General features: G+C 71.5%; 39 protein-coding genes, 3 pseudogenes and 3 riboswitches (1 of these 45 running past the window's edge). Of the genes and pseudogenes, 15 read left to right on the forward strand and 27 right to left on the reverse strand.

What is annotated here, in order from left to right:
• A protein-coding gene (locus ABIA38_RS14140) for a beta-ketoacyl-[acyl-carrier-protein] synthase family protein (protein WP_424638938.1) crosses the window boundary here: on the forward strand, positions 1-881 show its 3' portion. Its footprint begins 364 nt before the window's first position; only the last 881 of its 1,245 coding nucleotides appear in the window; the start codon falls outside the window, past its left edge; it ends in the stop codon at positions 879-881.
• On the forward strand, positions 878-2,314 hold the full coding sequence (locus ABIA38_RS14145; RefSeq protein WP_424638939.1) for a hypothetical protein: 1,437 nt from the start codon (positions 878-880) through the stop codon (positions 2,312-2,314). Before ABIA38_RS14140 ends, ABIA38_RS14145 begins: the two co-directional genes overlap by 4 nt.
• A 415-nt stretch (positions 2,315-2,729) precedes the next feature.
• On the opposite strand, the gene ABIA38_RS14150 is transcribed toward ABIA38_RS14145, so the two are convergent.
• The 4 genes from ABIA38_RS14150 to ABIA38_RS14165 form a co-directional block, all read right to left on the reverse strand.
• Positions 2,730-3,104: a chaplin gene (locus tag ABIA38_RS14150; RefSeq protein ID WP_424638940.1), complete on the reverse strand. Its 375-nt coding sequence runs from the start codon at positions 3,102-3,104 to the stop codon at positions 2,730-2,732.
• Positions 3,105-3,238: 134 nt separating this feature from the next.
• Positions 3,239-4,564: an FAD-dependent monooxygenase gene (locus ABIA38_RS14155; protein WP_424638941.1), complete on the reverse strand. Its 1,326-nt coding sequence runs from the start codon at positions 4,562-4,564 to the stop codon at positions 3,239-3,241.
• A 123-nt stretch (positions 4,565-4,687) separates the two neighbouring features.
• Positions 4,688-5,380: an alpha/beta fold hydrolase gene (locus tag ABIA38_RS14160; RefSeq protein WP_424638942.1), complete on the reverse strand. Its 693-nt coding sequence runs from the start codon at positions 5,378-5,380 to the stop codon at positions 4,688-4,690.
• A 108-nt stretch (positions 5,381-5,488) separates the two neighbouring features.
• A complete protein-coding gene (locus tag ABIA38_RS14165; protein ID WP_424638943.1) occupies positions 5,489-8,275 on the reverse strand; it encodes an ATP-binding protein in 2,787 nt (928 codons plus the stop codon).
• A 618-nt stretch (positions 8,276-8,893) separates the two neighbouring features.
• Here ABIA38_RS14165 and ABIA38_RS14170 point away from each other — a divergent pair.
• On the forward strand, positions 8,894-10,327 hold the full coding sequence (locus ABIA38_RS14170) for a phenylacetate--CoA ligase family protein (RefSeq protein WP_424638944.1): 1,434 nt from the start codon (positions 8,894-8,896) through the stop codon (positions 10,325-10,327).
• Positions 10,324-11,322, forward strand: a complete 999-nt coding sequence (locus ABIA38_RS14175) for a hypothetical protein (RefSeq protein ID WP_424638945.1) — start codon at positions 10,324-10,326, stop codon at positions 11,320-11,322. The genes ABIA38_RS14170 and ABIA38_RS14175 overlap by 4 nt, the downstream gene beginning before the upstream one ends.
• Positions 11,323-11,430: 108 nt before the next feature.
• Here the strand turns inward: ABIA38_RS14175 and ABIA38_RS14180 are convergent, their stop codons facing one another.
• A complete protein-coding gene (locus ABIA38_RS14180) occupies positions 11,431-11,769 on the reverse strand; it encodes a hypothetical protein (RefSeq protein WP_424638946.1) in 339 nt (112 codons plus the stop codon).
• A 1,209-nt stretch (positions 11,770-12,978) separates the two neighbouring features.
• On the opposite strand from ABIA38_RS14180, the gene ABIA38_RS14185 reads away from it, so the two are divergent.
• Both ABIA38_RS14185 and ABIA38_RS14190 read left to right on the forward strand, forming a co-directional pair.
• Positions 12,979-13,902: an ATP-binding cassette domain-containing protein gene (locus tag ABIA38_RS14185; RefSeq protein WP_424638984.1), complete on the forward strand. Its 924-nt coding sequence runs from the start codon at positions 12,979-12,981 to the stop codon at positions 13,900-13,902.
• Positions 13,899-14,630, forward strand: a complete 732-nt coding sequence (locus ABIA38_RS14190) for an ABC transporter permease (protein WP_424638947.1) — start codon at positions 13,899-13,901, stop codon at positions 14,628-14,630. Before ABIA38_RS14185 ends, ABIA38_RS14190 begins: the two co-directional genes overlap by 4 nt.
• Before the next feature lie 234 nt (positions 14,631-14,864).
• On the opposite strand, the gene ABIA38_RS14195 is transcribed toward ABIA38_RS14190, so the two are convergent.
• The 7 genes and pseudogenes from ABIA38_RS14195 to ABIA38_RS14225 all read right to left on the reverse strand — a co-directional run bounded on the left by ABIA38_RS14195 (position 14,865) and on the right by ABIA38_RS14225 (position 23,028).
• Positions 14,865-16,691, reverse strand: a complete 1,827-nt coding sequence (locus tag ABIA38_RS14195) for a thiamine pyrophosphate-binding protein (RefSeq protein ID WP_424638948.1) — start codon at positions 16,689-16,691, stop codon at positions 14,865-14,867.
• Between the two features lie 142 nt (positions 16,692-16,833).
• Positions 16,834-18,513 (reverse strand): flavin monoamine oxidase family protein, encoded by a 1,680-nt coding sequence (locus tag ABIA38_RS14200; protein ID WP_424638949.1) that lies wholly within the window; start codon positions 18,511-18,513, stop codon positions 16,834-16,836.
• A 186-nt stretch (positions 18,514-18,699) separates the two neighbouring features.
• Positions 18,700-19,383, reverse strand: coding sequence for a class II aldolase/adducin family protein (locus ABIA38_RS14205; RefSeq protein ID WP_424638985.1), 684 nt, complete (start codon positions 19,381-19,383; stop codon positions 18,700-18,702).
• Positions 19,384-19,454: 71 nt separating this feature from the next.
• A pseudogene (locus ABIA38_RS14210) lies at positions 19,455-19,709 on the reverse strand (class II aldolase/adducin family protein); the annotation flags it as partial.
• Positions 19,709-20,506, reverse strand: coding sequence for a nucleotidyltransferase family protein (locus ABIA38_RS14215; protein WP_424638950.1), 798 nt, complete (start codon positions 20,504-20,506; stop codon positions 19,709-19,711). The gene ABIA38_RS14215 and the pseudogene ABIA38_RS14210, both read right to left, overlap by 1 nt.
• Positions 20,507-21,199: 693 nt before the next feature.
• Positions 21,200-22,729 (reverse strand): MFS transporter, encoded by a 1,530-nt coding sequence (locus ABIA38_RS14220; RefSeq protein ID WP_424638951.1) that lies wholly within the window; start codon positions 22,727-22,729, stop codon positions 21,200-21,202.
• Positions 22,726-23,028 (reverse strand): hypothetical protein, encoded by a 303-nt coding sequence (locus tag ABIA38_RS14225; protein ID WP_424638952.1) that lies wholly within the window; start codon positions 23,026-23,028, stop codon positions 22,726-22,728. Before ABIA38_RS14225 ends, ABIA38_RS14220 begins: the two co-directional genes overlap by 4 nt.
• Before the next feature lie 48 nt (positions 23,029-23,076).
• Between ABIA38_RS14225 and ABIA38_RS14230 the strand changes: the two genes are divergently transcribed.
• Positions 23,077-23,730 carry an endonuclease gene (locus ABIA38_RS14230; RefSeq protein ID WP_424638953.1) on the forward strand — a complete coding sequence of 218 codons (654 nt, stop codon included), beginning with the start codon at positions 23,077-23,079 and terminating at the stop codon, positions 23,728-23,730.
• 121 nt (positions 23,731-23,851) lie between these two features.
• Here the strand turns inward: ABIA38_RS14230 and ABIA38_RS14235 are convergent, their stop codons facing one another.
• Together ABIA38_RS14235 and ABIA38_RS14240 are read right to left on the reverse strand one after the other, a co-directional pair.
• The gene (locus tag ABIA38_RS14235; RefSeq protein ID WP_424638954.1) at positions 23,852-24,319 is read right to left on the reverse strand and encodes a nuclear transport factor 2 family protein; all 468 of its coding nucleotides are present in this window, start codon (positions 24,317-24,319) and stop codon (positions 23,852-23,854) included.
• Between the two features lie 194 nt (positions 24,320-24,513).
• A complete protein-coding gene (locus tag ABIA38_RS14240; RefSeq protein ID WP_424638955.1) occupies positions 24,514-25,332 on the reverse strand; it encodes a MerR family transcriptional regulator in 819 nt (272 codons plus the stop codon).
• Between the two features lie 135 nt (positions 25,333-25,467).
• Between ABIA38_RS14240 and ABIA38_RS14245 the strand changes: the two genes are divergently transcribed.
• Positions 25,468-25,782, forward strand: a complete 315-nt coding sequence (locus ABIA38_RS14245; protein WP_424638956.1) for a putative quinol monooxygenase — start codon at positions 25,468-25,470, stop codon at positions 25,780-25,782.
• Between the two features lie 190 nt (positions 25,783-25,972).
• Here the strand turns inward: ABIA38_RS14245 and ABIA38_RS14250 are convergent.
• Both ABIA38_RS14250 and ABIA38_RS14255 read right to left on the reverse strand, forming a co-directional pair.
• Positions 25,973-26,365, reverse strand: a pseudogene (locus ABIA38_RS14250) (zinc-binding dehydrogenase); the annotation flags it as partial.
• 268 nt (positions 26,366-26,633) lie between these two features.
• Positions 26,634-27,497, reverse strand: coding sequence for a LysR family transcriptional regulator (locus tag ABIA38_RS14255; RefSeq protein WP_424638957.1), 864 nt, complete (start codon positions 27,495-27,497; stop codon positions 26,634-26,636).
• Between the two features lie 93 nt (positions 27,498-27,590).
• Here ABIA38_RS14255 and ABIA38_RS14260 point away from each other — a divergent pair, with 93 nt between their 5' ends.
• Positions 27,591-28,328 (forward strand): SDR family oxidoreductase, encoded by a 738-nt coding sequence (locus ABIA38_RS14260; protein ID WP_424638958.1) that lies wholly within the window; start codon positions 27,591-27,593, stop codon positions 28,326-28,328.
• Between the two features lie 419 nt (positions 28,329-28,747).
• Here the strand turns inward: ABIA38_RS14260 and ABIA38_RS14265 are convergent, their stop codons facing one another.
• Together ABIA38_RS14265 and ABIA38_RS14270 are read right to left on the reverse strand one after the other, a co-directional pair.
• Entirely contained in the window at positions 28,748-29,962 is a 1,215-nt protein-coding gene (locus ABIA38_RS14265) for a Dyp-type peroxidase (protein ID WP_424638959.1), read from the reverse strand.
• Between the two features lie 358 nt (positions 29,963-30,320).
• Positions 30,321-33,071, reverse strand: coding sequence for an SdrD B-like domain-containing protein (locus ABIA38_RS14270; RefSeq protein ID WP_424638960.1), 2,751 nt, complete (start codon positions 33,069-33,071; stop codon positions 30,321-30,323).
• A gap of 383 nt (positions 33,072-33,454) precedes the next feature.
• Here ABIA38_RS14270 and ABIA38_RS14275 point away from each other — a divergent pair, with 383 nt between their 5' ends.
• Positions 33,455-33,889, forward strand: coding sequence for a hypothetical protein (locus ABIA38_RS14275; protein ID WP_424638961.1), 435 nt, complete (start codon positions 33,455-33,457; stop codon positions 33,887-33,889).
• Positions 33,890-34,097: 208 nt separating this feature from the next.
• Here ABIA38_RS14275 and ABIA38_RS14280 read toward each other — a convergent pair whose 3' ends face one another.
• The 5 genes from ABIA38_RS14280 to ABIA38_RS14300 are packed head-to-tail and all read right to left on the reverse strand — an operon-like array spanning position 34,098 to position 40,582.
• Positions 34,098-34,997, reverse strand: a complete 900-nt coding sequence (locus ABIA38_RS14280; RefSeq protein WP_424638962.1) for an ECF transporter S component — start codon at positions 34,995-34,997, stop codon at positions 34,098-34,100.
• Positions 34,994-36,754, reverse strand: a complete 1,761-nt coding sequence (locus tag ABIA38_RS14285) for an ABC transporter ATP-binding protein (protein ID WP_424638963.1) — start codon at positions 36,752-36,754, stop codon at positions 34,994-34,996. Before ABIA38_RS14285 ends, ABIA38_RS14280 begins: the two co-directional genes overlap by 4 nt.
• A complete protein-coding gene (locus ABIA38_RS14290) occupies positions 36,751-38,010 on the reverse strand; it encodes a CbiQ family ECF transporter T component (protein WP_424638964.1) in 1,260 nt (419 codons plus the stop codon). The genes ABIA38_RS14285 and ABIA38_RS14290 overlap by 4 nt, the downstream gene beginning before the upstream one ends.
• A gap of 2 nt (positions 38,011-38,012) precedes the next feature.
• Positions 38,013-39,083, reverse strand: a complete 1,071-nt coding sequence (locus tag ABIA38_RS14295) for a hypothetical protein (protein ID WP_424638965.1) — start codon at positions 39,081-39,083, stop codon at positions 38,013-38,015.
• Positions 39,080-40,582 (reverse strand): prenyltransferase/squalene oxidase repeat-containing protein, encoded by a 1,503-nt coding sequence (locus ABIA38_RS14300; protein ID WP_424638966.1) that lies wholly within the window; start codon positions 40,580-40,582, stop codon positions 39,080-39,082. Before ABIA38_RS14300 ends, ABIA38_RS14295 begins: the two co-directional genes overlap by 4 nt.
• A gap of 99 nt (positions 40,583-40,681) precedes the next feature.
• A riboswitch (cobalamin riboswitch) is annotated at positions 40,682-40,836 on the reverse strand.
• A gap of 204 nt (positions 40,837-41,040) precedes the next feature.
• Positions 41,041-41,175: riboswitch (cobalamin riboswitch) on the forward strand.
• 138 nt (positions 41,176-41,313) lie between these two features.
• Between ABIA38_RS14300 and ABIA38_RS14305 the strand changes: the two genes are divergently transcribed.
• Positions 41,314-42,417 carry a peptidase gene (locus tag ABIA38_RS14305; RefSeq protein WP_424638967.1) on the forward strand — a complete coding sequence of 368 codons (1,104 nt, stop codon included), beginning with the start codon at positions 41,314-41,316 and terminating at the stop codon, positions 42,415-42,417.
• 192 nt (positions 42,418-42,609) lie between these two features.
• Here the strand turns inward: ABIA38_RS14305 and metE are convergent, their stop codons facing one another.
• From metE to ABIA38_RS14320, 3 genes are all read right to left on the reverse strand, one after another.
• Positions 42,610-44,934 carry a 5-methyltetrahydropteroyltriglutamate--homocysteine S-methyltransferase gene (metE, locus tag ABIA38_RS14310; protein WP_424638968.1) on the reverse strand — a complete coding sequence of 775 codons (2,325 nt, stop codon included), beginning with the start codon at positions 44,932-44,934 and terminating at the stop codon, positions 42,610-42,612.
• Positions 44,935-45,093: 159 nt separating this feature from the next.
• Positions 45,094-45,314: riboswitch (cobalamin riboswitch) on the reverse strand.
• Between the two features lie 429 nt (positions 45,315-45,743).
• Positions 45,744-46,277 (reverse strand): flagellar hook-length control protein FliK, encoded by a 534-nt coding sequence (locus ABIA38_RS14315; RefSeq protein WP_424638969.1) that lies wholly within the window; start codon positions 46,275-46,277, stop codon positions 45,744-45,746.
• A 555-nt stretch (positions 46,278-46,832) separates the two neighbouring features.
• Positions 46,833-47,774: a carbon-nitrogen hydrolase gene (locus tag ABIA38_RS14320; protein ID WP_424638970.1), complete on the reverse strand. Its 942-nt coding sequence runs from the start codon at positions 47,772-47,774 to the stop codon at positions 46,833-46,835.
• A 222-nt stretch (positions 47,775-47,996) separates the two neighbouring features.
• Between ABIA38_RS14320 and ABIA38_RS14325 the strand changes: the two genes are divergently transcribed.
• The gene (locus tag ABIA38_RS14325; RefSeq protein ID WP_424638971.1) at positions 47,997-48,998 is read left to right on the forward strand and encodes a LacI family DNA-binding transcriptional regulator; all 1,002 of its coding nucleotides are present in this window, start codon (positions 47,997-47,999) and stop codon (positions 48,996-48,998) included.
• 65 nt (positions 48,999-49,063) lie between these two features.
• On the opposite strand, the gene ABIA38_RS14330 is transcribed toward ABIA38_RS14325, so the two are convergent.
• The gene (locus ABIA38_RS14330; protein WP_424638972.1) at positions 49,064-50,038 is read right to left on the reverse strand and encodes a sugar kinase; all 975 of its coding nucleotides are present in this window, start codon (positions 50,036-50,038) and stop codon (positions 49,064-49,066) included.
• A gap of 35 nt (positions 50,039-50,073) precedes the next feature.
• Here ABIA38_RS14330 and ABIA38_RS14335 point away from each other — a divergent pair, with 35 nt between their 5' ends.
• From ABIA38_RS14335 to ABIA38_RS14345, 3 genes and pseudogenes are all read left to right on the forward strand, one after another.
• Positions 50,074-50,439, forward strand: a complete 366-nt coding sequence (locus tag ABIA38_RS14335; protein WP_424638973.1) for a hypothetical protein — start codon at positions 50,074-50,076, stop codon at positions 50,437-50,439.
• Between the two features lie 321 nt (positions 50,440-50,760).
• Complete coding sequence (locus ABIA38_RS14340; protein WP_424638974.1) at positions 50,761-52,053, forward strand: extracellular solute-binding protein; 1,293 nt, start codon at positions 50,761-50,763, stop codon at positions 52,051-52,053.
• Positions 52,054-52,057: 4 nt separating this feature from the next.
• Positions 52,058-52,449 (forward strand): annotated as a pseudogene (locus ABIA38_RS14345) (sugar ABC transporter permease); the annotation flags it as partial.

Consider the following 52,449-nt stretch of genomic DNA (forward strand, 5'->3'; position numbering starts at 1 on the left):
CGGGTTGCGCCGGCTCCATCTCACCGGCCGCGCTGCCCCGCTCCCTGCCGAACGACCCCGGCATCGAGGTCGCCCTCGATCTGGGCGCCCAGGGCGCCAACTTCGCCCCCGCCGCCGGTTGCGCGTCCGGGGCCACCGCGCTGGGCGTCGCCCGCGACCTGTTGCGCGCCGGCACCCTGGACATCGTCTTCGCCGGCGGCGCCGAATCGATGCGCGACCGGCTCACCGCTGTGTGCTTCGCCCAGTTGGGCGCCCTGTCCACCCGCCCCGGCGACCCGGACCGGGCCGGTCGGCCGTTCGACGCCGACCGCGACGGATTCGTGCTGGGCGAGGGTATCGGCATCCTGGTCCTGGAGCGCCTGGACCACGCGCGCGCCCGCCGGGCCCGCGTTCGCGCTCTGCTGTCCGGCTACGGATCCGCGAACGACGCCTACCACGCCACCACGCCGCACCCCGACGGCCGCGGCGCGTGCCTCGCCACCCGCGCGGCCCTGGCCGACGCGGGCTGGAGCCCGAGCGACGTCGACCACGTCAACACCCACGGCACCGGCACGGTCCGCAACGATGCCGCCGAAGCCCGTTTCCTCGCCGCCACGTTCGAGCGTTGCCCACCGATCACCGCGATCAAGAGCATTCTGGGCCACGCCGGTGGTGCGGGCGGCGCGATCGAGGCGGCGGTGACCGTCCTGACCCTCGAACACGGCAGCATCCCGCCCACCGCCAATCACCGAAGCACCGACCCCGGGACGGACCTGGACGTGGTTGCCAAGACCCCCCGCCGACCCGCCCGTCTGCACACCGCGATCTCCACCTCGGTCGCGTTCGGCGGCCAGAACGCCGTCCTGGCCTTTCGCGCAACAACCTCAAGGACTCCCGCATGACCGAAACCCGAGCGGAATCCATGTCCGCGCAATCCGCCGTACCCACCTCCGGCCGACGGCTGGAGGAGTTGGACTGGTGGCGTTCGTGCCGCATTCGAGTCATCGACCCCGCTCCGGAACTGTCGGGCGTGCTGCGGTCGTTCCTGGCCGACCTGACGGCGGCATTCGAGCGCGGCGGGCACCGGATGATCCCGCAGGGGGAATACGAGAGCAGGCTCGATGTGGTCCTGGTGGGCGTGTCGGTGCCCGACGGCCCCGGCCCGCTCGCCGACCGGATCGTGGAGGAATCGACGCCGCTGATGATCAGGGTCCGCAAGGAGCAGGGTCGGCAGGGCACGGTGGGGCGACTGGTCGCGGTGGCGGAAGTGCCCGAGCGGATGGGCGAGATGTCGCACCCCGAGGTGGTGCGCGTCGCGCGGATCCTGATGGCCAGGGTGGGTGTGTTCACCGTCGTGTTCATCACCCCCGGTGCCCGGCCCGGGGAGGTCGCCGAGGCGACGTTGTGCACGATGGAGGGCGGACACCCCACCGAGACCGAGAACATCGCCCAGGGCATCTGCGATCGCCTGATCGCCGCGGCCTGCGCGCACGAAGTGGCCGGGCGCCACGATGTGGTGCCCGGCGCGATCACCGCGGAGGCGTGGGCCGCCGCCCGGACACCGCGGAGCCTGGCGGCGGCCGGGACCCGGATGGGCGAGTTGGGGCTGCTGCCGGCCCCGCACGCGGTGCACGACTTCGTATCGCCCCGGCTGACCCGCACCTACCTGAGGTACCTCAACCTCCAGGGCTTCAGCGAGGGCATGCTCTTCGCCTTCGACCCCGACCTCGACGCACTCGTGGTCACCGCGTCCGGACGCTGGGGTGTCGACAAGCGCGACCTCTCGCCCGGCGACCTCGTGGCCGTCGACCATCGGCTCGACCAGGGCCGGGTGCGCGTCCTGGCCCCCGAGGGCACGCAGCCCATGGCACCGTCCGTGGAGGCGTGGGAGGTCTGCGCGCTCTTCGAGGCGGCGCCCACCGTACGGATCGGCCGCAACGCGGCGGGCCGTTGGCAATGGGACCCGAACGGCACCCGCGAGGTGCCGGCCATCCGGGCGGGCCTGCACGCGCACGTGGGGGTCTCGTACGCCGACCCGGCCCTGATCGAGAGCATCCCGCCGGACCGGGACCACTATCCGTACGGATTCGGCTGCGGGACGGACCTGATGATCGACGTCGCGCGCAACACCCTGGCCGCCTCGCGCGCCCTGCACGACCCCGCGGACCGGCGCCGATACGTGCGCTGGCCGATGCTCTACCACGGCGAGATGGCCCTCGAACTGTGGGGACCCGACCAGCCCGACGAGTCGCTGCGCGGGCTCCTGGACCTCTTCGACCCGCAGGCGCTGGGAGCCGTGCACTTCCACCCGGACCACATCGACCAGCCCTGCTGAGCACCGCCAACAGACGAAACGTCGGCCCCGACCATCGCGTGATGGTCGGGGCCGACGTTTCGTCCGGTGCGGTCACGGCCGGTCCCGGTTTTGGCCCCGGCCCCGGTCCCGGCCCCGAGTCCGAGCCGGGTGAACCATGTTCTGCTCCGCGCCTCGGAGTTCGCGGTGCCGGCGGTGTCGGCGGCGGAGCAGTTCGACCGGTTCGTCGTTCGGGCATGCCGATGGCGCGACGGTCCGCCGGGGACTCCGTGTACCGGTCCCGCGGCGGATCCGTGCGCGTGCGCGTTCGTGCTTTCGCGTGCGGGGCGGTACCGGTGGTGCCATCGGGCGCGGGCCGCCCCATGCTCCGGCGTCGTCGCAAGGCGGCGACACCGGAGCGGGTTTCGGGTTCCCGGGGCTCGGTTTTGACGAGGTGTCAGATCCCCAGACGCTCGAGGAGCGAGCGGTGGCCGTCGTCGTGCTGGTGGGTACCGTGGGGGTGGCCCTGCGGGCGGTGACCCTCGTGCCCGTAGTCGTCGTCGTGGCCTTCGTTGCCCATCTGGTTGTCGGTCTCGGTGATCTGGCATTTGTTGCCGAACGCCGTGTTGAGCGCAGACAGCGCGTTGCCGGCGTCGCTGCATCCGATGGCCGGGGTGTGGAACGGAGACTGGCCGATGTTGCCAGAGGCGACGCCCGAGGACTGCAACGAGGTGGCGTCGGCCTCGGAACTTGCGCTCGCTGCACCCGTGCCTGCCACTAGGAGGGCGGCGGTACCGGCAGCCAAGACACTGGCCTTCTTGAACGAGTTCACGACAATCTCCCGCATAGCACAGCATCCGCGCCGCCCGATGCGACGCGCACTCCTCTCAACGAGGCGATTCGACTCCGGCAACCACCCCCGCACCGGTTCACTCGAATGACCCACTGATCCTGCGGGCCGGTTGGCTACGCCCTCGTCCCCGGTGGTGGTGTGGTGAGTTCGTCGGCGTTCGCAGCGGAGGGTCCGCTCGCTGCCGGGCCGCGCGGATCCGGGGCCTGGGGCGGGATCGTCCACGACGGGTGGGTGTTGACCTGTGTCACCGAGGCGCCGGCCAGTTCCTTGTAGCCGTTCGCGATCCGTTCGGCCCGGCCGGTGGGCAGGGGTCCGCCGTGCTCGGCGGCGCGCGCGATGATCTCTTCCGGTCCCAGGTCCCGGTTGGCCAGGACGATCGGGTTGACCGCCGGTCGGCGCATCCGGTCGTAGCGGTCCAGCGCGGCGACGGGGTCGTGGTCCCGGGCCAGGCACCAGGCGAGGACGCGGGCGTCGACGATGGACTGCGATCCGCCGTTCATGCCCATCGGGAACATCGGGTGTGCGGCGTCGCCGAGCAGCGTGACGCGTCCGAAACTCCAACGCGGCAGCGGGTCGCGGTCGAGCATCGGATATTCGAGGATCGTCGAGGAACGTTCGACCAGCGCCACCGGGTCGATCCACGGCAGGCTCCAGTCGGCCAGGCCGGCACGGGCCTGCGCCGCCGTGACGCGGCGGTGCGAACGATCCAGGGGTTCGGCGGACCGCCCGTGCCGTACCTCCAGCACCCAGTTCAGCAGCGCCGCGCCGCCCGGGGTCGCCGGGTCCTCGATCGGATAGGCGACGAACTTCGCCCCGGGGGTGCCGCCGGCCACCACGATCGAACGGCCGTCGAGGATGTGCGGGTATCGGGCGACCCCGCGCCACATGTGCACGCCGTTCCAGTGCGAGGTGCCCTCGTCGGGGTGGAGCCGGGCGCGGACCACCGAGTCGATGCCGTCGGAGCCGACCAGCACGTCGGCGTCCTGCACGGTCGGTGTGCCGCTCGTCCGGTCCAGGAAATGGGCCCGAACGCCGTCCCGCGTCCGCTCGAAGCGTTCGAACAGCAGGCCGGTACGGACGGCGTCCGGCCCCAGGCGCTCGCGCACCGCCGCCAGCAACATGACGTGCAGCCGGCCGCGGTGCACCGAATATTGCGGCCACCGGTAGCCGGCCGCCAGTCCGAGCGGCTCCTCCCACACCGGCTCACCCGCCCGGTCGTGGTAGCCCAGCCGACGCGGGGGTACCGCGATGGCGGCCAACTCGTCGGCCAGGCCGAGTTCGGTGAGCTCCCGAACGGCGTGCGGCAGCAGGTTGATCCCCACACCCACCGCCTCGATCGTCTGCGCCGCCTCGCTCACCCGCGGCCGAAACCCGGCGGCGTGCAGACTCAGTGCGCACGTCAACCCGGCGATCCCACCACCCACGATGGTGACCCTCATCCGCCCGTTCCCCGCCTTTCGCCGCCGCTGTCATGGAAGTTCATCCGCAGGAGCCCGGCCGAGACGCCGACCGGGCCGTGGCAGGCCGGTACGGCGGGCGGCCGGGGATGCGCGTGCGTCGGATCAGGAGCCGGCGGCCTGCTTGATCAGATCGGCGACGGCGGCGGGTTGCGAGACGTAGATCGCGTGACTGCCCGCCACCTCGACCGTCGTCGCGCCGATCCGTTCGGCCATGGCGTGTTGCGCGGGCGGCGGGATCATCCGGTCCTCGGACGTGATCAGATACCAGGACGGCTTCGTCCGCCAGGCCGGGGTGGCCACCGAGCCACCGAGCGCCGCCAGGCCCCAGGGCACCTGCGAGTCGGCCAGGAACCGGGCCTGGGCGAGCGGCAGATCGCCGGCGAAGGACTCGGGGAACTTCTCCCGGTCCAGGAGCAGGAAGCCGTCGACCGGCGGCAGGATCGGCGGCACCGGCGCGCCGGGCGGCGGGTCGGCGATCAGGGTGTTCACCGACTCGCTCTGGTCCGGGGCGAACGCGGCGATGTACACCAGCGCCGTCACCTTGTCGTGGTTGCCCGCCTCGGTGATCACCGCGCCGCCGTACGAGTGGCCGACCAGCGTGACCGGTCCCGGCTGCGCGTCGATCACCCGCCGGGTGACGATCACGTCGTCGTCCAGGGACAAGGTGGGGTTCTGCACGACGGCCACGTGGTACCCGTCCTCGGTCAGGGCCTCGTACACCCCCTGCCAGCCGGCGCCGTCCACGAAGCCGCCGTGGACGAGGACGACGTTCCCGCGCGATGCGTTGTCGCTCATCGTTGTGTTCCTCCCGAGTCCCCCGGGGCCGGCGACGCTGCTGACCCGGCCCGTGACACCGACCCTAGGAACGCGAACGGCATTGCTGCTTGCGTCATTTGACGTAAATCAAGGGGCCGCGTCGGCACTGCGGGCGCCCGCGAGCGCGTCGCGCAGGCCGGCCCGGGAGGTCACGCCCAGCTTGGGGAAGGCCCGGTAGAGATGGGAGGAGACGGTACGCGGGGACAGGAACAGCCGCTCGCCGATCTGCTTGTTGGTCAGCCCGGTCGCGGCCAGGCCCACGATCCGGTGTTCCTGAGCGGTGAGTGTGCCGACCCGCGGACCCGCGAGGTGATCGCGATCGCAGGCGTGCAGTTCGGCCTCGGCGCGTGCGGCCCAGGGCGTCGCGCCGAGCCGTTCGAAGCTCTGTGCGGCGGCGGCCAGGTGCGCGCGGGCCGGGGCGAGCGCGCCGCCGGCACGCAGCCGTTCGCCGTAGTACAGCCGGATGCGGGCGTGCTCGAAGGGCCACCTTTCGGCATCCTCGTCGGCCAGCGCCTCGCCGAACCACCGCAGGGCCTTCGCGTCGTTTTGCGACGCCAGGGCGGCGGACGCGCGCAGCACGATGTGCAGGCGCGGCGAGACCGCGTCGAGTCCCGCCTTTCGGGCCGCCGCGACGTGCTCGCGCGCCTTGTCGTACCTGCCGGTTCGTACCGCAGCCTCGACGGTGTCCAGGATCGCCCACAGCGCGTGTCCGACGAACGGGGCGAGAGTTCCGGCGGGCGAAATCCGGCACGCGTGGTGGTAGGCCGTCTCGAAGTCGCCCTGGGAGAGCGCGAGCATCGTCTTGGCGTGTGCGGCATAGCAGGTGATGGCGTGCGCGCGGCGGGAGCCGCCCCACTGGTCCATCCGGTCGGCGAGGGCGCGGGCGGTGGCGAAGTCGCCGCAGGCCGCGGACACACACGCGAGGACGAACTCTCCGGTCCAGGACCGCAGCGGGTAGTGGAACTCCGCGCAGAGTGCCAGCCCGTTGCCGACCACATCGCGAAGTTCGGTCCACCGGCCGGTGAGCCAGGCGTGGCTGCCCCACAGGAACGAGGCCTGGATGGCCGGGAAGTTGTTCGCGCCGCCGAGGCCGCCCCGCGCGGTGCGCAACAGCGGTTCGTCCATGGCGCCGAGGCGGTCGGCGTAGGCACCCGCGGTGCCGATGCGTACGATGCGGACCGGGTCGGCGGCCTCGGCCAGGGCCGCGACGGCGGCGTCGAGCCGGGCCCAGTCGCCCGGGCGGGCGCGGGCCGGGTCGGCGAAGGTGGCCCGCAACAGCCGCAGTGTGTCCGGGACCGAGGTGCACTTGGCCAGTGCCGTGTCGCACTCCGCCCACAGCCGTGGTCTGGCGCCGTAGACGCAGACGATGAGCAACGTCGACAGGGCCTCGAGCAAAGTGGGGTCGGCCGGGTCGTAGGGCTCGGGTTGCAGCGCGATGGCGCCGGCCAGGAGGCGGTGCGCGGTGTCGACATCACCATGGCTGTTGAGCAGATACATCGTGGCGGCCACCGTGGCGGCCAATGAGTCGGTATCCGGGTCGACTTGGCGTGCGTGCTCGAGGAGACGGGGTACATCGCGCAGGTCGCCGGTGATGTTCGCACCGACGTACGCGGCCTTGGCCAGCCGCCGAGCCTGCTCGCCCGCCGCCGGGCTCAGATCGGCGGCGCGTACCAGCGCCGCCACCGAGCCCGGTCCGTCGCCGCGGCGGGCGCTGACCTCCGCGGTCTCCTCGAGCAGCGCGGCGATCTGCTCGTCGGGCTCCTCCGCGGCCTGCGCCAGGTGCCAGACCCGCTGCTCGGGCACCCCGGCCCAGGCTTCGGCGAGCGCCCGGTGCACACTGCGCCGCTGGTCGCTGGTGGACAGGTCCACCACGGCGGAGCGAATGAGCGAGTGCCGGAATCCGAGGCGTCCGGTCATGTCGTCGACGTGGACGAGGCGAGCCCGCTCCGCGGGGGCGAGGTGCTTGAGATCGCACCGCCCGGCCACCGCCCGGCGCACCACCAGCAGATTGCCGCTGCCCTCCAATGCCGCCACGAGCAGCAGATGCCGGGTGGCCGCCGGCAACACGGTGATCCGGGCGGCGAAGGTCGACTGAAGCCGCCGGCTGAGCGGGATGCGTCCGGGCAGGGCCTGGCCGGCGCTGCGCTGGGAATCGGTGAGGACGGCCGGGAGTTCGAGCAGTGCGAGCGGGTTGCCCTCGGCATCGGCCATCAGGCGTCGGCGCACTCTCGGGACGAGCGACGGGAAGCGGCGGGAGAGCAGTTCCTCGGCCGCGGCCTCGGTGAGCGGGCCCAACTCGTGGAGCGGGAGGCCGCTGTGGTCGAAGAAGCCGTCGTCGCCGATCCGGACCGCACAGACCAGGCCGGCCCCGACCCCCACCAGCCGGCGCGCCGCCTGGGTGAGCACCACGGCACTGGCCGGGTCCAGCCACTGCGCGTCGTCCAGCACGAGCACGATGGGGCGGTCGCGGGAGAGATCCGCGAGCAGCGACACCAGGGCTTCGGCGACCGCCTCCGGCCCGGGAGCGGCGGCCCGTTCGAGGTCAAGCGCCGCGGCGAGCACGGGCATGCCGGCGATCCCGGCCCGCACGTCGGGAACGGAGGTCAGCAGCCGGCGCAGCGCGCCGTATCCGGTCCGCGCCCGGTATTGCACGCCGATGGTGTGCAGTACGCGCACCCCGGCGGCCCCGGCCCGCCGGGCGAACGCCGTGAGCAATGCCGTCTTCCCGACGCCCGGCTCCCCGAGCAGCGCCAACGACCCACCATTGTACCCGACTTCGGCCAGGAAGGCGTCGAGCCGGGCCAGGTCCGCCTCCCGGCCGATCAAGGTTCCGTCGCCCGCGCCGGGCGTATGGCCGCCGGTGTGGTCGTCCATGACGATGCCTCCAGGTGTCCGTAGCGTTCGGCGCCGGGCAGCCGGGCATCCCCGGAGGGTCGCTCGCGGTGGTCGTGAACGAAGTCTGCCACCGCGGCGGCGACCGGTGCCCCGGCGCACGTCGGCCGGGGCACCGGCGTACTCGAACTTCGCGTACTCCGTGACCGGCGTGGGTGTCGTGCGTTCGAATTCCGCCGGGGGCACCACGCATTGCGCTCGCGCTCCGGACCGGCCGCCGGGACGGTGACGCGTGCATTCCGCCAACTCGCGGAGAATATATGCACGGAAGATATACGCGCGGAAGATATACGCCAATCGCATGTGCCAGTAGCTGAAGGCCAGTTCGCCAGATTGATCTTGACAGAAGATGGAACGCACATGAACATCGTTGTGGCCCCGCTGACCAGTGGGGCTCCAGTTAAGAACTGAGACACGGGGTATTCGAATGTCTGCGATGGTTTCCACTCTCAAGCACACCAAGTACGTCATGGGTTCGATGACCGCGGTGCTCTTCGCCTTCTGCATCAGCTAATCCGAGCACGGGTGGGGTGGGCGGCCACGGTCGCCCACCCCATCACGGGGCCGGGGACGGGGGCGCGGTGAGGGCGGAAAGGGAACATGTTCGACGCGGGGGTAAGACAGTTCCGGATGGCGCTGGCCATGGTGCGCGGCCGTCCGATCAACGTGCGTTCCGCCGAGCGGCTCGTCGAGGACGCCCTCGCGACGCTCGCCGAGTTCGGCTCGCCCGGTGAGGACGTCGAACAGTTGCTGCGCGGCGCCGGCGCCGACGCCGGTGAGACACAGATGCGCACCGACCTCACGAACCGGGCCCTGCGCCGTACCGCGAAACGCCTCGCCGCGAAATCGCCCTTCTACGCGGACCACTTCGCCGCGGCGGGCGTCGACCCGGCCACCCTGAGCCTCGAGAACATCGACACGGTGCCCGTCACCACCAAGACCGACCTGGCCAAGCAGTCCCGAGACTTCCTGTGCAGCGAGCCCTTCCTCGCATCCCGCACCACCGGAACGACGGGCCGGCCCACGGAGGTCTGGTACTCCCGCTACGAGGAGCGCCTGTGGCCCGCGCTCGTCGCCCTCTCCCAGGTACTGCGCGGCAACATCCGCACCACCGACCTGATCCAGTTCAACGTCAGCTCCCGAGCGACCGGCACGGCGTACACGGAGATGCAGGTCGCGCGCATGGCCGGAACGACGATCCGGATGGTGGGCCTGATACCCCCCGCTGAGACGCTGGACGTCACGGCGGGAACCGACGAATCGGCGCCGACGCTGATGGTCACCTACCCCAGCTACCTGGGTCAGCTGGTCCGCCTGGCCCGCGAACGCGGGCTCGGGCCCGCGGACTTCCGGCTGCGCAGCATCACCGTGGGCAGCGAAGTACTCTCCCCCACACTCGCGGCCGCCGCCGAGGCCACCTTCGGCGCCGCCGTCGAGGACCTCTACGGCATGACCGAGATTTCACCGATCGCGGGCGCGATCTGCCGGCAGCGGCATCTCCACATCGACGCGGGCGTCGGACTGGTGGAGGTGTGCGATCTCGACACCGGAAGGAAGGCCGCGCCCGGAGAACTCGGCACGATCGTGGCCACCCCGTTCTATCCCTACCGGGAGTGCATGCCGGTCTTCCGCTACGACACTCGCGACCTGGTGCGGCAACTCCCCGACGCACCCCTCGATTGCGAGATGCACAACGTAGCGGCGACCTCGCACATCCTCGGCAAGGCGGACCATGTGCTGCGCACCCACGACGGCCCGGTGACCTCGCGCGACATCGTCGAGGTCCTCGATGCGCTGCCCGGCGCGCGCTGGCCGATGCGCTACCGCGCCGACGTGGTGGACGGTCGACTGCACGTCACGGTGGCCGCCTCCTCGGTACCGGAGACGACCGGCATCGCGCGTTACTTCGCCGATGCGGGCATGGATGCCACAGTCGACGTCGTACCGGTGGAAGGAACCCAGCTGCGTCGCCTCCGCTGCGATCTGCTCGAGCACAGCTTCTCCTCCATCGGGTCCATCGGGGGTGCCGCATGACCGCCGCACAGGACGCGTTCTTCGTGCTCGTGACACTCGCGATCGCACTGGGCGTCTCACTCGCCTCGGTCGGCTACTTCCGGAAGGTCACGCTGCCCCGTCCCGCTGTCGGCGTCTTCAACGGCAAAGACATGGTCGTCATGATGGGCTTCGTGATCGCCCTGCCCTTCTTCTATCTCGCCCTTCCGGGCTGGCTGTTGCCGCCCGTACTGGGGCTGACCATGGCCGGTGGGCTCAGTGTCGGTTACGGGGCGGTCGTGCGGCGGGGGTTGGTGCGCTGGTCCCTGATCATCTGCCTGATGGCCGCCGACTGGATCACCGCGCGCAGCGCCGAGGACGATCCCACCCACGCCCTGCCGTACTGGCTGATCAACAGTGTGGTCATCCTGCTGATGGCGGTCGGCGCAGCCAACCTCAACACGCAGGGTGGGTTGAAGCTGCGGCACGTCTCCCGCTTCGCGCTGGCGCTCGCCGTGTACGACCTCTTCTTCGCCACCGTCGTACCGCTCACCCAGAAGCTGTTCGGCGCGGTACAGGGCTACGCCTTCGCACCGTCGGCCGGGCTGCGCATCGGCGAGTTCGGCGCCGTCGTGGGCATCGGCGATCTCCTGGTCTACGCCCTCTTCACCACCGTGGCCTACAAGTCGTACGGACGTCAGGGGCTGACCCTGGCCCTGTGCCTGGTCGCCGTGTTCGGCGCGCTGGCACCGACACTGACGCCGATCACGGTTGAGGCCCTCACCGGACATCTTCCCGAGATCGTGCCCGCGCAGCTCTTCTTCGGTCCGGCCGCCTTCTTCGGATACCTCGTGCTGCGGCGGAGCGGCCCGGAGCGCCGCATGATCGACGTCCGCCCGCCCGCGCCACCCACGCGGCTCACGCCGGCCCCCGGAGAACTGGAGACCGCGGGCGCTTGGGACGTCGCCCGCCGCCGTCTCGACGAGCAGGCCGCCGTCAACGCCGCCCCGGGCCCGGCCGGGCAGCCGGACGCCTGACCGCAGGCGGGATATCGACGGCGATCCGGTTGCTTCCGGTCATGATCGGAGCCGTGCGCGTGCGTGGACCCGGGTGGCGGAATCCCCGTCATGGGACGGGGGTTCGGCTCATGACGGTGGTTCGCCCGCGTCGAGTACCGGTGCCGGTCGGCGCAGGGCAGTGAGGTGGTCGGCGAGGCGGTCGGGGTAGCGGCGGTCGGCGTCGACGGTGGAGCCGTCGCCGTCGGAGACGCAGTCCCCGAACGCGAGCGCGTCACCGGCCGGTTCGCCGTCGGCGGGGACGACGGCCCGGGCGGCGCCCGAGAACGTCAGGGGGCGCGCCGAGTTCGCCTCGACCGCGCCGCCGGTCGCGGTGCGCGCGATGCTTGCCCTGGCGATGTGCCTAGCGGTGATGCCGTAGTCGTTGGCCAACCGGGCTCCGACGCGTCGGGCGTCGGTTCTGCCCACTGATCGGTGTCCCGACGGTTCTCGGTGACCCTCGGCGGTGTGGGTGGACCCGTACGGGCGCGAGTTCCGGGTGATCGCGTGTGGCGGGCCCGGGAGGGGTGCATAGGCGGGATTGGGGGAGAGCGCCCTGATCCAGGAGGTCTGCATGCGTCGTACGTCCCGTGTCGAAACTCGTTGTGGCCGCACGTTCATCCTCGTGTGTGCCGTCTCCGCGGCGGCGCCGACGTGTTCGGTCCCCTCCGGCGGTGCCCCGGGCGGCGCGTCGGTCACCGTCGCGCACATCGCCGCGGCGAACTCCGCCCGGGCGGGCGCCGACCCGGCCGCCGACGGTTCCGGGCCGCTGCGGTTGCACGGCGCCGGCGAGACGATTCCGACCTCCGCCTTCCGCGGTTTCGAGGGTGACGCGGTCCACGTCGAAATGGATGCCCGGACGGATGTGGACGGCGACCCGAAAACGACCGGCGGGCACTTTCGCGTCACCCACGTCCACGTTGACGGCCGCCCCGTCGCCGACTTCGAGGGGGATGTCACCTGCCTGGCCGCGGGTGGTCGGGAGGCGATCGCGACGGGTGTGGTCACCGGGGGCGAGGCGCCGTGGTTCCCGGGCCTGCCGCTGATCGGGCGGAAGGTCGCGATCTCGGTGGAGGACGACGGACCACACAGGGACCGACTCGGCTGGGTGTGGGGCATGTTCGGCACACCGGTCTCTCCGACTGCCGGGGCACCGTACCGTTCATCGGCACCACCGGCGGTGGCTTCACCATCCGTCGCTGACCCGCCCGACCGTCGTCTCCGGCGGCGGCGAGGTGTGGGTCGCACGTTCCCCGTCCTCCCGCGGCGGGGACGCCGGCCGGTCCCGGGACACGCGAGGGACGTGCGCGACGTATACGGCTCGGCCCGTCGCGCGCCTGCGGGGATTTCCTCCGGCCGGCTCGGGACAGGCAAGGGACCGCGACCTCACGTGTGCGGGACACGGTCTCGCCCACGCTGGAACACGAGCGGCCCGCCCGCCGCCGGTGGCGGGAGGTGGTGCCTGTCGCCACCGGAATCATCGAAGGCGGGAGGACGCCGCGTGAGCATCGTGTGCCGGTCCCCCATGGCTGTCCCCGACCACGCGTCGCCGAGGCGGCCGATCGAGGAAGGAACATCGTGCCCGAAGACCAGCGACACCCGTCGGACATCCCCGCAGTGGACTTCCGCGGCGTCTCCATGCACTACGGCGCGGTAAAGGCGGTGAACGACCTCAGCCTGTGTCTGCCGCAGGGCCGGACGATCGCACTGCTCGGACCCAACGGCGCCGGCAAGTCGACCTCGATCGACCTGCTTCTGGGTCTGCGCAAGCCCACCGGCGGGACCGTACGGGTGCTCGGCGGCACGCCCCGCCAGGCGGTCCGGGCGGGCCGGATCGGGGTGATGTTGCAGTCCGGCGGAATGATGCGGGAGGTGACCGTCCGCGAGTTCCTGACGCTGATCACCCGCCTGCATCCCAGGCCGCTGGAGATCGACGAACTGCTCAGCCGCGCGAACATCGCCGACATCGCCGACCGCAAGGTGGACAAACTCTCGGGCGGTCAGACCCAGCGGGTGCGCTTCGCCGGCGCGATCGCGGGCGAGAACGACCTGCTGGTCCTGGACGAGCCGACCACCGGCATGGACGTGGAGAGCCGGCAGAGCTTCTGGCACGCGATGACGGCCGAGGCCCGCCGGGGCAAGACGATCCTCTTCGCCACCCACTACCTGGAGGAGGCCGACCAGGCCGCCGACCGGGTGGTGGTGATCAACAAGGGCCGGCTGCTCGCGGAGGGCACTGCGGCCGAGATCAAGGCACGCGCGGGCTTTCGCCGGGTGACCTTCCGGCTGCCGGGCATCGCCGAGCAGCAACTGCCGGCGCTGCCGGGAGTCCGGTCCCTGGACGTCACGGGCGGGCTGGTCCGGATCCAGACCTCCGACTCGGACGCGACCCTGTACGCCGTGCTGGACGCCGGACACCGTCCGACCGAGATCGAGGTGACCGCGCTGGGCCTGGAGCAGGCATTCATCGCCATCACCAACCAGGACGACAACGGCCGAGACGAGGGCGACGACCGTGCGGACGACGCCGGCCGGCCGCCGGCAGCGGAGGACGAGCGATGAACGGCGTACCGGCACTGACCCGGCTGGAGATCGTGCGGGTCTTCCGCAACCGCCGGGTGATGTTCTTCTCGATCCTCTACCCGACCCTGCTCTTCGTGGTGATCGGCGGCAGTGCGAAGGGCGAGATCTCCGGGGTCCCGGTACGGAACTACTACATGGTCGCGATGGCCCTGTTCGGCGCGCTCGGAGCCGCACTGATGAACAACGCGCAGAAGATCGCCCAGGAACGCACCGACGGCTGGATCAAGCAGCTGAGGCTGACCACCCTGTCCGGCAACGGCTACGTGATCGCGAAGACCACCTCCGCCGCGCTGCTCACCCTGCCGGCCATCGTGGTGGTCTTCGCGGTCGGCGCGGGGATGGGCGTCCACCTCCGGGCACTGGTCTGGTTGGCGGCGACGCTGATCATCTGGTTCGTCTCCTTCGCCTTCACCGCGCTGGGCATCGCGATCGGCTACGCCGTCCCGCAGGACAGCGTGCAACTGGTCTCGATGATCACCTACATCGCGATGGCCATCCTCGGCGGACTCTGGTTCCCGCTCGGCAGCGGCACCATGGCCGACATCGGCAGCGCGCTGCCCAGCTACGCCGCGCGGCACTACGTGATGAACCGCGTCTCGGGGCTGTCCGGCGACGGCCGCGACCTGCTGGTGATCACCCTGTGGGTGGTCGGCGCGATTGCGTTCGCCGGCTACGTGTATCGACGCGACGCCAAGATCGAAGCATGACCGGGCGCACCGGGACCGGATCCCCGGCCCCGCCACGGCCAACCTCGCACCCGTAGCGCCCGCCGGATCCTGCATCGCCGCGGCGAAGTCGGCTACCGCGCTGTACTCGGTGCCGGTGCGGATCCAGGTGTTCACCGCCTTGCGGACCTGCTCGCGTGCCGGGGTGTGGAGGTAGAAGCCCAGGTTGGCCCGACCCGGGGCGTGTCGCAGTTCGGTTGTCGCCGAGGGCGCCGGTCAGGGGCAGTCGGCGAGTTCGTAGGCGAGCGCGCGTGGGAAGTCGTGGCGGGCGAGGCGCAGTCGTACCAGGAGTGGTCCCGCGTTGATCGGGTCGGTGGGATCGGCGAGTCTGGCGAAGAGTGTGTCGAGTGCGGCGCCGTCGGAGATGGTGATGCCGGTGACGGGTGTCTTGTCGGTGCGGAACACCTCTGCCAGGCGGTCGTAGTTCCACGGGTGCAGGACGTTGTACCGGGCGGCCGTGCCGGGCGGGTAGGGCTTCTTGTAGTAGCAGGGGTCGATCAGCATCTGTTCGATGCCGTAGAAGTTCTCGTTGTCGAGGACGAAGACCACCGACCGCAGTCCCAGGCGGGTGTGGGTGGAGATCTCCTGGCAGGTCTCCTGGAAGGCGCCGTCCCCGGCGAACACCATGGGGCGGGTCGGCTGCTCCTCGCCGCGGCCCAGGACGGCGCCGACGGCCGCGCCGACCGTCCAGCCGATCGACGACCAGCTGTCCTGGGACAGGTAACAGCCCGCGGGCAGACGCAGGTTGAGCGACGCGGTCTGGGCGAAGCCGGTGTCCACCAGGACCGTCCAGGACTGGTCCGGTCGGGTCGTCAGGAAGCCGTTGACCCGGGTGAAGAGGCTGTCGTACGTCAGGTCGCCGGGCGGCGATTCCTCGGTGGCGACCGCCGCGCGGAAGGCGGCGGTGCTCTCCGGCACGTCGAGTCCCGCCGCCTTGGCGTCGGCGTAGTAGTCCGCCTCGAGGCCGCCGCGCCCGTACTCGGCCACCAGTGCGTCGCGCAGGGCCGGAATGAGGGGGGCCAGTTGTACGTCGGGGAAGTATGTGGTGCCGACGCTGATGCCGCCGTGTGCCGCCACCGACCAGTCGGTGCCGATGGTGTGTTCCCCGGAGAGGTTGTTCGAGGTGGTCCAACTGCCCAGGCCGATACGGCAGTCGGCCCATTCCTTGAAGATCCGGCGGACGGCGGGATCGGTCGCACGGCCGTTGTACACGCCGACGAACTGGGGAAGGTTCTCCGAGACGACGGCCTTGGCCCCGATGGTGGTGCAGTACGGGATCCCGGTCTCCGTCAACAACGAGATCAACGAATCCCCCAGTCGGAAGCGGTCGATCTCCTCTCCCGCCCACAGGATCGGGCGCGGGCGGTTGCCGACCCGGTTGTTCTCGACGAATGCGAGGATCGTGTCCACGGCGTCCTTCAGCATGGCTTCGCCGGCCGGGGTCGGGGGGCGTTCGCGGCGTTCGATCGTGCCGAGGGGTTCCGCGCAGGGTGCGTCCCAGAGGTCTTCCAGGATCTCCAGGTAGACGGGGCGGCGTTCGGACAGGCAGGCGGTCAGCGCGTTGTCGATCTGGCCGGGGGCCAGGCCCGGATTGGAGATCGCCTGCGCGTCGACGGTGACCTGCCGGAAGACGTCCACGTTGCTGTCGGGGCGGCGGCCCATGTGCGTGGCGAGCAGGCCGACGGCGCGATAGTTCTGCCACTGCTCGTAGGTCGGCGAGGCGTTGATCGCGATCAGTGGCACGTACTCGACATCACAACCACCGACAGCGTTCAGCAGGCCGAACGAGCCGACGCTGTAGGTGACCGCCGCCGCCCCGATCCCATGGACCCGGGCGTAGGCGTCGGCGGCTTGGCCGGCGCCGCCCTCGGTGGGCGTGCCGACCCACTCCACGTCTCCCTCGGCCTCCAGCACGTCCAGGAACGGACCCAGATGGTCGCCCGGGACCCCGAACAGGTGGGTGATCCCCAGTTGGCGCAGCCGGTGGAGCAGGTAGCGGGCCACCGTCCAGGACGGCGGGGTTTGGGGTTCGTGAATGTTCATCACGGGTTCTCCTGATTCGTTGTCGAGCGGCTCGTGGCTTGTTGGCGTGCGGCGTGCGGCGTGCGGCGTGCGGCTTGTCGGCTTGTGGCTCGTCGAGCTCGAAACGCCCTGCATCGCCCTCCGGCTCCGGGGGGACATCGCGTCAGCGCAACCCTTGGGTCAGCGCGACGGAATCGGGGACGACGACCTCCTCCGAAACCGTGAGGGGCATGATCCCGAGGATCTGTTGGACGACGTAATGGGCCGACATCATCGCGCCCTCCTGCCAACCGGGCAGCGGAGAGATCTGGTCGCCGGCGACGTAGAACGCGTCACCGCCCTCGGGCTGGAGCAGTTGCTTGTAGGCCTGCCGGTGATCCTCCCGATCCGGCTGCCAGTCCGCCCAACCCCCCAACTGATAGGGCACTTTGTGCCAGGCGATGGAAATGCCCTTGTCCTGGGGCACGAGGGTGGTGTCGGCGAACTCGGGGTGCAGCCGGGTGGCGCCCTCGCGCGCGAGGTCGAGGCGCTTCTGCGGATCCAGGTCCCCGAGTTCCTCGGCGTCCTGCCCGTAGTTGTAGGCGCCGGTGAGTGTGCCCTTGTCGGTGAAGTAGTCGTTGGACGGATACCACAACTGCGTGATGTTGTGGCCGATCCGGCTGATGCCCCCGTAGATGCCCTCGCCGGAGTCTCTTCCGCCTTCGAGATCCCCTTCCCAAAAGCGCCGGTTCGCCTGCCAGCCGACCTTGCAGGTCTTCTCGAACTCCACGACGTCGACGGCGCGTTCGAACGCGCCGGAGAAGCCGCTGCGGGAGACGTGCCCGAGCACCGGGACGGGGATGCTGCTCACACAGTGCCGGGCGTCGACCTCGAACGATTCGCCGTCCTTGAGGTAGGTGACGCCGACGCGGGAGCCGCCGGGGTGGATCGTGAGGTCGGTGACCTCGGCGCCGAGCACGATCGTGGCGCCGACACCCTCGGCCTCGTGAGCCAGTGCCTTGACGATGTGGTCCATGCCGCCGACCGGCTGGAACATCGTCGCCTGCCACTCGTAGTCGACCGGTTGATAGAAGCGGTACTTCCAAAAGCCGGAGTTCACCAGGTCCGCGAAGGGCAAGGCCGGTGCGGGTAGCGGGAATTCCTCCACATCGGGGTCGTGGAGGTAGCCGGAGCGAGTGGAGCCTGGGTACGCCCCGTCGTCGTCGAGCGCCCCGAACACCCGCAGCAGATCCCGCAGTTCATCGGTGAGCGGGTCCCGCTCGACCAGGGTCTCGGCGAGCCTCGCCGCGAGGTGTCCGCGCGTGTCGTTGGCCACCCGACGATTGCTCCAGGCGGTGTCCCCACCCGGCGGGCGAACCAGGTTCGCCGTGCTCTCCATGACGTACGGCTCGAGCGCGACGCCGAAGTCCCGGCAATATCGGAGCACCCGGCGGTGATGGTAGGGGATGCGCCCGGGACCCATGTTGAGGTACATGCCGTCCTCGAAGCCGCAGGTGTAGGTGAGTACGGGCCGCCCGGTGACGGAGTCGATCTCATGGAGTCGGTCGCCCGCGCGGACGGTACGACTTCGACCCCCGACCCGGTGCTGCGCCTCCAGGACGGTGACCTCGTGGCCGAGGGAGCCCAGTTCGTAGGCGGCGGTCAGACCGGCGACGCCGGCGCCGAGGATCAGCACCTTCAGGCGCTCGGTCGGTGCCGCCCGCGCCGGCCGCAGCGGGCCGACCCATCCGGTCGCCGCGGGCCCGGCCCGGCCGATCATGGCCTGGCGCAGCGCGTACGTGGCCTCGCCGAGGGCGCCGGCGTCGGTCACCGAGTCGGGAGCCGGCTTGCTCGAGGGGGTCATCTGCGTCTCTCTTCTCGCGAAACGGGATACTCGGCGCCCGCCGCGCGGCGTTGGCCGATCTCGGTCGGCGGCAGCGGTTCGGCGTGTCCGGAATCCGACGCGCGCCGCGGAGGGGAACGGGCCGTCGCCTTCCGACGAGGATCCGGGATGGCTGATCCGGGACGGCTGATCCGGGACGGCTTCGGATCACGAGGCCCGCGAGTGCCCGCGAGCGTTTCGATTCCGGTGCGTGCCGGGCCGCTTGCGCGCCACGCTAGGCCGCCCGCCGCCCCGGGCGCCCGGGGCCACAGTCCCGCGCATGTCCCACCCCCACGCCGTCGGCGGCCGGGATCCGAGGATCTGCTTTCCCGCGCCGGGCGCGGACGATCGGTGCCCCGCCACGACGACGCGATCGGCGATCGAGGTGTCGACGGCTTCGTGCGCGATCGGCACGAGCGCGCGGTCGTCGGAAACGTCGCGCAAGCCGGTGAATCGGGCGCCGGCCGACGGGGTCCGTGGCCACGACCGGCTGGACGGCCCCCGCGCCGTCGCCGTGTCGATTTCGACCGCTTTCTCGTCCGTCGGGGATGAGGACTCGTCCCGCACCTCGTTCGCCTCCGGTGTCGCCATCGAGCCACCCCTCGCTCCCGTGCCGGGCGCCTGAGCGGCTGCGGCGATCTCGGCCTCGGCGCTCTCCTCGAGCGCCGTCGGCAGGTCGGCGGCGTCCGCCGGGTCCGGGCCGAACACCGGCAGGCCGTGGTTGGCCGGCAGCATCGCGGACGTCGTCGGGTGCTCTTCCGGGGCCTGGGCGGTGCCGCGTACCGAGACGTGCGATCCGCGTGGTCCCCACGGCACCGCCGGTACTTCCTCGGCCGGTCCGAAGCGCAACATCGGCTCGGTGCGGGGCACGGCAGTGGCCGGTGGGCCGCGGCGAAGGCCGTCGCGGCGGGCGAGTGGGTGTCCAGGACCGCGCCCACCTGCGGGCGGGCGCGGTGGACGACGCTGCGCACGGCGACGATCTCGGCGCCGGCCGGCTGCGGTCGGCCCCCGAGAACCCGTCCGTCGAAACCGACGATCATCACCTGTTCGGGCCGAAGCCCGCGGACGAATCCCGGGGTCGACAGGAGGCGATCGCCATCGAGGCGGGCGCTGAGGTCGGCGTGCCCGGAGTGCGACATCACTCCCGCCGCGAAAAGCCGCTCGGACAAGCGCCTCATCACGACGTGCCCGCCGACCGTCGGGCGGCGGCGAGTTCACCTTCGAGTCCGGCCAGGTCGTGCGGGGTGTTGACGGCTCGCCACATGCCCTCGACCGGGTATCCCATGAGCTGCCCGGCGCCGGCCAGACGAGCGAGTGTGCCGGGTACGTGGTCGCCGGTGTCCGGGAGCAGGCCGACCACCTGCGGGGCGAACAGGTAGACGCCCGCGTTCACCCGGCATCGCGGCGCGGGGTCCGGGACCAACGCCGTCACCAGCCCGCGTTCGTCGCACTCCATGCCCTGGCCGGGGAGTCCCGGCCCGGCCAGGGCCACCGTCGCCGGCGCGCCGTGCCGCCGGTGGTACGCGGCCATGTCGGCCAGAGCGAAACCGGTCCAGATGTCCCCGTATGCCGCCAGCCAGGGCTCGTTCGGGTACGGCAACTCCCCGGCGGCCCGTTTGAGTGCCCCGCCTCGCCCCAGCGGCCGTTCCTCCACCACCACCTGCACGCGCAGCGGCACCCGTGCGGAGCCGAGGTAGTCGACGATCACCTGCGCCAGATGCCCTGCCGAGACGACGACGTGCCGGACACCGCATCCGGCGAACCAGTCGATCTGATGGCGCAGGATCGGCGTGCCGTCCACCTCGACCATCGCCTTCGGCCGGAACCGCGAGAGCGGGAGCATCCGCCGCCCCAGACCACCGGCCAGAACGACGGCCTGACGCACCGGCGACCCCTGTTTCGCCCGAACCCCGGCGGCGGCGTCGCCGTCCGACTCGCAGGCACCGTCGACTTCACCGAGGTATGACACACTCACGCACGGTAGTCCATGCCACGGCCGGCCGCCGGTCCCCGCACCGTCGGACGCGCGGACCCGGACGTGAAGTCGACCGGGGGCGGCGCGCGTTGCGGATTCGTCAGCACCGGCCGCGAGAAGAGCCACCAGGCAGGGAAGCCGCGCGGACGGTCCGGCGAACTCCCCGGTGTTCCGGTCCCGCGTCGAGGCCGGAGCGATGGGGGAGGACGCCACCACCGAGGGGCCGGGACCGTGCCGCACGACGCGTGACGAACCCCCGGCACGGGCACCGGGCTTCGTCGTTGCGGGGGCGGCGTGGGCTTCTCGTGCGTACCCGTATCGATGACCCCTCCCTCGCGGTGACGTCGAGTCATCATCCCGTGACCGGCCGCGTGATCGCCGGTGCCCGACGACGGGCGGGATGAGGCCGGGTCCGAGCGCCGGGATCGAGGCTTGCCCCGACTGCGGTCCGGGGGCGAAGACGCCGTTGGCGAATGCAACGACCGACTGCGGTACGTGACGTCGGTCTTCGGGTCGAATTTGCCGGCGGCATCCGGTCCTGGGGGGCGGTACGCGCGTTGGCCCCGGGTACGGTCCGGGCGTCGCCCGGAAATACAGCGGACTTTGCGGCTGTCGGGGAACTGCGACTTTCCGCCCATCCATCGAGACCTCGCCGCCGGGTTGTCAGGTGGTACTCGGTGAACCCTCCTCGACTCAGGATCCACCGCCGGCTCGGCTGTCTCCTGCTCGGCGTAGTGCCTTTTCTCGCACTCGACGGACCGAGGAAGCCGAGGCGTTTTTGGACGCGTCGGGCGTCCCGGGCCCCTTCGCTGTCCTCGTCGGGGTGACCAGGAAGATCGTGGCCAGGGTGAGGGCGGCGGCCAGCCACGTGGTGGTGTGGAAGGCATCGGTCAAAGCCCGGGTGGTTTCCGGGGAGGCGCCCGCTTCCAGCGGGGACGCCGAGGTGCCCGGGGGGCGGAGGAGGTGGTAGGTCACCGTGGTGATCGTGCCGAAGACGGCGATGCCCAGGCCGGCGCCGGCCTCGTAGGAGACGGACTCGATGCCCGCTGCCGCGCCCGCCTGGGCGGCGGGCGCGGTGGCCATGATCAGGTTCGAGGCGACCATCTGGACCAGGCCGTGGCCGAACCCGATCAGGGCCAAGCCGAGCGGGACCACCGCGCCGGACGCGACCAGTGCGTACCCGGTCGCCGCGAGCAGCAGGCCGGCGGGCACGCCCGCCCGCGGCCGGTGGATTCTGGAGAGGACCAGTCCGCCGGCCGGCCCCGCCACCGTCGCGGCCAGCGGCATCGGGATCAGGTACAGCGCGGCGGCCTTCGCCGACCGTCCCTCGGCGATCTGCAGGTACTGCACCAGTTGGAGCTCGAAGCCGACCATCACCAGCACCGGCAGCACCGAGGCCACCACCCCGGCGCGCAGTCCGGGCAACCGGAACAGGGACAGGTCCAGCATCGGGTGCGCCAGCCGCCGCTGTCGTCGTACGAACAGGACCAGTGCGGTCGGACCCAGCACGGCCGGGACCGCCACCTCGGCGACCCCGACGCCGTCATGGGTGAAGGCGATGATGGCGTAGGCGCAGCCGAGGAACCCCACCATCGAGAGGAGGGGCGAGGTGACTTCCCAGGGTTGCCGCTCGGACTCGACCTCGTTGCGGAGCAACAGCGCCACCGCGGGTACGGCCAGTGCCACGATCGGCAGGTTGACCAGGAAGATCGAGCCCCACCAGAAGTGCTGGAGCAGGAAGCCGCCCACCACCGGTCCCAGCGCCGACGCGCCGGCGGCGACCGCGCTCCATGCCCCGATCGCCACCGCGTGGTTCCGGCCGTCGCCGAAGGTCTGCCGAATCAGCGCCAACGTGGCCGGGATGATCATCGACGCGCCGACCGCCAGCAGCGCCCGGGCACCGATCAGGGCCCGCGGTCCCGGTGCCACCGCGCACAGCGCCGAGGCCGCGCCGAAGACCACCAGTCCGGTCAGCAGCAGTCGTTTGTGTCCGATCCGGTCGCCCAGCGGCCCGCTGACCAGCACCAGTGCGACCATCAGGAGCGAGTACACGTCCACCGCCCACAACAATTCGGTCGGGGACGCCGGTAGTTCGTGGGCGAGAGTCGGGACGGTGATGGTGAGGATGGTGACGTCCATGGCGGCGGGCAGAAAGCACAGCAGCACCACGGTCAGCACCAGCCGGCGCCGGGCCGCCCCGACCACGGGTGGCGTGCCGGTCACCGGCCGAGGTCCAGAGCCGCCCTGCTTCCGGTGATCGGATCGTGCAGCTCGGCCGGGCTGAGGTCGTAGAACATGCGGCTCAGTCTGCCGGTGTCGAGATCCGTCGGTTCGGTCGGGACCACACCTCGGTCGGCGTGTCGGAGCGAGGCAACGAGCGATCCGAGCAGGCGCAGCACGTCCGGCAGATCCAGCCCGGTCGCCAGGCCGTGGAAGCGGGCGCCTTGAACACCCCTTCCGCGTCGCCGACCGCTGTCCGTCGCACGGCGGCCATCCGGGTATGCCCACGGTAGACAGGTCACCCGGTTCGTCGTGTGTGCCGTCGGGTGGCCGGAGGCGGGAGGCGAATCATGGGTACCACCGTCACCGGGGACCGCCGGGTGAGCGTGCTGCTGTCCGAGGCGGGAACCACATACGCCGAAGAGGCCGGCATCCGGCTCGCGGACACGCCCGCACCGCTGTGGCAGTTGCTGGTGCTGAGCAACCTGGCGGCCACCCGGATCAAGGCGTCGATCGCCGTGCACGCCGCGCGCGAACTGTTCGACGCGGGCGGCCGGACGCCCACGGGCATGGCCGAACTGACCTGGCGGCAGCGGGTGGAAGCGCTCGGGCGGGCGCACTACGTGCGCTACGACGAGGGCACCGCGACCCGGCTCGGCGCGTGCGCCGACCTGGTCCGTGAACGCTACGGCGGCGACCTGCGCCGGCTCGCCCGCGACGCGGATACGCAGTGCGACCGCGTCGAGGAACTCCTCCGGGCGTTCCCCGGCATCGGCCCCGCCGGCGCCCGCATCTTCTGCCGCGAAGCCCAAGCGGTCTGGCCGTTCCTGCGCCCGACCCTCGACGGGAAGGCACTCGACGGCGCGCGCCGCGTCGGCCTGCCGAGGACACCCGACGCCCTGGCCGAACTGGTCGCCGACGACGACCTGGCACGCTTGGCGGCGGCGCTGGTGAGAGTGGCACTGGACAAGGAACTCGCGGAGCGGGTCAACGCAGCCCCGTGACTTGCGCGACCCCGTCCTCCCTTGGGTTTCGAATCCGTACCGGTGCCACCGAGCTTTCACACCGGGCACCTGCGGATCGAGCGTAGCTTCGGCGACCCGTGCGCCTCCCCGGCCGGGCGGTTCAGGGAGTGCTGGGGCGGGTCTCGGTCCAGTCGACCATCAGGCGTCGTTCGGCGAAGAACCACTCGCCTTCGTGCTTGACGAACCGGTCCAGGTAGCGGATCGACGCGATCATGATCGTGCGCTCGGCGTCCGCGCCGTAGGAGATGTGGTGGGCCAGGCAGTAGCTCTCGCCGCTCGCGCGGTCGCCGTCCAGTGTCACGGTGTTCTGGCCGTTGAAGTGGGTGGTGGCCCGGTAGGCGTTGAGGTTGTCGAACACCGGCGCGAGGGCTTCGCGCCCGTGCAGTTCCTGGGTCGGCTCGGACGCGGAGGCATCCATGAACACCAGGAAGCGGGTGTCCTCGGTGAACAGGGCCATCTGCCCCTTGGCGTCTCGACGGTCGGCGCAGTGGGCGTAGGCGTCGACGAGTTCCCTGATGGCCAGCCGGTCGGCGGCCTCCTGGGGTGGGATCGAATCGTGAGCGGACATGGCGACTCCCTCGCGAACCAGGTGACATCTGTACCAGGTGACACCTGTATGAGAGCACCGGTGGCGGGGCCGCTCAACCGGCGGTGGAGGTCCGAGGGCAGCGGTCGGGAACTGCCGGGCCGGTTCCACCTGCGGGGCCGTGGGGGCCGGATTGCCCGCCTCCACCGGATTGCCTGTGCTTAGCCGTTCGAGCGTCAGCCGTTCGAGCGGAAGATGGGCCAGCCGACCTCGGTGACCCAGTCGTGCTCGTCGGCCACGTCGAGGGGGCTGCGCAGGTAGAACTCGCGCAGCGGGCCGGCCACGCCGATTTCGTGGCGTGCGGCGTAGGTGCCCAGGTCACCGTAGGTGAGATCGATGGTCTGGAGGGGTCCGCAGTGGACCGCGACCACGAGTTCCGCGCCGGGCACGACAACCGCGTCGATCCGGCCGACCGGGCGCGCATCGCCGTCGACGGGGACGAACACGAGCGCCTCACCACGCTCGTCCTGGAGCAACTCGCTTGCGAACAGACCGGCCATCGGGCCGGTGCGGCGCAGTCCCCGGGCCGCGACGAAGCCGTGCAGCTCGCCGAGGGCGCCCTGCCACCAGCTCACCACGTCCGGCCGGTCGACGACTTCGCGAATGCCGATTGCCGGCTGGTCACCGACCGTGCGGTACTCGATGGTCGACCCGTGCGCCGGCCGGGACAGCAGCTCGCGCAACGACTCGACGGCGCTCTGCGCCTGCACGAGCCGGTCCTCCAGTCGCGCGAGATGCGCGCTGATCAACTCGTTGCGGGTACTCACGTCCGCTGCGGCCAGCACCGCCTTCACGTCCGCCACGGGCATGTGCAAGTCGCGCAGGCGCAGGATCACCTGTGCGGTGGGCACCTGATCCAGGGAGTAGTACCGGTAGCCGGTGCCCGGGTCGACGTCGGCCGGCGCGAGCAATCCGACGTCGTGGTAGTGCCGCAGCGTCTTGACGCTCAGATGGCTCACCCGGGAGAACTCGCCGACCGTCAGGCCTGTGTGCATGGCGCCAGTATCAACCCTCCCCGTGCCGGAGGGTCCAACGGAAGACCCGCGGTTGACTCTCCGGTCGGGGTAGGGCGCAACGTCTTTGGCGACGGCACCGCGTTCGCGGAAGGAACTTGAAAGGTAGGACATCCCATGAGCACCCTGGTCACCGCCGAATTCTTCGCTCGGCCCGGCCGCGGCGACGACGTCGCGAAGCTGCTGTTGGACATCCTGGGCGAGAGCCTCGAGCACGAGGGCTGCGAGGAGATCCGCATCCTGCGCGACCGGAGCGACGCCGACCACGTCACCGGCCTGACCCAGTGGACCGAGGCGCACAACTACACCGACTACCTTGCCTGGCGCACCGCACGCGGCTTCACCGCCACCTTCGAGGCGATGCTCACCCGCCCCTTGGTGATCCACTACTACGACGAGATCTACCGGGGCCAGGGCATCGCGGCGCGCTGAGCGCCCCAGGCCAGGACGGGGCCGTGCGGCCGGATGGCAGGAGGGCCGACAGGTCGGCTACTCGCGGTCGAGCGCGTCCGCCACGGTGGTCGCGGAGGCTGCTGTCGGTGCCGGCATCGCCCGCACCCCGGACACCACGCAACGGGGCCGATGCCCCCCGGCCGGTCGCGGCCGGAGGGCATCGGCCTCGGATGCGGACCACGATCTTCCCTCGCGTGTGTCCGCGCTCGGCGTATGTGTGTGCTTCCGCGATGCGTTCGAGTGGGTAGGTCCGCTCGATGCGTGGTGTGTAGCGGCCCTGCCAGCCGAGTTCGCCCGCTTCGGCGAGGAGTGTGGAGTCGTTCTCCGCGTTGGCCAGATGCACACCGAGGCGATGCGCGTTGGCATGGTCGGCGATCGTGGCCACGCGAGCAGGGTCGCCCACGATCGCGACGAGATCGGCCAGGGACCCGGAGGCCGCGGTGTCGAGCGCGATGTCGACACCGTTCGGAGCCAGGGTGGCGAGGCGCTCCGCGAGGCCCGTGCCGTAGGTGGTGGGAACGGCTCCGAGAGAGGTGAGGAACTCGTGGTTGCGCTCGCCGGCCCTTCGACGCGGCCTGAACCGGCCGCTCGTGAGATCGGTGGGTGAATGTTCGGCGGGCGCCGACGCCCCTACGCCAAAACCTGACGCTGCTGTGAGGTGCAAGTCGGGCGGGCCACCCGAACCGAGGGGACCGGGTGCGCATCGGTGAGGTCGCCGACAAGGCGGGAGTGGGCGTCCGGGCGTTCCGCGATTACGAGGAACTGGATCTGCCCCAGCCGTGGCGCAAGCCGTGGCGCAACCTCGGCGGCGGTCGGCGGCATCGAGCGGGTCATAGCCGTGTGGCCGTGCGGATCAGCCCGGCGAGGGCGAGGGAGCGGCTGTGCGCGGGCCAGGCGATGTGGGTGACGACAGGGGGTGCGTCGGTCAGGGGTACGGCGGCGTGCTCGGCCCACAGCCACGCGCGGGCGGAGTCGGGGAAGACGGCTGCGGTGCGTCCCAGGGCGATCAGCTGGGCCAGCTGCGTCTGATCGTGGATCTCGGGACCGGGGCCGGGTGGGTACGTGCCGTCGCGGGCCCAGCGGGCGAGCGGAAGATCGGGGATGTCACCGATGTCGGCCAGGGACAGAGCCTCGTGCGCTGCGAGGGGGTGCCCGGCGGGCAGGATGGCGATCTGCCCCTCGGTCATCAGTTCCTCGCTGTCGAACCCGGCGAGGGAGTTGAACGGCGCGTGCATGAGCGCCACATCGGCGCGGCCGTCGCGCAACATCTCTTCCTGCTCACAGGTCCCGCTCGGCAGCACCTCGATCTCGGCGGCGTCGGGCTCGGCCGCGTAGGCGTCGAGGAGCTTGTGCAGCAGCTCGTGCGACGCGCCGGCCTTCACCGCCAACACCAGGCGGTTGCCGAGGCCACCCGGATGATCGGCGCCACCGGCGCGACGGGTGCGACGAGCAGCGGCGGTGGTCGCGTCGAGGGCTGCACGGCCCTCGTGCAGCAGTACTTCTCCGGCGCCGGTCAGGGCGACACCGCGGCGGTTGCGTTCCAGCAGGGAGACGCCGAGGCGCCGCTCGAGCTGCTGGATCGCCCGGGACAGCGGTGGCTGCGCCATGCCGAGGCGTTCGGCGGCGCGGCCGAAGTGCAGTTCCTCCGCGACGGCCAGGAAGTACCTCAGCTCGCGGGTCTCCAAGGTGTCCATGTCCACCACACACCTCCGTGATACCTACCGGGTATGACAGGGCACTGTATCGGTGTTGGATGTGCCGCTCGTCCGCGAGCGAACATCGACGGCATGAGCGAAAAGAAGATCGCGCTGGTGACCGGCGCGAACAAGGGAATCGGGTACGAGATCGCGGCCGGGCTGGGCGCTCTCGGCTATCGGGTGGGCCTGGGAGCCCGCGACGAGGCCCGGCGCGAGGCCGCCGTCGAGAAGTTGCACGCCGCCGGGGTGGACGCATTCGGGGTGCCGCTGGACGTGACCAGCGACCGGAGCGTCACCGCTGCCGCGCAACTGATCGAACGTCAGGCCCGGCGCCTGGACGTCCTGGTCAACAACGCCGGCATCTCGGGAGAGACGGGCCCGGGGTGGGCGCAGGACCCGACCACGCTCGACCTCGACGTGGTCCGCACAGTCGTGGAGACCAACGTCATCGGTGTCATCCGGGTGACCAACGCGCTGCTGCCCCTACTGCGGCGCTCGACGTCGCCACGCATCGTCAACGTCTCCAGCGCCGTCGCCTCCCTGACCCGACAGGCGGACCCGGCCATCGAGATCGGCCCCATCATGGCGGCCTACTCTCCGTCGAAGTCGTACCTCAACGCCATCACCGTGCAGTACGCCCGGCAGTTCGCCGGTACCAACATCCTCATCAACGCCGCCTGCCCGGGCCTGGTCGCGACCGACTTCACCGGATTCCAGGGACCCCGCACTCCCGAACAGGGCGCAGCCACCTCGATCCGGCTCGCCACGCTGCCCGACGGCGGCCCGACCGGCTCGTTCTTCGAGGACGACGGCGTCATCCCCTGGTGACCCCGAACCCGTCGTGGCCATGCCGTGGACCCCGGCGTGCTTGACACGACCGAGGAGACCGAGGTCGGCGGCGCGGGGATACCACCGTTCCCAGTCCGACAGGCCGTCCGCCCGGTGTCCGGGTACATCTCGCGCGGGCTGACGACCTTGCCTGGGACCGGCCTGCGGTGGGTGCGAACACCGGCCCCGCGTACGGCACTTGAGCCGGCGGGGCGGCAACCGCGCAGTGCCCGCTTCCCAATTCGCGGTCTCCGGCGCGAAGTCCTCGCGTACTTGGCTGCCGCCGCCTCGGAGAACGCCCCGAGCACTCGCCCCGGATGCCGATGGCGACCTCGATGCTCGGCTGTTCGCCCTGGGGGACGGCCACGGCCGCGGGCTTCGGCGGATTGCCGGTGGGACGCCCGGACGGGGACCTGCTCTCATGTCCAGAGCTGTTCGCCGAGTATCCGGCCGGGTTCGGCGCCGGGTAGTACGTAGGCGACGGCTGATGCCTGGTGTTCGATGAAGGGGGTGAGTGCGTCGCGGGTGGCGAGGCGGTTTTGGACGCGGGTGAAGAGGGCGGGGTCGCGCATGAAGGCGCAGAAGAGGAGGCCGCGGTCGTTGGGGGCGTCGTCGTAGCTGTGGCTGCGGCGGAGCATGCGGGCGCCGGTGTCGAGGCGGGGGCTGCTGAGGCGGACGTGGGCGGTTGCGGGGATGAGGTAGGAGCCGTCGGGGTTCTTGGCGTAGATGTCGGGGTCTTCGTGTTCGGTGGTGCCGGTGAGGGGGACGCCGTCGGTGACGCGGCGGCCGATGATGGTGTTGCGTCGTTCCTCGGGCAGTGTGGTGAAGGCGGGGATGTCCATGCGGATTCTGCGGTAGACGAGGATGGTTCCGTGTCGGTGGGGTCCGGGTGGGCCCCAGACCCATCGCTCGGCGGTGGTGTCGTCGGGGTTGGCGGTGCCGTCCTTGAGGCCGAAGAGGTTGCGGGGGGTGACGCCCGGTGAGGTGTGGGGGAGGAAGCCGGTCTGCGTCCAGCGGGGGACGGCGCCGGCGGATTGTGCGGCGGTGGTGGCTAGTTCGGCGACGACGGCCAAGGTCCAGCGGTCGGCGGCGGACAGTTGGAGCAGGATGTCGCCGTTGCCGCGTGCCGGGTCCAGGCGGTCGCCGGGGTGGGGCGGCAGTTCGGCCAGTTCGGGGGGCACGTTCAGGGCGAGCCGGGATGCGAGTGCGGGACCGATGCCCACCAGGGAGGTGAGCCGGGTCGTGTCCGCGCCGCCCTGTAGGCGCGGGTCGGGGAAGGTGCCGGCGGCCGCGGCGGACAGGGTGCGGGTCAGCGCGGCGAGGATGTTGCGCAGGGTCTCGCGGTCCGCGGCGACGGACGTCGGGGCGAGGTCGAAGGACAGGATGTGCGTGGCGGGCAACTGAGGCGCCGTCACGCCGGCTTGCCGCAGACCGTGGAAGGGAATCGCCGCCGCCGGCGACGGGGCACCGGACGCGCCACTACGGCGCTGCGCCCGGCCGCTGTCGGTCCTGCTGTCTGCCGCCGCGCCGACTCCGGCGGCCAGCGCCGCTCCGGTCGCGAGCAGGGCTCTGCGTCCCAAACCGGATGCGGCAGGTCGCGCCGGCTCCTGCGGACTTTTGGGTTCGGTATGCATGGGCGATATTGCAGACGATAGCGCACCTGTCGTGCAACTCCTGCCCCCGCACTGCCCGTTCCCTCGCCCGATGTCCCGATTTGCCGTCCCCCGGACGAGGCCGCTGCGGCACCTGTCGCTGGTGCTCGTGTGTGTCGCGATGGCAGCCGCGGGTTGCTCGTCGGCGGAGTTGCCGATCCCGGCAACTGCTTCACCGGCAACTCGCGGTGCGGGTCGCCGTTCTTGGTCCGGGCAGGCGGATGCCTTTGCTCACGTGGGTCGAAGGCAGAGGGCGGGTTCGCGAACCCGATGGTCCGCGAACCCGCCCGAAATGCGTCGGTCGGCGGTCGACCTCGGCCGCCGGCCGCCGTGCCCGGAGTTACCGCTGCCGGGTTTGTCGCCTGCGGAACAGTACGAGTGCCCCGCCGCCGAGGGCGATCATCGCCGCGGAGAGGGCGAACGCCAAGGGGAGGGTTCCGTTCAGGCCGGTGCGGGCCAGGATGCCCGGCGAGCCGCCGTGGTTGCCGCCCGGGGTGGCCGGTGGCGTCGGGGTGTCGGGTGTGCTCGGTGTCGTGGGTGGTGTGGTGGCCACCAGCTTGTTGACCGCCGTCACCGAGACTCCGGTGTCGAGGTTGTCGGAGGTGAGCACGAGTGGGCCGAGTACGGGTTTGTCGGGTGGGGCGTAGCCGTCGGGTGGGTTGGTTTCCTTCCAGTAGTAGGTGCCGGGTTCGACGTTGCGGGTGCAGATGCCGTCGGTGCCGGTGGTGCAGGGGTCGCCGATCTTCGTGTCGGGGGTGGTGCCGTCGGGTTGGAGTCCGTCGGTGCCGTTGGTTTCCTTCCAGAGTTCGAATTTCGCTCCGGCGAGGGGTTTGCCGTCCTGGTCGTTCTTGACCAGGCGTACCGCGCCTTCCTGTTGGCGGAATCCGAAGTCGAAGGTGTGGTCGTTCTCGCCGGGTCCGCCGGTGGTCAGCGCGCGTTCGGGGTAGCGTCCGCCCTTGGGGACGATGCCCTTGGAGTCGACGAAGCGGTTGTCGCCGATCCCTTCGTCGGTGGGCACCCATTGGTAAAGCGGCCCGCCCTTGGCGTAGTCGGCGGGGTTGTCGATCCGGATGGTGTACTTGGTCTTCGGTTTCAGGCCGCCGGTGACGTTCGAGTCGTCGAAGTAGTACTCGCCGCGCTTGGTGGTCCTGGTCGTGCCGACCACCTTGCCGGACTCGTCGTAGAGGTTGACGGTGGCGCCCTCGACCGGACGTTGACTCGGGCCCTGGATGCCCTTGCGCTCGGGGTCGTACCAGACCCGGTTGCCGATCTGCAGCGGCGCCTGGTCGCAGAGCACCTCCAGGTCACCCATCGAAGCACCCTTGCCGAACGAGGCATGGCCGCCTTCGGGGTTCATCCGCAGGCCCGAACCGGGCTGCCTCGTTCCGTTCCGGTTGGTGAACATCACGCCGGCGCCCACCGGAGTGTCGACGGGGTCCACACCGGCGGTCGCGACGAACTCCTCCACCTTGGACAGCGCGAGGCCGGCGTAGGCCGAGTTCGGATGCGCCTCCCCGATGGTGCCCACATGGAAGAACCTGGTTCCCCGCGGCGACATCCCGCAGCCGGTGTTCGTGTCCATCACGTACATGCCGTCGGACAGGCACGCCTTGTTCAGGTCACCACCGGCCACCATCGCGATGAAGGTCGAGGGGTCTCCGGGCCGCGGGAACGCCGTCGTGCGGTCGGTGAACCGATCGCGGAACGCCAGCAGCATCGAGCCGTCGGTCTCGAAGGCGATGTCGGCCAACTCGGGTTCCGGGTTGGCCATGGCGCTCACGCACGTCTGACCGTTCTGCGTGAACGGGAACGTGTTCGACCACGGGAACCAGCCCGCCCCGGGACAACTCGTGCCGAGTGAGTACTTGCGCGGATAGTCCAGGGGTTGGTTCAGCACCGCCTTGCCGAAGGCTCCCGTCGCCGGGTCGAAGGGCAGGACCACGGCGCGCAGGTCCGAGACCTTCCCGGTCGACTCGCCCGAGCAGACGCCGCCGACATAGCCGTTGCCGTCCTGCAGGCCGAGGCCGTACGGACGCCAGTCGCCCGGCGCGGGGCAGCCGGGGTCCGGGATGGCGTAGGAGGCCACCGGCGCGGTCGCGGTCGGCTGGGTGGCGTCGTAGCGGTACAGCTTGCGGTTGTTGAGGTTGACGACGAACAGGTCGTGGCCGTCGTCGGAGACCTCGATGTCGCCCAGGCTCTCCTTGCCCGCCGCGGTGAGGAAGGCGTCGTCGCTGGTGCCCGCGCCGTGGGCCGACGTTCCGGCGTCCGGGACGGTGGTGAACAACGACGTCGTTTTGCGCGCGACGTCGGTGACGTAGATCCCACCGGCCCCGCCGGGACCGTATGTCGTGTCCCGCTTGGCCGTTGCCGAACTGAACAGCCGCTTACCGGGCTTGCTCCACGCCATGCCATACAGGGTGCCGGTCTCGGCGTTCGTGGCCAGGTCCGTCACGTTCGTGTTGACGCCGCGTGCGTTGTAGGGGAACGTCACCAACGTACGTTGGGACGTCGGTTCGTTCGTCGCGGGCTGGCACGCGGTGGCCAGCGGCGCGTTCTTCTGGCAGTAGTCGCCGGGACTCCACAACCCCGTCGTGTACGCGACCTTCTTGCCACCGCCGAGGTCGACGAACTCCTCGTTGCTGCTGAGCTGGTTCGGCGCGCCGTCCAGGCCCTGCCGCGAGGCGAACGCCGGGAACAGCACGCCCGGCTTCGGATTCACCACCTGGACCCGATACTTGCCGCTGCCGGACGGCTTGGCCTTGTCGGGCGCCAACGTGACCGTGCCGTCGGCGACCGTCACCCCGGTGACCTTGCCGCCGTCGTCGCCGGTGAGCGTCACCGTCACGCCACCGATACCCGGCTCCAGAACGGGACTCCACACACCGGTCGTGTCCACGGCCCGCACCACCCGGACCGTCACCGAACCGTCGTCCGTCTGCGAATACGCCGGCGCCGTCGTCAACGCCAAACCGCCGAACCCCAGGGCGAGTGCCGCGAGGCCGCCTATGGAGCGACGGGCGTGTGAAGCCGACCGCAGTCGACCCGGTGGCCCGTTTAAGGCGCCGTCCGTCTCTTCAGTGGTAGGTGTCATACCTGCTCTCATCGTCTTAAAGGGCCCGAAGTGCGACCCTGCGGGTAATCCCACGGATCTGCCGTGGCCCGCCTCGTTGGCCGAAGCCTAGAGTGGATGTGGCAAGTGCGTGACAGCAAGGTGAAGTTGACGTTGAAATGGTTTCCGATGCGACCTCTGCGAGCCGTCGGCTTACGGGTTACCGGCCGGGTCGTGGGGAGCAGCGCCGCACGGCCTCCGGTCCACTCAGTGGACCGGAGCACGACACGGTGGGGAGCCCGGGAGGAGACTGGCGGTCGTGCGGTGGCCGCGTTTTCGCCGTCCGACATGCTGTACGGACCGCTTGGACCTTCGGCGCGGCATCGCACCTCCTTCGACCGGCATTGCCAACGAAAGGATCTCGCATGCGCACCAAACTTGCCGCCACCGCCGTTGCCCTCACCCTGGGCATCGGCGGTGGCGCCCTGGCCCCGACCGCCGGTGCCACGCCTGCCCACACCCCGCAGTCCGCGTCGCCGGCATCGTCGACCCTCGCGCCGGGCTTCTACGCCGGTGGCACCTGGCAACTCGTCCAGAGCAACGGCTTCACCGTCACGGTCCATCTGAGGCAGAGTCGCGGCGGCAACCTCATCGGAAGCGCGTCCTACAGCGGCGGTGTCGGCAGGGTCCTGAGCGGCGCGGTGAAAGACAACACCATCGCCTTCACCATCCGTTGGCCGAACGGAATCCTGGGCAGGTACACGGGCTCCTTGACTGCCAACCGGCAATTGACCGGCGTCACATACGTCGTGGGCAACCCCGGCCTCCGCGCCGACTGGCATACCGACCGGACCTTCTGACCGGACCTTCCGGCCGGGCCTTTCGAGCTGCGGCCACAACGTTCGAGCCTCGAGGCAAGGCGGTTGCCGGTCCTGTCGACATCGCTACTCGGGACGACGAAGGGGCGTTTCACATGCGGTTGGCATGTGGGGCCGGTCGTCCATCGGTCGCAGGCTCGGCAACCGCTCCGCGTTCCGTTCCGTTTCGCTCCGCTCCCGAGGATCGGGTTTACGGTGTGAGCTTTGCCTGTCGGGTTGATGCCGCGGTGCCGGTCTGTGTGGGGGCGGCGGGTGGTTGGGCCGGTTCGAAGGTGATCGGGGCTTCGAAGGCTGCCTTTCGGGAGGCGCGGCGTAGGGCGGCCAGGACTGCGGGGCCGACCAGCACGATGGCGATGCAGTTGGTGATCGCGCGGCCGGTGTCCCAGCCGAAGGTGGAGGTGAGCATCGTGAAGACGACGAAGCGGTGCAGGTTGTTCAGGATGCCGTCGCCGGGTACGAACGCGGGGCCGACCATGCTTTCGGAGTCGGCGAGGAACGGCCAGAACCACATGTTCATCAGGAAGCCGAAGGCGTACGCCGCGAATACCCCGTAGCCGGCCAGCATGACGATCTCGCGCCGGCCGCGGACCCGCCGTGGCAACAGGCCCGCGCCGAGGCCGACCCAGGCCGAGGCGAGCATCTGGAAGGGCAGCCACGGGCCGACTCCGGCGGTCAGCAGGGCCGAGGCGAACAGCGAGGTACAGCCGAGTACGAACCCGAAGCCGGGGCCGAACACCCGTCCGGCGAGTACGAGCATGAAGAACACCGTCTCGATGCCCGCCGTGCCCGCGCCGAGCGGGCGTAGCGCGGCGTTGATGGCGGAAAGTACGCCGAGCATGGCGAGGGCCTTGGCGTCGAGGCCGCCGCTGGTCAGCTCGGCCAGTACGACCGCGACCACGAACGGCAGGGTGACCGCGAAGATCAGCGGCGCGTCCCCCGAGTGCGCGGCCGATTCGGGGGAGGGCGAGGCGAACAGCGGCCACAGGAACATCGCCAGGCCGGCGATCGAGGCGACGGTGAGCACGATCGCGGTGCGCGGGGTGATCCGGATGGCGTTGCCGCGTTTGGTCGATTCCGGGGCCGTGGTCATCCGGTGGCCTCTCTGTCTCCGGCGGATGATGCGCGAGCGTCCCCGGCGGTGTCGCCGGCGGACCCTGCGGTGTCGCCGGCGGACCCGGCGGGCCGGCGCGCGTCCGACCGCGGCTCACGCGCGTCCGACTGGGGGTGGGTGGCGTCCCGATCCCCGGCCAGGGCGGCACCGACGGCGGTGACCGTCAACCACTCCGCCGGGGCCAGGATCTTGGCCACCTGCGGGGCGAACGCCGGTGAGGAGACCACGACTTCGGCGGTCGGGCCGTCCGCGACGAGGTCGCCCTCGGCCAGCACGAGCACCCGGTCGGCGACCTGGGCGACGAATTCGACGTCGTGCGTGGCCAGCACGATCGCCCGCCCGGCGTCGGCGAGTTCGCGAACGACGTGGACGAAGCGCCGTTTCGCGTGGTAGTCGAGGCCCCGGGTGGGTTCGTCGAGGAGCACCACCCGTGGTGCGGCGACGAGTTGGATGGCCAGCACGAGTGCGAGGCGTTGTCCCTCGGAGACGTCGCGCGGGTGCAGAGTGCCGTCGATGTCGGGGGCGATGCGATCGAGCAACGCCCGGCACGCGCCCGCCTCGGCGCCGGATTCCCGGTCGGCCTCCGCGCATTCGGCGTCGACGGTCTCCAGGTAGAGCAGGTCGCCGGGGGTCTGTGGGACCAGGCCGACCAGGGCGCGGGCGCGCTGCGGGGCGGCCTTGCCCGGGTCCTCGCCCGCGACATCCACCGTGCCGCCCTGCCGGGGAACGGAGCCCTGCAGGGCCCACAGCAGCGACGACTTGCCGGAGCCGTTGCGGCCCATCAGCGCGGTGACGCGCCCGGGGAACAGGTCCAGGTCCAGGCCGCGCACCGCGATCACATCGCCGTAGCGCACGATGATCCGACGCGCCGTCAACAACGGGCGGGACGCCGGGTCGGGTGGGCGCGGCGCCGGCGGCGTACGGTCGGCCAGACGGGCGCGCAGCGGCGCGGCCAGGCGGCGGGCGTCGCGCACCGACAGCGGCAGCGGCGACCAGCCGGCGAGTCGGCCGAGTTCGACCACCGGCGGGGCGATGTCGCAGGTCTCCAGGATCTCGGCGGGCGGGCCGTCGCGGACGGTACGGTCGCCGGGCAGGTGTACGAGCCGGTCCGCGTACTGCACCACCCGCTCCATGCGGTGCTCGGCGACGATCGTGGTGATGCCCAGGTCGTGCACGAGCCGGGTGATCGCGGCCAACACGTCCTCGGCGGCGGTCGGGTCCAGTGCGGAGGTCGGCTCGTCCAGAACCAGCACGCGCGGGTGCGCGGTCAACACGGCGCCGATCGCGACGCGTTGCTGCTGTCCGCCGGAGAGGGTGCGCAGCGGGCGGTGGCGCAGTTCGGCGATGCCGAGCAGGTCGAGGGTCTCCTCGACCCGCTTGCGCATCACCGCCGAAGGGATCGCCAACTGTTCCATGCCGTAGGCGAGTTCCTCCTCGACGGTGTCGGTGACGAAGCCCGCGAGCGGATCCTGGCCGACCACACCGACCAGGTGCGCGAATTCGCGCGGTGGTTGCGAGCGGGTGTCGATGCCGTCGACGAGCACGCTGCCGCGCAGGGTGCCGCCGGTGAAGTGCGGCACCAGGCCGTTTACGGCGCCCAGGAGGGTCGACTTGCCCGCGCCGGTGCGGCCCACGACCAGGCACAACTCACCTTCGGGGATCTCGAGTTCGACGTTGCGCAGGGCGGGAGCCGGGGCGTCGGCGTAGGTGATGGTGACGTCACGGAATCGGATCACCGGACGGACTTCTCCCTGAGCGTGGTACCGGTACCGGTATTGGTGCCGGTATCGGTATCGGTATCGGACGAGCCGGTGGCCGGCGTGTTCTGCCGTGCGCCGCAGTCGGGCCCGGTGTCGCCCGGGCGGGGCGCGGCGAGCGGGGGTGGTGGCGCCAGCCACGCGGGCAGGACACCCACGGCCAGCGCGAGCACCGGCAGCGGGGCCAACTCGGGCCAGGCGAGCGGGCTCAGCGACGGGTAGAGGTTGCCGGCGTCGATCCGGCTGGTCAGGTAGAGCAGCGCGCCGGTGCCCAACCCGCAGGCGGCGACCGCGAATTCGGGCAGGCGCCAGCGGTCCGGGAGATAGACGCTGCGGTTGATCCGGCGGCCGGTGAGGACGAAGCCGATGCCGGCGATCACCAGGCCGCCGGGCAGCATGGTGGCGCCCAGGTAGCGCGGGGTGCTGCCGTCGAGCAGCGCGTACACCCCCACACAGACCCCGATCAGGCCCACCAGCGTCAGTACGCCGGTCAGCAGTCGGATCGTGCGCGGCAGGTGCCGGTTGCGGCCGTAGCCGCGCGAGTCCATCGCGGCGGCCAGTGCGAGTGAGCGGTCCAGTGCGTCCTGGAGTACCGGGATCGCGATCGAGCGCAGCGCCCGCATGCCCTGCTGCGCGCCGCCGCGCAACCGCCGGGCCCGGCGCACCCGATGCACACTCTCGATCAGCTGCGGCGCGACGGAGAGGGCGACCACGACGGCCGCGCCCACCTCGTACAGCGCCGCCGGTACCGCCTTGAGCATGCGCTTGGGGCTCGCGAGGGCGTTGGCCGCGCCCAGGCACACGATCATCGTGGCCAGCCGCAGGCCGTCGTAGAACCCGCCGAGCACGTGCTCCAGGGCCACCGGGCCGAACAGGTGGATCCCCGCCGCCCATGCGGGCAGCGGGATCTCCGGCAGGTCGACGAGCACATGACTGCCGGCGGCTCCCGCGCCGAAGACGATCCGGAACAACACGCGCATCACGATGATGAACAGGCCCAGGAACAGGTACATGCGAAAGGCCAGTGCCCACGGCGCGTCGCCGCGCCGGTTCGCGACCACGAATCCGGCCACGGCCAGGAGCAGCGCGAGCAGCAGCGGGTTGGTGGTGCGACTGGCGGCGGTGGCCAGGCCGAGCGCCCACAACCACCACGCGCCCGGATGCAGGGGGCGCGGCAACCGGCCGCCGCCGCGCCGGGACGCGACGGCGGCCGGCAGTCGCCGCGTCCGGGGCACGCTCAATCCGACCCGCCGGTGCGCTTGCGCCGACGCCAGGTGGCGAACCCGGCCGCCGCGCAGATCGCCACGAGCAGGGCGATCCCGAGGATGGTCGTGGTCGGGATCCCGTCGGGGCGCCTGGTCGCCAACTCCTCGCCGCCGGTCCAGGTTTGACCCTGCGGAGTGACCCCGGAGGGCCGGCCGGCGGGGCCGGGTGAGCCCGGCTCGGCGGCGGCGGTCGCGGACGTCTCGGCCGAGGCCGGCGGGGCCGAGGGGGTGGTGCTCTCGATGGGCTGCCCCGGTTCCATCGGGTTGCCGGCGACACCCGGCCCGGGGGCGAGGGGATCGGTCCCCGAGGTCGCGGCCGTCGAACCCGCCGACGTGGTGCCCGTGTTGCCGGCCGTACTCGCACCGGAGGTGGTGGATCCGCCGTCGGCGGCCCGGCTGCCACCACTGCCGGCCGAGGTCGCGCCACCGCCGGTGGACGTGCCGTTGGTGCCGTTGCCGGACGGTGGTTGCGGATTGTCCGTCCGAGGCGGATTCGGCGGGGTGGGCGTCGCCGGGCGGGCCGGTGCCACGCGCGGTGGCGGGTTGGTGGTCTCGGTCTTGTTCTTGGCGAACGACCAGCCTTCGAAGCTGCCGAGCGGGGGTTTGCGGTTCAGCACGCCCCACTGGCTGTACGTCCACGAACCGCCGTTGGGCGCATGCCAGTACGACCAGTACGCACTGGCCGGCGGCGTGTCGATGCACGGCTCGGAGTTGGCCCCTGGCTTGCCCTCGATCCGGCAGATGAATGCCTCGCCCCAGCGGGCCACGCCGGCTATCTCGATGCCCGCGTTCTTCAGCGCGGCGTGGCCGGTGGCCTGGTCCCCGCGTGCGCAGCGCACGATGGTGGTGCCGCCGAGCTCCTGGAAGTCGATGACCACCGTCACGCCGTTGCCGTCCGGGCAGTAGCCGGGCGTGCCCTTCGAGGTGTCGACCGCGTGTGCGGCCGGCGCGACCACCGTGAGCCCGCCGGTGAGGGACAGCGCGAGCAGGGCAAGTGCGGTGACCAGGCGGGCGATTCGGCCGGCGCGCCCGGGGCGCCTCACGTGTGCGTTCCGTTCCTGCGACGCGCGCCGGCGCGGACGGCGAAGCCGGTGCCGACCAATCCGGCGGACAACATGAGCAGTCCGCCGATCTCGGCGCCGGTCCTGGCCAGGTTTCCGCCGCCGCCGTTCGCGGTGCCGCCACTGCCCGAGGTGCTTCCGCCGCCCGACCCGGAACCACTGGTACCGGAGCCACCGGTGCCGGCGCCGGCGGTGTCCGTCGCGGACGCGGTGATCGACGCACTCGCGGTCTGGGTGAGCGCGGTGGAAGGTGTCGTGGACGGCGGCGTGGACGCGCTGTGGCCGGGCGATCCGGTGGGCTTGGGGGTGCCGGAGTCGGTCGGCTCGGGCGAGGTCGAGGTGGTGTGCGTCGGCTCGGTCGGGGCCTTGCCCAGGTCACCCAGCGAGACATCGGCCAGCGCAAGCAGCGCCTGCGGGGTGGCGCGGCGCCACTGGTCGCGTTGGAAGTCCGGGATGCCGTCGGTCCTGGCCGAGGCGAGGGCTTCGTCGTTGTAGGCGATGGTGCCGATCTCCTTGTCGGCGGCGCCCGCGTTGTCCTTGGTGATCTGGTGCTTGGCCACCCACACGGCGGCCCGCTCCGACTCGGCCCGGTAGCCGGCGGCGTGCAGGGCCTGACCGGCCAGGCCGGTGCTGTTGGTGTTCGATGCCGCCGTGGGGCCCGAGCCGCCGAACGAACCGTCGGCGCGTTGCTTGGACTTGAGCCAGTCCGCGCCCTTCTTGGCGGCGGTCGCGGCGCCGGCCGAGTGGCTCTCGGCCGCCGCGGACAGCAGCGCCTGCACGGCCATCGCGGTGGAGTCCGGGTCGAGCACGGTGGTGGGAGTGTCCTGGCAGGTCGCGCCGCTGCTGCCCAACTGGCCCGGGAACAGCCGGAATCCGCCGCTTGGGCACTGCTGCTTGAGCAGGAAGTCCACGGCGGATTGCGGCACTCCGCCGCTGCGGGCCAGGCCGAGGACGGCGAGCGACTGGCCGAAGGCGTTGCTGGAGTCGGGGCTGCCGGTGAGCTTGTCCCGGATCCGGCCCACGTCGTCGCCGGCGTCGGCTCCCGCGATCAGGTCGAGCGTCTCGGCGCGCAGGTCGAAGCCGCCGAACCCGGTCGGATCGCGGTCGGCGACCACGGCGGCGAAGAGTACCTTCGCGGTGGCGCCGGCGATCCGCGAGCCGGGCATGCCCCATTCCTCGGCGCTGTTGTACGTGCGTACGTTCGCGGCCACCGCGTCGGCCGCGGCGCGGAGCGCGGCCGGTTGGGAGCGGGTGGCCGCCAACGCCATCATCGTGTCGATGGTCAGGCCCCAGTCGGAGCGGGAGAACCCGGGGATGGCACCGCCGACCAGTTCCCCGGCCTGCCACTTCGCCGCCGCCGAGGCCTCGGCGGCATGGGGATTCGCGGCGTCGGCCGACGCGGAGAAGACGGGGGAGGCGGCGACGAGCACCGCGCCGCAGACCGCGACGGCGCCGGTGGTTCGCACGGTGAGCCAGGACATCGGTGGAACCCTTCCGAGACCAACGCGTCCCGGGAGCCGGCCGACGCGGGGCGTCGGACGGGCGTCCGGGCCTCAGCGTGTAGTCCACGACAGCTGGAGCCTTCAATTCGTACGCACCCAGGTATTCCGACTCGCGGCGGCCTGTCGGCCACCGCCTACGGTTGCGGGTCAGCGCCGGATTTCGACCGGCTTCCCCTGAGTTTCGAACTATGCAGTTGAGGGTGTCGACACAGGTCGGCGTGCGGAGCATACGAAACGTTCCGACGCTCGGACAACAGCACGAGTATGCGCTCCACGGTGCCGTTCGTCACCACCGGGGTGCGGGCCGGCGCGAAGCGGCGAACCGGTTGGCCGGAAAGGGAGTTCTTCCCGCGCCGGGCGGTCCGTAGAGTGCGGGACGTCCTCGCGCCGGGGATTGTGGAACACTCGCGACGCCCCTCGCGGACGCCACGACTCGTTCCGATCGCCGGTGCGGCGGCCCGCAACATCTCCGACGACAGGGGAAGTCCGGTGTGAATCCGGCGCTGACCCGCAGCGGTGGTCCGTCCCTCCCGACGGCGAGCCCGAATGCCTGTCGCCGGGGCGTTTTCCTCTCCATTCCCCGTCGTGGTCCGCGGGGCGGAGCCCTCGCGTCGCCGCGCCGGGAACGTGTGCCGCCCTCGGGCCGGCCCGCCTCGGCCGGCGGATCCGCCGGGCCTGCCGCGCCGTGGGCCCGGAAAGGCACCGTCATCATGACGCTCACCACTCGACCCGGACGCCGGATAGCCACGCTGCTCGGCGGACTGGCCCTGGCCGGCGCGACCGCCCTGATCCCGGCGACCGCCGTGGCCGCCCCCACCACGACCGGCCCGACACCTGCCGCGGACGCGTCCGTACTCGCCGGCAACCGCACCCAGGCCGCGGCCGGTTGGCTGGCCCGCCAACTCGTCGACGGCGAGCGCTTCGAGACCACCTTCAACGGGGTGACCTACCCCGATCAGGGCCTGACCATCGACGCGATCCTCGCCTTCGCCGCCGCGGGAGTCGCCGACCACAACGGGGCCAAGGCCACCACGTGGCTCGCCCGGCCGGAGATCCTGTCCGGCTACATCGGCGACGGCGCCACCAACGCCTACGCCGGCGCCACCGCCAAAACCCTCCTGGCCGCCGAGGTCCGCGGGGTGAGCCCCACCACGTTCGGCGGCGTGGACCTCCCGGCCCGGCTGCGCTCCCTGCAACAACCCTCCGGCCGGTTCACCGACACCTCCCCATGGGGCGACTACAGCAACGCCTTCAGCCAGTCCCTCGCACTCCTGGCGCTGAACCGCACCCCCGGCGGAGTGCCCACCGCCGCAGTCGACTTCCTGGCCGGCGCACACTGCGCCGACGGCGGATTCCCGCTGAACTACGGCCTGCCCACCTGCACCAGCGACGCGGACTCCACCGCGATGAGCGTGCAGGCGCTGGCCGCCACCGGCCGATCCCAGGAGGCCGCGGCCGGCCTGAACTGGCTTGCCGCGCACCAGCTTTCGGACGGCGGCTTCGGTACCGTCGGTGCCACGACCGGCAACGCCAACAGCACCGGACTGGCCGGCCAGGCCCTGCTGTCCTCGTGGCGGGTACTCCCCGGCCTGACCGCACGGCACTTCCTGACCGAACGCCAGGTCGGCTGCTCGGCCACACCCGCCACCCGAGGCGCGATCGCCTACGACGCGACCGGCTTCAACCCGTCCACCGCCACCCGCGCCACCGCCCAGGCGGTCCTGGGCCTGGCCGGCACCGGCTTCGCCGACCTGACCGCCGCCGGCGCCCGCCCCGACGCCCCGACGCTGCACTGCCCCGGAACGGCCGCCTGACGCAGCGGAACAGGCCCGCACCACCGGGCGATGACGGCGCCCCGACGCGTTGTCGGGGCCGTCGCTGCGGGCCCCCGTGTGGCCGGATGTCAGTCCGCCCGGTGGTGGATCGGCCCGCCGTTCGGGTCGACGTGCGCGTGGCGGACGAGTTGCCGGGGCGGGGCCTTGCGGGCCCCGCCCCGGCAGGGTTCGTCAGGGCGTGCTGTTCGAGAGGGTGCTGCGGACCTCGCGCGCCGCGGTCACCAGGTTCGTCAGCGAGGCACGGACCTCGGGCCAACCCCGGGTCTTGAGGCCGCAGTCGGGGTTGACCCACAGGCGCTCGGCGGGGATCGCGGTCAGGCCCTCGCGCAGCAGGCGGGCCACCTCGTCGGTGTCGGGGATGCGTGGGGAGTGGATGTCGTAGACGCCGGGACCGGCCTCGCGCGGGTAGCCGTGGGCGGCGAGTTCGTGGGCGACCTGCATGTGGGAACGGGCCGCCTCCAGGCTGATCACGTCGGCGTCGAGGTCGTCGATGGCCTGCACGATGTCGCCGAACTCCGCGTAGCACATGTGGGTATGGATCTGCGTCTCGGCGCGTACGCCCGAGGTGGTCAGGCGGAACGCCTCGGTGGCCCAGGCCAGATACGCGGCATGGTCCGCAGTGCGCAGCGGCAGTGTCTCGCGCAGCGCGGGCTCGTCCACCTGGATGACCGAAGTCCCTGCGGCTTCGAGATCGTCGACCTCGTCGCGCAGTGCGAGCGCGACCTGTCGGGCGGTGGTGCCGAGTGGTTGGTCGTCGCGGACGAAGGACCACGCGAGCATGGTCACCGGGCCGGTCAGCATGCCCTTGACCGGTCGATCGGACAACGACTGGGCGAACGAGGTCCAGCGCACGGTCATCGGCCCGGGGCGGGAGATGTCGCCGGCCAGGATCGGCGGGCGTACGTACCGCGTTCCGTACGACTGGACCCAGCCGTGTCGGGTGGCCGCGTAGCCGGTGAGCTGTTCGGCGAAGTACTGGACCATGTCGTTGCGTTCGGCCTCGCCGTGCACCAGGACGTCGATGCCCGCCTGCTCCTGGAAGGAGATCACCTCGCGGATCTCCGCCTCGATGCGTTTGGCGTAGCCCGCGTCGTCGAGGCGTCCGGCGCGCAGTTCGGCGCGGGCGGCGCGCAGTTCGGCGGTCTGCGGGAAGGAGCCGATGGTGGTCGTGGGCAACAACGGCAGGCCCAGGTGCGCGCGTTGGGCCGCGGCCCGTTCGGGGTAGGGCCGACTGCGCCGGCCGTCGGCGGCGGTGACCGCGGCGGTCCGGGCGCGTACGGCGGGGTCGCGGGTGAGTGCGGAGGCCTTGCGGGCGGCCAGGTCGGTGCGGTTGGCGGCGAGGTGGGCAGCGATCGTGTCGGTGCCCTGGCCGAGGCCGCGGGCCAGGGTGACGATCTCCTCGGTCTTCTGCCGGGCGAAGGCGAGCAGGCGGGCGATCTGCGGGTCGATGTCGCGCTCGGCGTCGGCGTCCAGCGGTACGTGCAACAGCGAGCAGGACGCGGCGACGTCGACGCGGTCGGCCAGGCCCAGCAGGGTGCCGAGGGTGGCCAGCGACCTGCCGAGGTCGTTGATCCACACATTACGGCCGTCGACGACACCGGCGACCAGCCGTTTCCCGGGCAGTCCGCCGACGGCGGCGAGGGCGTCCAGGTTGGCGGCGGCCGGGCCGGTGAAGTCCAGGGCGAGCCCCTCGATCGGGGCCTTGGCCAGGATCGGCAGCGCCTCGCCCAGGCGGTCGAAGTACGAGGCGACCAGCAGCTTGGGCCGGTCGACCAGGCCGCCGAGGTCGCGATACGCGCGGGACGCGGCGTTCAGCTCGGCGAAGCTGCGGTCCTGGACCAGCGCGGGTTCGTCCAGTTGTACCCACTCGGCGCCGGCGGCGCGCAGGTCCGCGAGCACCTGCGCGTACACCGGCAGCAGCCGATCCAGCAGGGTGAGCGGCTCGAAGTCGGCCGACACCCCGGGCGCGGGCTTGGCCAGCAGGAGATAGGTGATCGGGCCGACCAGCACCGGGCGGGCGGTCAGGCCCAGCGCGACGGCCTCCGCGAACTCGGTGACCGGCTTGGCGGAGTTCGCCGAGAAGGTGGTGTCGGGGCCGAGTTCGGGGACCAGGTAGTGGTAGTTGGTGTCGAACCACTTGGTCATCTCCAGCGGAGCCACGTCCCGGGTGCCCCGCGCCATCGCGAAGTAGCCGGCCAGGGCGTCCGCGTCGACGGCGGCGCGGTGTCGGGTCGGGATCGCGCCGACCAGCACGGTGGTGTCCAGGACGTGGTCGTAGAGCGAGAAATCGCCGGTGGGCACCTCGTGGATCCCGGCGTCGGCCAGCCGACGCCAGTTGGCCCGGCGCAGTTCGACCGAGGCGGCCCGAAGCGCGTCGGCGTCGATCCTGCCTGCCCAGTAGCCCTCGACGGCCTTCTTCAACTCCCGGTGCGGGCCCTGTCGGGGGTAGCCGTACACGGTGGCGCGGGTTGCCGCGGCTGCGGACTTGGTGGTCACGGAACTCTCCTTCGCGAGCTGTCTCCGAGATCCCGGGACGGATCGAAGGCGCGAAGTGATGGCACACCAGGCGGGGCACGTCGGCGCACTCTCGCGCCCGTGTCCCACCGGAATGTCCGCCGACCCGCCCACGAGGTCACCGAGATCACCGTGCGCATCGGTGGCGCACGGGCAGTGGCAGGTCTTCGGACTCGTGGGCGCGTCCACCGAGAAGGCGGACTCCTACTGACCGTCGCTTCCCGGACCCGGCTCGGGTCCAGTGCTGTTGACGGCGGTCGTTCCCACTCACCGCTGCGGGGCAGTCCCGGATTCACACCGGGTTCCCTCTTGCGACGCGCCTGCCTGGCGGGCAGGGCGAACCGACTGCGTTCCCCAGCCTAGTGCCGCGCCCGGCGACGTTCACCCCGTCACGGCGCCCGGCACGGCCCCTCGCCGCACCGCCGAAACATCCGAGTACTCCAAGTGCGAGGACGTTCCGGCGGCGCACCGAGGCACCGCACCGAACACCGCGCCGGGGCAAACGTTGCCGGGCGCGGCACCAGTCGGCCGCCGGTGCGTTCGGGAGGCGAGTTCAACGTGTGGACGGTGAATCGACGCGGGCGGCATGCGGACGACACACGGACGCCGCCGGTCGCGGCGATCGAGCGGGCGTGCGGGAGTGGATTGCCGCGTTCGTTCCGACGGGATCGCCCGGGTCGCCCGGGTCGCCCGGGTCGTTCGGGTCGGTCGTGGTCCGGCGGAACGAACGCGGACGCGGAGCCGAGGACCACCCTCCCTCCCCCGGGTCCGATGTCGCGCCCGAGCCGGCCCTACGGGCGTGTGGGGGCCACCCGCGGCGGCGGGTTGGTGCTGTCGGTCTTGTCCTTGGAGAACGACCAGCCCTCGAAACTGCCCAGCGGGGGCTTGCGGTTGGTCGCGCCCCACGAGCTGTACGTCCAGGTGCCGTTGTTCGGCGCCCACCAGTAGGACCAATACGCCGATGCGGGCGGGGTGTTGACGCACGGCTCGGTGTCCGTGCCGGGCTTGCCCTCGATCCGGCAGATGAATGCCTCGCCCCAGCGATTGGTGCCCTGGATCTGGAAACCGGCGTTCTTGAGCGCGGCGAGACCGGTGGCCTGGTCGCCGGGCGCGCAGCGCACCAGCGTGGTGCCGCCGAGTTCCTGGAAATCGACGACCACGGTCACCCCGTTGCCGTCCGGGCAGACGCCGGCGGAGCCCTTGGTGGTGTCCACGGCGTACGCGGCCGGGGTGGACACCGTGAGCTGCGCCGTGGCGGGCAGCAGCAGGAGGGCAAGTGCCCCGACCAGCCGCCCTATTCGGTGCTTGTTCCGACGAAACCTCATGGGTGATTCCCTTCGTGCGACGGGAGCCGACGCGGACGGCGAACCGGTGCCGACCGGGCCGAGCGAGGGGTTCCTGCCGGGACCACCGAGCCCCGGCATCCCGCCGACGAGCGACCGCCGGACGTGACTTCGGGCCTCAGCGTGTAGTCCACGACAGCTGGAGCCTTCAACTCGTACGAACCCAGGCATTCCGACTCGCGACGGTCTGTCGACCGGCGCCTACGGTTGCGGGTCAGCGCCGGATTTCGACCGGCTTCCCCTGGGTTCCCGAACTATGCGGTTGTCACCGGCCCCGAGAAGGGGTGGCCTGCGGAGCGTACGAGATGCCTCGGGCGGTGCACAACGGGATGTGCCCCTGGAATCGGCGTACTTCGTCGCCCACCGCTGGATGGCGGACGGGGCGACCGGGTCGCGTCGATCGGGTCGCCGGCGCTCGGAGCGAGCCGACGGCGGCCCGATCGAGGGCCCGGGTGCGAGCCCGCATCCCGGGCCCTGGCCGGGGTGCTGGGTGCGGGCTCGGGTCGGTTTCGGGTGGTCGGTTTCGGGTGGTCGGGGTCAGGAGCCGGCGGTCAGAGGTGCGTAGGCGTCGGGGCGGCGGGTGGTGAGGAAGGGGAAGAGTTCCAGCCAGTCGCGACGGGCGTCCAGGTCGAGGTCGGCGACCAGTACGGCCGGCTCGTCGCGCGGGGCCTGGGCCAGGACCCGGCCGTAGGGGTCGACGATGAACGAACTGCCGTAGAAGGTCAGGCCGTTCTCGGCGCCGATCCGGTTGGGGACGACCATGAAGGTGGCGTTGGCGATGGCGTTGCCGGTGATCACCTGCTGCCAGATCGGCTGGGTGTCGAAGCCCGGGAAGCCCGGCTCGGAGCCGATCGCGGTCGGGTAGACGAGGACATCGGCACCGGCCAGCGAGTAGGCGCGGGCCACCTCGGGGAACCACTGGTCCCAGCAGGTCGGCAGGCCCAGGTTTGCCTCCTCGACCCTGACCAGGGGGAAGGCGTCGTCGGGCGGGCCCTGGCGGAACCAGTGGTCCTCGTAGTAGCCCTCGGAGACGGGGATGTGGGTCTTGCGGGTGCGCTGGGCCAGGGTGCCGTCGGGGGCGACCAGGATCGCGGTGTTGTAGCCCAGCCCGTCGTCCCGGCCGTCCGGCGCGGGGGCCCGCTCGTAGAGCGAGGCGTGCACGTAGACGCCGTACTCGCGGGCGGCCTCGGCGGCGAAAGTGAAGGTCGGGCCGGTGCGCAGGTCCTCGGGCTCGGCCGGGGCCGGGTGGTCGGCCCTGCGGACCACCGCGAAGTACGGGGAGAGTGTCAGCTCCTGCAGACACACCACCCGCGCGCCCTCGGCGGCGGCCAGCCGGATGCCCTCGAGCAGCGCCGCCCGGTGCTCGGCGGGATCCGCGTGCCAGCGCTGCTGGACGGCGGCGATCCGCAGCGGGGCGCGCTCGGCGGGGCGGGTGCGGGTCGGCGAGGCAGGCGGGTCGTACGCGGTGATCAGACGCATGGCGATTCCAGACGTGTGCGGGGAAACGGAACGGGCGGACAAACGGAACGGGCGGACAAACGGAACGGGCGAACATACGGAACAAGCGAAGAAACGGAACAGGCGAACGGAGTGCGGCGAGCAGCCGCGTCCGCCTTGCCGGATCGTTCCGGCAAGAAGTGAATCTAACCCTTGCCGGAACGTTCCGGCAAGGCCGCTCCCGAACGTCTAGACTTCGGCGATGTGAACCCCCGTACCGTCACCCTCCTCGACGTCGCCCGTGTCGCCGGAGTCTCCAAGAGCACTGTCTCGGACGCCCTCCAGGGCTCGGGACGCGTCGCCGAGGCCACCCGCGACCGGGTCCGCGGGATCGCCGAGGAACTGGGCTACCGGCCGAACAGCGCCGCACGTCGGCTGCGCCGGGCCAGTACCGGGGCGATCGGGCTGCACCTCCCGCACACCGCGACCCGCCTCGACTACTACCTCAACCTCGCCTTCGGCGCCGTCGAACGTGCCCAGGACGACGGCCTCGACGTGGTCCTCCTGGCCCCCGCCACCCGGGCCCACGGACCGCTCGCCTCCCGCGTCGACGGACTCCTGGTGATCGACCCCGAGGTCGGTGACGCCGCGGTCCCCGGACTCCTGGACGCGGGTGTCCCCGTGGTCACCGGCGAGCGCTACCTCGGCCCGACCCCGACGCCCAGCGGCGCCGTCGTCTGCGACAACTCCGCCTCCCTGGGCGCCCTCCTCGACCACGTACACGAGCGCGGCGCCCGCCGACCCGCCCTGCTCGCGCCGGAAGCCACCTCCGCGTGGGCCGAGGCGCTGCGTACGACGGCCCGGACCTGGGGCGACCGGCACGGCACACCGGTCGAGATCCGCACGGTCCCGTTCGCCGCCACCGTCGGCGAGGCCGAACAGGCGACCCGCGAACTGCTTACCGCCGACCCGGCGATCGACGCGGTGATCTGCGCCCCCGACGGCGCCGCCCCCGGCGTCCTGCACGCGGCGACCACCCTCGGCCGCAGCGTGGGCCGAGACCTCCTCGTCGCCTCCTGCGTGGCCGGACCCGCCACCCGCAGCAGCGTTCCGCCGGTCACCGCGGTCGACCTGCGACCCGCGAGCTACGGCCGAGCCTGCGCCGAACTCCTGTGCGACATCCTGGCCGACCGCGCCGCCCCCGACACCGTGCGCCGGCACGACTGGATCCTGGAAACCCGAACCTCCACCCTGGCCGGCACCTGACCGCCGAGCCGCACGGGCGATGCGGTGGCGGGAGTGGATGCGGGAGGGGCGCTGCCGTGCTCGGATCAGCGAGCGACCGCGTCGCCCACGTGCAGGAGTCGGAGTTCGTCCCGGCCGGGGAGGCCCTCCCAGTCGCCGGGGACGGTGACCGCGAAGGCTCCGGCCGCGGCGGCGGTCGCGAGTCGGGTGGACACGGGCCCGCCTTCCAGGAGTTCGGCGAGGTAGCCGGCGGCGAAGGCGTCGCCCGCGCCGACCGGGTCGACCGCCTCGACGCGATGCGGCGCAACCTCGTACGCGACCTCGTCGACCAGCGCGAGCGCGCCGCGCGAGCCCTGCTTGAGCAGGACCTGCGCGGGGCCGAGCTCGCCGAGCGCTCGGGCGAGTTCGGCCGGGGTCGTGTGCCCGGCGTCGCCCAGCACGAGGCGGGCCTCGTCCTCGGTCGCGAACAGGATGTCGGTGTCGCGGGCGAGCGCGCGCAGTTCGCATGCGGCGTCATCGGCCGACCACAGCGCCTGTCGGTAGTTCAGGTCGAGCGAGACCGGGACGCCGGTGGTGCGGGCCTCGGCGATCGCGGCCCGCACCGCGGCGCGCGCCGACCCGGACAGCGCGGGTGTGATGCCGGTGACGTGCAGGATCCGTGCGGCGCGGATCCGCCCGGGGTCGATGTCGTCCGGGCACAGGCGCGAACCGGCGCTGCCGGCGCGGTAGTAGCGCACGGCGGTGGCCGCCGCGGTGCGCCGGGCCTTGACCATGAGCCCGGTCGGAGCCTCCGGGTCGACGATGGCGCCGCGGACGTCGAGCCCCTCGCCGCCGAGCGCCGCGAGGACGAGACGGCCGAACTCGTCGTCGCCTACACGGCCGATCCACGCGGCTCGGCGACCGAGCCGGGTGACACCGATCGCCACGTTGCTCTCGGCCCCGCCGATCGTGACGTCGAGCGTGCGGGCGTGGCGGAGCGGTCCGATGCGGGGCGCGGTGAGCAGGACCATGGTCTCGCCGAGCGTGACCACGTCCGGGGTCTCCCGGGGTTCGGCGGGCATGGGGTCCTTTCGCGGGATGGCTGCGGTTGCGCGGGGTGGGCTGCGTTGCGGGGTGGGCCGGGGACGGGATCGGCGATGCCGTCGGCGACCGCGACGAGTTCGCGCGGCCACACGGTGACCGCCTGCGTGTCGGGCGGGCCGCCCTCGTATCCGGCCACGCGGGCGACGGTCGGGCCGGGTACGTCGGCGGCGGCGCGGGCGAGGTCGACCGCTTCGGCGACGCCTCGGCAGCCGGTGCGTCCGCCGGACGGGCCGAGTTCGACCCGGGCGCGGGCCGCGTCGAGTCGGCCGATCGTGGCGACGCGGTTCTTGGTGACGGCGGTGGTGACCGTGACGGCGACGTCGGCTCGGAGGCTCGGCGCGCCCGTGCCGTCGAGTATGTGCCCGCCGCGCAGCGGTAGGTCGTACATGCGAACCTTCCTGACCGGAGCGGCGTCGTGGTCGACCACCTGGGCCGACTGTCGAGTGCGTCGGGTGAACCGAGCACGGACGCTACGTGTCCGCGAACTGTCCGGGCCACTTCGCAGCACATGGTTTTGCAGTGCACAACCTTCGGCGTGACATCTTGTCCGGAGCACGTGCCGCTTTCTAACGTCCGGCTCACGCCGCACCGAAGAGCTTTTTCATGCGGTCGTGTCCGTGTCGCTTTTGTACAGGCCGACCCTCAGCTCGCGGCATCGTCCGCAGTCGCTCCGGCCTGCCTCGCCGCAGGAGGATTTATCATGAAGTTCCGGAGTTTGGCCGCGGTTGCCGTGGCCGGTATCACCTTGGCTGCGTGCGCGCCGGGTACGGCGTCCAAGACGAAGTCCGCCGACGAGCAGACCGGCACGCTCAAGGTGTGGCTGTACGACGAGGCCAACCGCGGGCCGAAGGAGAAGGTCGTGAACGCGGCCGTCGCCGACTTCAAGGCGGCGCATCCGAAAGTAAATGTCGAGGTGGGCTACATCCCGACCGACCCGGGTCCGCGCGCCGAGAAGATGAAGGGCGCGTTCAACGACCCGAAGAGCGCCCCGGATGTGGTCGAGTTCGGCAATACCGACCTGTTCGGCTACGTCGCGGCCGGCGGCCTCGCCGACATCGGCGCCGACCTCGACGGGTGGTCGGAGGCGGGCGACCTGCCGCCGGACCTCAAGCTCACGACGCAGGTGTCCGACAAGACCTACGGCCTGCCGTGGTGGCTGGGCGTGCGCTCGCTGTACTACCGCACGGACGTGTTCACCGAACTCGGCCTCAAGCCCCCGACGTCGTACGCCGAGCTGGTCCAGACCGCGAAGAAGGTCCGCGAGGCCAAGCCCGAGTTGTTCGGCATCGTGGTCGGCGGCCGGTACATGTACGGCGGTCTGCCGTTCGTGTGGGCCAACGGCGGCGACATCGCGACCCAGCAGGGCGGCACCTACAAGGCCACCATCGACTCGCCGCAGTCGCAGGCGGGCGTCAAGGCGTACACCGACCTGTTCACCAAGGACATCTGTCCGCCGCAGCAGTGCGCGGACCTGGGCGGTGACAAGACGGTCGAGGCATTCACAGCCGGCACCGCCGGCATGGCGATCCTGCCCAACTCCTCGCGCAGCGCGGTCGAGGCGGGCCAGGTCAAGGGCAAGTACGCCGTGGTGCCGCTGCCCGGCATGACCCCCGGCTCGGTCGCGCCGGCCTTCTCCGGTGGCAACGACCTCGGCGTGATGAAGTCGTCGCAACACCGCTCCCTCGCGGTGGACTTCATGAAGATCCTGGGTGGCAAGAAGTACCAGCTGCAGATGTTCGAGGCGATGGGCAACCTGCCCACGCTCGCCTCGGTGCGTGGTGACGTGGTGGCGAAGGACCCGTGGCTCAAGCCGTTCATGGAGACCCTGAACGCGGGCACCAAGTTCGTCCCGAAGGACCCCGCGTGGACCAAGATCGACTCGCAGACGGTCCTGCAGACCATGTTCCAGAAGGTCGTCACCGGCAAGGCCGATGTCGCCGGTGCCACGGGCGACGCGGCGACGGCGATCAACAACGCGTTCGCCGGGAAGTAGCACGGTGACCGCGACCACCACGCCCGCGCGGGCGGATCGAGCGGCTCCGGCCCCGGTCCGCCCGAGCGGCACGGCGAAGACGAAGCGCCGAAGTTCCTGGATGCCGCTGTGGCTGTTGTTGCCGTCGGCGGTCATCCTGATCCCGCTGTTCGGCTACCCGCTCTACCAGCTCGGGTTGTTGTCGTTCCTGAAGTTCGGCCAGCCGCAGGCGTCGGCGGGCGAGGTCGCGGAGTTCGTCGGGTTCGACAACTACACGACGTTGTTCGACGACGGCCAGTTCTGGGACGTGCTGGTCCAGACAGTGGTGTTCGCCGCCGCGTGCGTGGTGGCCACCCTCGCGGTGGGCGCCGCCGCGGCCGTGCTGTTGACGAGGGTCGGCAGGTGGCCCCGGCTGTT

The sequence above is a fragment of the Embleya sp. AB8 genome, from assembly GCF_049739465.1.
Taxonomy (GTDB): Bacteria; Actinomycetota; Actinomycetes; order Streptomycetales; family Streptomycetaceae; genus Embleya.

What these genes read in the sequence shown, in the direction of transcription:
- ABIA38_RS14145 (WP_424638939.1), top strand. Translation starts at nt 878, where the DNA reads ATGACCGAAACCCGAGCGGAATCCATGTCCGCGCAATCCGCCGTACCC.
- ABIA38_RS14155 (WP_424638941.1), bottom strand. Translation starts at nt 4,564, where the DNA reads ATGAGGGTCACCATCGTGGGTGGTGGGATCGCCGGGTTGACGTGCGCA.
- ABIA38_RS14160 (WP_424638942.1), bottom strand. Translation starts at nt 5,380, where the DNA reads ATGAGCGACAACGCATCGCGCGGGAACGTCGTCCTCGTCCACGGCGGC.
- ABIA38_RS14165 (WP_424638943.1), bottom strand. Translation starts at nt 8,275, where the DNA reads ATGGACGACCACACCGGCGGCCATACGCCCGGCGCGGGCGACGGAACC.
- ABIA38_RS14170 (WP_424638944.1), top strand. Translation starts at nt 8,894, where the DNA reads ATGTTCGACGCGGGGGTAAGACAGTTCCGGATGGCGCTGGCCATGGTG.
- ABIA38_RS14175 (WP_424638945.1), top strand. Translation starts at nt 10,324, where the DNA reads ATGACCGCCGCACAGGACGCGTTCTTCGTGCTCGTGACACTCGCGATC.
- ABIA38_RS14185 (WP_424638984.1), top strand. Translation starts at nt 12,979, where the DNA reads ATGCACTACGGCGCGGTAAAGGCGGTGAACGACCTCAGCCTGTGTCTG.
- ABIA38_RS14190 (WP_424638947.1), top strand. Translation starts at nt 13,899, where the DNA reads ATGAACGGCGTACCGGCACTGACCCGGCTGGAGATCGTGCGGGTCTTC.
- ABIA38_RS14195 (WP_424638948.1), bottom strand. Translation starts at nt 16,691, where the DNA reads ATGAACATTCACGAACCCCAAACCCCGCCGTCCTGGACGGTGGCCCGC.
- ABIA38_RS14200 (WP_424638949.1), bottom strand. Translation starts at nt 18,513, where the DNA reads ATGACCCCCTCGAGCAAGCCGGCTCCCGACTCGGTGACCGACGCCGGC.
- ABIA38_RS14205 (WP_424638985.1), bottom strand. Translation starts at nt 19,383, where the DNA reads ATGTTGCGCTTCGGACCGGCCGAGGAAGTACCGGCGGTGCCGTGGGGA.
- ABIA38_RS14230 (WP_424638953.1), top strand. Translation starts at nt 23,077, where the DNA reads ATGGGTACCACCGTCACCGGGGACCGCCGGGTGAGCGTGCTGCTGTCC.
- ABIA38_RS14235 (WP_424638954.1), bottom strand. Translation starts at nt 24,319, where the DNA reads ATGTCCGCTCACGATTCGATCCCACCCCAGGAGGCCGCCGACCGGCTG.
- ABIA38_RS14240 (WP_424638955.1), bottom strand. Translation starts at nt 25,332, where the DNA reads ATGCACACAGGCCTGACGGTCGGCGAGTTCTCCCGGGTGAGCCATCTG.
- ABIA38_RS14245 (WP_424638956.1), top strand. Translation starts at nt 25,468, where the DNA reads ATGAGCACCCTGGTCACCGCCGAATTCTTCGCTCGGCCCGGCCGCGGC.
- ABIA38_RS14255 (WP_424638957.1), bottom strand. Translation starts at nt 27,497, where the DNA reads ATGGACACCTTGGAGACCCGCGAGCTGAGGTACTTCCTGGCCGTCGCG.
- ABIA38_RS14260 (WP_424638958.1), top strand. Translation starts at nt 27,591, where the DNA reads ATGAGCGAAAAGAAGATCGCGCTGGTGACCGGCGCGAACAAGGGAATC.
- ABIA38_RS14265 (WP_424638959.1), bottom strand. Translation starts at nt 29,962, where the DNA reads ATGCATACCGAACCCAAAAGTCCGCAGGAGCCGGCGCGACCTGCCGCA.
- ABIA38_RS14270 (WP_424638960.1), bottom strand. Translation starts at nt 33,071, where the DNA reads ATGACACCTACCACTGAAGAGACGGACGGCGCCTTAAACGGGCCACCG.
- ABIA38_RS14275 (WP_424638961.1), top strand. Translation starts at nt 33,455, where the DNA reads ATGCGCACCAAACTTGCCGCCACCGCCGTTGCCCTCACCCTGGGCATC.
- ABIA38_RS14280 (WP_424638962.1), bottom strand. Translation starts at nt 34,997, where the DNA reads ATGACCACGGCCCCGGAATCGACCAAACGCGGCAACGCCATCCGGATC.
- ABIA38_RS14300 (WP_424638966.1), bottom strand. Translation starts at nt 40,582, where the DNA reads ATGTCCTGGCTCACCGTGCGAACCACCGGCGCCGTCGCGGTCTGCGGC.
- ABIA38_RS14305 (WP_424638967.1), top strand. Translation starts at nt 41,314, where the DNA reads ATGACGCTCACCACTCGACCCGGACGCCGGATAGCCACGCTGCTCGGC.
- ABIA38_RS14315 (WP_424638969.1), bottom strand. Translation starts at nt 46,277, where the DNA reads ATGAGGTTTCGTCGGAACAAGCACCGAATAGGGCGGCTGGTCGGGGCA.
- ABIA38_RS14320 (WP_424638970.1), bottom strand. Translation starts at nt 47,774, where the DNA reads ATGCGTCTGATCACCGCGTACGACCCGCCTGCCTCGCCGACCCGCACC.
- ABIA38_RS14330 (WP_424638972.1), bottom strand. Translation starts at nt 50,038, where the DNA reads ATGCCCGCCGAACCCCGGGAGACCCCGGACGTGGTCACGCTCGGCGAG.
- ABIA38_RS14340 (WP_424638974.1), top strand. Translation starts at nt 50,761, where the DNA reads ATGAAGTTCCGGAGTTTGGCCGCGGTTGCCGTGGCCGGTATCACCTTG.